Here is a 57,671-nt window from a genome sequence, read left to right as displayed (position 1 = left end):
TTGAACCATGGATCTTTGTAGTCATGTTGACTGCACTTATGACAATCATCAATCTGAGTGGCATCAATGTCGTTGCTAATATCAATAGCATCGTTGTGATTGTCCAGATTGTTGTTATGGTAATACTTGTTGGGTTAATGATCCGTGGTGTTTATAATGGAGAAGGTGCAGGAACGTTACTGAGTATCCAGCCATTTACATCAGAAGAAGCCCAATTAATTCCGATGATTACTGGCGCGACAATACTTTGCTTTTCATTTCTTGGGTTTGATGGCATTAGTTCTTTGTCGGAAGAAACACCAAATGCAGGTAAGGTTGTTCCTAAAGCGATTTTCCTGACTGCGTTAATTGGTGGTATGATCTTCATTGCAGTATCTTATTTCTTACAGCTCTATTTCCCGGATATTTCTCGGTTTAAAAATCCAGATGCTTCTCAGCCAGAAATTATACTTTATGTTGCTGGTGCGTTATTCCAATATGTGATTCTCATATTCTCCAGTGTCACGGTAATGGCTTCTGGTATGGCTGCACATGCGGGTGTATCTCGTTTGCTCTATGTCATGGGACGTGACGGCGTACTGCCTGAAAAAATATTTGCGTATATTCACCCTAAATGGCGTACTCCAGCCATTAACGTGATATTGGTTGGTATTATCGCATTATCAGCATGTTGGTTGGAGCTGGTGACTGCGACGGCATTAATCAATTTTGGGGCGTTAGTTGCCTTTACGTTCGTTAATTTATCGGTGATTTCTCAATTCTATATTCGTGAACGTCGTAATAATACCTTGAAAGACACCTTGAACTTCTTGATCTTGCCACTTCTTGGTGCTGCAACTGTGGGTGTTTTATGGATGAATTTAGAATCAAATTCGATGGAGTTAGGCTTGATATGGGGAGGCATTGGTCTCATTTACATGTTTTTCCTGACTCGTAGCTTCCGTCAACCGATGCCGCAGTTTACTGAATCATAATCAGAAAGTACCCCAATCTTCTGTTATTGTTAAAAAAAACAGCACTTTCGGGTGCTGTTTTTTATTTGAAATGGCAAAAAAGGGCATAAATCATACAAAATTTATCAAAAAGCATCATATAATAAGATGATTTGCCATGCCTGATTTCATTAAAAGCCTGTTTGTCTGGCCCGAGTAAGGTAAGAGAACGATATGAATGATGCTAGAAATCCCCAAAATCAACGATTAATCGCCACTCTCACGAATATTGTTGGATCTTCTCATATTCTCACTGAACCTCGAAAAACGGAACGTTATCGCAAAGGTTTTCGTTCTGGACAAGGGGATGCTCTTGCAGTGGTATTTCCGGGCTCATTATTAGCACAATGGAAAGTATTTAAAGCCTGTGTTGAAGCTGACAAAATTATTTTGATGCAGGCAGCTAATACTGGATTAACGGAAGGATCAACACCGAGTGGTAATGATTATGACCGCGATATTGTCATTATTAGTACCTTACGCATGGATAAAATTCAGGTCCTTCAATCAACGAACCAAGTTATTGCGTTCCCTGGTAGTACGTTGTGGCATTTAGAAAAAGTATTAAAACCATTGGGACGTGAACCACACTCAGTTATCGGTTCGTCCTGTATTGGTGCATCCGTTATTGGGGGGATTTGTAATAACTCAGGGGGTTCTTTGGTTCAGCGTGGGCCAGCTTATACTGAAATGGCTCTATATGGCCGCGTTAATGAGAAGGGTGAAGCTGAACTGATTAACCATTTGGGAGTATCGTTGGGTGATCAACCTGAAGATATCTTGACTTGTCTGGAAGAGCAACGTTATCGAACCGAAGATATTCAGCATAGTGACAGAGTTGCTTCTGATCATGAATATTCACAGCGTGTACGGGATGTTGAGGCAGACACGCCATCACGGTTTAATGCTGATGAACGCAGGCTGTTTGAAGCCTCTGGCTGTGCGGGTAAATTGGTTGTTTTTGCTGTTCGACTTGATACTTTTCCGGCAGAGCCATCGTCACAGGTTTTTTATATCGGCACGAATCAACCCGAAGTACTGACAGAATTGCGGCGTCATATTCTATCGAATTTTCAGCATTTGCCAGTCGCTGGGGAGTATATGCATCGGGATATATTTGATATCGCAGAAATATATGGAAAAGACACCTTTGTTATGATTGATAAACTAGGCACAGATAAAATGCCAATGTTTTTTGATTTGAAAGGACGAATGGACACTATTTTAGGTAAGGTGCCATTTTTACCAGCACATTTAACAGATCGTGTCATGCAGGGATTGAGTCGTTTATTACCTTCCCATTTACCCACTCGCCTGAAAGAATACCGAAATCGTTTTGAACATCACTTAATGCTGAAAATGTCAGGTGAAGGTATAAAAGAGGCGAGTGAGTGGCTGGAAAATTACTTCAAGCAGGCTGATGGGGAGTATTTTGCTTGTACTCCAGAAGAAGGGGCGAAGGCATTCTTACATCGTTTTGCAGCTGCAGGAGCCGCTATTCGTTACCAGGCTGTTCACAGCGATGAAGTGGAAGATATTTTGGCATTGGATATTGCCTTGCGGCGTAGTGATCGTGAATGGCTTGAAACTTTGCCGGCCGAAATCAATAAAGCATTAGTCCATCGGCTATATTACGGGCACTTTATGTGCCATGTATTCCACCAGGACTATATTGTTAAAAAGGGGGAAGATATCCATGCATTGAAAACAAAAATGCTGGAAATTTTGCATCAGCGCGGCGCTGAATACCCTGCCGAACATAACGTTGGTCACTTGTATAAAGCTAAACCACAGCTTAAGCATTTCTATCAAGCGATTGATCCAACTAATACCTTAAATCCTGGAATTGGGAAAACCTCAAAGCTGAAAAATTGGGGCGGAGAGTGTGGTTGTCAAATTGCCGGGCATTCACATGATTAGTTTACTTTGATGACGGAATAGAAATAGAAAAAGACAAAACCTTGGTGTTTGTCTTTTTCTTTATTTATTGGGTAGCTGTATAAAATCTTTACCCGGCTATTTGGATTGCATAATCAACCAATGCTTTTAACTGGCGACACTTTTCTTCATCAGATTGATATTCAATAAAAAGTTCTTCAATAGCTGCAAGATATTGGCTGATGTTTTCCTGTGTTAATGTATCCTGCCGATGACGTAACCAACGTTGTTGCTCGTCATAATCCAATGTCGCTGGATAGTTTCTCGCACGATAGCGAAATAACAGTGGCTTAATGCGTGCATCCTGGAATGTTAAATCCAAGGCTGGCAAATTCTGGGAAGACGTTTCTCGGATAATTTCCATTGCAGTTTTATCGGCATCGCTGAAAAAGCCGCTATAGAGCTTAGTATCGACATTATCAGATTCTGGGAACGCTTCTGGATGGGAGAACAGTTCAACAACTTTCTCCCTGATTTGCGGATTATTGCGCAAGATAGCCAGATTTTGCTCACATCGGTTGCGATCTAATCCTACTCGCTCTGCATCTTTTGGTCGCAAGGTATTTTCTGGCGCAATGATTGGACATTTATTAATGTGTACGAGTTTAATGGGGACTGGACTTTGATCTGGCTGTAATTCATCCCGTCGGGTATACAAGCGCTCGCGTAATTCATTTACGCTGAGTTCTAACAGTGGAGTGATATCGCCAGCCAAATCGCACATGATAACCGCATTACGGTTACTCGGATGCCACGCCAAAGGGGCAACAAGACTAATATTGCTGCGCAGAACCCCAAACATGCCAGATACATGAACCAGGGGTTTCATTTGTGGGATATCAATTTGATTGCTGATTTTCTGTTTATTTCTTAACTGGAAAAAGTAATCAAACAATTTGGGTTGAGCTTTTTTCACCAGTTTTGCCATTGCGATAGTGGCATAAACATCGGACATGGCATCATGGGCATGAGTATGCTCAACACCATTGGCTTTTGTCAGATGTTCTAGTTTGAAGCTAGGTAATCCATCTTCATTGTCCGGCCAGACAATGCCTTCTGGACGCAAGGCATAGCAGGCGCGTAATACGTCGAGTAAATCCCAGCGAGAGTTGCTTTTTTGCCAGCTATAGGCATAAGGATCATAAAAGTTACGATAGAAGATATTACGGCTGACTTCGTCATCAAAACGAATGTTGTTATACCCAAGAATACATGTATTGGGTTTGCTGAATGCTTCGTGGATTTGTCGGGCGAATTCGGCCTCATTAACGCCTTTTTTCAATGCCAACTGGGGAGTAATGCCTGTGATCATGACAGCTTCAGGATCGGGAAGATAATCATCAGCGGGAGCACAATACACTACCAAAGGTTCTTCAATAATATTGAAATCACTGTCAGTGCGAACTCCTGCAAATTGTGCTGGGCGATCTAAGGCCGGATGTTTACCAAAAGTTTCATAATCATGAAAGTAGAAACTTTGGTTTTCTTTATTGGTATTCAAGGTTGTGTATTCTCCACTATCGCCAATTTAATTACTACTAATCAATGAATTATTATTTCCATTGGTATCACATTTATCTAACTCTTCGCTAGGCTGCACACCAAAAACGCTCATTCTCGATGACGTTAAATTACATGTTATACATGGTAAACCATAATAAGATTTGAGCGAAACAGTTCGTATGGCTATCCAAACTCAAACTTACCGTGGCAGTGACGGTTATTGTTCACCAGATAGATGGGAAAAGAAATTTGATTAAGAAATGTATCTGAAAGGTAGTTTGTATCAATAAATTGTTGAAACTGACTTGTCTATGCGCCACTTGAAATTGTATTGTGTAGTTAGCATAAGAAATTATCGGTCTGATTAAAAAGGTGTAAAAAATGGACAACACAAATAAGCCAACATTCCAAAATGTACTGGAGTTTGTGCGTATATTTCGTCGCAAAAACAAATTACAGCGCGAAATTGTAGACAATGAGAAAAAGATCCGAGATAACCAAAAACGTGTACTTCTGCTTGATAACCTGAGTGACTACATAAAACCAGGAATGTCGATTGAAGATATTCAAGGAATTATTGCTCATATGCGCAGTGATTATGAAGAGCGTGTTGATGAATATATCATCAAAAATGCCGAGCTATCTAAAGAACGCCGTGAGTTATCCAAAAAACTTAAGGCAATGGATGGTGGAGTTAAGTAAGTTTTAGTTGTTTGAAAAGGTATTAACCACGCCTAATGGCGTGGTTGTTTTTTAGTTTGAGTTCCAATGAGGTTTGAGTTCAGGATCAATTAAAGCATAAATTTGATAGTAAGTTTGTTCATCTTCGGCCATTTGTGCCAATTGTTTTGCTACATCTTCTCGGCTAACCATACCATGAACTTCCTCTTGATAACGTTTGCAATGTCCAGTGCCAGGTTGATCGGTAAGACCACCAGGACGAATGATTGTAAAATCCAGTGTGCTGGTTTGCAGGTAACTTTCAGCCAGTGACTTGTATCTGACAGATTGCCCAAATAATGATTTAGCCCGTGCTGATAATGTTTTCCAACTTTCACCACATCCAATGGATGTTACTAATAACATACGAGAAATTTGAGCTTGTTCCAGTGCATCTATTATTGCCATATTCCCATGATGATCAGCATCGCCTCCTCCAATAGTTGAGAAAACAACAGGATTTTTTCCTGCCTGTGCAATCGCTTTTCCTATGCTTTCTCTGTCACAAGCGTCGCCGTGTATTACGTTAACTCCTGCTGCACTGAGTTCCGCAGCTTGTTGTGTATTACGAATTAGGGCTGTGACAGGGCGGTTTTGTTTTAGGGCAATAGTGACCAAATGGTGTCCAACACCTTTTCCAGCACCAAAAATTAGCCAAGGTTTCATAGACGGGAAGTTCTCCATAAAATTAACTATCTTAAATGGTAATTCGTTTTTGTTGTGTTTTTGTTATGAATAAGGTAAAAAAATGGCTCCCAGTTCAGGGGAGCCATTTAATTCAAATCACAGTATCCAATTATTCAAATGGCTGTGGTTTAGACATAGCAGAAGTTGCAATACTTGTTGCAGAATGTCCGCCTGCACCACCTTTGCCTTTGAATGGGTAATCAGGGCGTTGCCATTCAGTGATAATCACTGGCTTGGTCATCATATCTGGTGCTGGTGCCTTCGTCATTGGGGAATAAGCATGATGATTTTTTTCCACGATAATCGAAGACTCAACAATTTTTTTCTCTTCCGTTTTAACATCCTCTGCCTTAGAACATGTTTCCGTTGCGACAGATGGCTGTTCTTCATGATGTTCCTGTTCAACAATCGATGTCATAACGATGGGAGCCACTGTGTGACGCATTTTTTCAGAATCTAGTGATACTAGAATGTGTGACTCTTCATTTCTTGAAATTTCTGACCAATGTTTTTCATCATGATTGATGATGACTTCCACGCTAGCTGGTTTCGAAACCTTAGAGCTTTCTAATTCCGGCTCTACTGGTGTCACGATGGAAATGCTATCAACAACAGGTTTTTCATTGTCATAATGAGTAATGCTGTCTTGTGGCTCAGCTACTTTCAGTTCTGCTATTTCAACGTGAGGTACTGCTGTAGTTGGCACTGATTCTGTGATTGATGGCATCAGAATAACTTTTTCCTGTTGTGCAGGTATTGTTTTTTCTTCAACCGTTTCGCTAATTGCATTAACAGAAGCCGTGATTTCAGGTTCATTAATGGTCACAGGAGTAACAGGATAACGAACCCACACTTTGCCTGATGCCAGTTCTGGCGATACGACAGCCATGTTCAATGGTACTGGCGATTGAGTCAGATTGCGTTCATCACGGTAGCGACGACGACGCTGACCGCTGACACGCAAGTGGCGTGGGGAACGGCGGGAACGACGCGGCATTATGTTGTCTTGCTGCTCATTGCTTTGTGAAATAATAGGTTGTGAAACTGCGGCTTGTGATACAGAGTCTTGTGAATCTGCATTTTGTGGTATTTCAGGTTGGTTAGCTGCTGCTTCAACATAAGTATCAATAACGGCTGATACAGACGCTTTTGTCTCTTTATGAACGTTTTCTGATACAGGCTCAGGCATCACAGCGGGTAAGGCCATAATGTTAGTTTCTTGTCTCAGTTCGTCAGTGATACGTACCTTTTGCTCAAGCTGGCGGCGTTGACGGCGAGGCATGACTGGCTGACGTTCTTCAATTTCTTCTTCGACAATGTCAGGTTGATTGATTGTCTGCTGAGCCTTAGCTTCCAGTTGCTGCTGCCGCTTTTCTTCTTGACGACGACGTTGACGTTCAGCACGTTGTTCACGGCGTTGTTGTTGCTGTGCTTCACGAGCTTCGTTATCCAGAGCAGTGCTATCCTGAACATTATTTTTTTGTTGGATATTACGGCCCTTACGTTGTTCATCACGTTCACGGTTATTGCGTGTTTCACTTTCGCGACGCTGATTCTGACGGCGTGGGTTACGACGTTCTGATGAGCGACGATTATCATTGCCAGACGATTTTTTGCCCCTTTCTTGGGGTTGCTTTTCTTCTTCACCACTGAACATCTTTTTCAGGGCACTCAAGAATCGGCTGAGCAAACCTGGTTTTTCTGTCGGTTTCTGGTTATTGGTGACGACTTTTTTCTCTTTTGTTTTTACTTTTGTTGCTGCCGGAGCTGCTGCTTCTGCTGGCAGATCAAAAGTTGAAATGGCAGGTTGCTCTGGACGTTTACGTTCATGCTGAGCATCGTCCAGAGTATTGGTCATTTCTGCTTCATGCAGTTGTGGAAGCAGATAGCTCAAAGCTGAAATTTCTTCGCCTTTACGTACACGTAAGACTGAGAAATGTGGAGTTTGCATTTGATCATTCGGAACAATGACAACTCCAACATCACCTTGACGATGTTCAATAGCGCTGACAGCCTGACGTTTTTCATTCAGTAAGTAGGAAGCGATCTGTACAGGAACAATTGCATGAACCTGATGTGTGTTTTCTTTCAGCGCTTCTTCTTCGATTAAACGCAGAATTGACAGGGACAGTGATTCGTTATCACGAATAGTTCCGGTGCCGCTACAACGCGGGCAGACATGGTGGCTGGATTCACCCAGAGATGGGCTTAAACGTTGGCGCGACATCTCAAGTAAGCCAAAGCGGGAAATTCGGCCGATTTGAATGCGGGCACGATCTTGTCGCACAGCATCACGCAGCCGGTTTTCAACTTCGCGTTGATGACGCACTGGAGTCATATCAATGAAATCGATAACAATAAGACCACCGAGGTCACGCAGACGCAACTGGCGTGCAATTTCATCAGCAGCTTCCAAGTTGGTATTAAATGCCGTTTCTTCAATATCACCACCACGAGTTGAACGGGATGAGTTGATATCGATAGCCGTTAAAGCTTCAGTAGTATCAATGACCACAGAACCACCAGAAGGTAACCGAACTTCACGCTGGAAGGCCGATTCGATTTGCGATTCTATTTGATAATGGCTGAACAGAGGAACTTCACCACTGTACAGTTTGATTTTACTGGCAAAATCCGGGCGTCCTAAGGCAGTAATGTGTTGGCGTGCCAAATCAAGGACTTTAGGGTTGTCGATCAAGATTTCCCCAATGTCTGGGCGCAGATAGTCACGGAATGCGCGCACGATAACATTGCTTTCCTGGTGGATCAGGAAGGGAGCGGAATGGCTGTCTGCGGCTTTTTTGATTGCTTCCCAATGTCTTAGACGGAAGTTCAAGTCGCCCTGCAAAGCTTCAGCAGATTTGCCTACACCTGCGGTACGAACAATAAGCCCCATGCCTTCTGGAACTTCCAGAGAAGAAAGCGCTTCTTTTAATTCGATGCGATCATCACCCTCAATGCGGCGAGAAATTCCGCCAGCCCTTGGGTTATTTGGCATCAGGACTAAATAGCTGCCAGCCAAACTAATAAAGGTTGTTAAAGCGGCCCCTTTGTTGCCTCGTTCTTCTTTATCAACCTGGACGATGACTTCTTGGCCTTCTTTAAGAATATCCTTAATATTAGGTCGACCATGAGAGTGATAATTACTTGGGAAATATTCGCGAGCAATTTCTTTTATGGGTAGGAAACCATGACGTTCCGCTCCGTAATCAACGAAAGCAGCTTCCAGGCTAGGTTCAATTCGAGTAATTTTACCTTTATATATATTTGCCTTTTTCTGCTCGTGTCCAGGGCTTTCAATATCCAAATCATAAAGACGTTGCCCATCAACAAGGGCAACACGCAACTCTTCCTGCTGGGTTGCGTTGATTAACATTCTTTTCATTCTAACTTACTCATTATTTTTTACATGAATATAGAGCTGCGAGTAAAAAAGAGGCGAGCTACTAGTTACCGATGGCCTCGTGTCTTTTACAAAACCGCCAGCCTCACGGCTATCGTTTGTATAGAGGCGCCTATTTGTCGGCGAGTCTGAATTTCATTTGAACACAGTACTCTTTATTGGGGCACTGTAATAAATAGGTACAGATTTTGCCCAATCCAGTAAGCTGCCACCCGCAGCCCATAAATTATTTGATCGAACATTACGTCTTATGCCATTGCTGCGTTTTTGCTCGATCAAACAGATAACAAACAATTTCAATCTTGCCATTCATAGTTTAGTAAACCGTGGCCAGAAAGCATTATTCCATTGCTATTGGGGTGATAGCAAGGTGACTTTATCGCTTTACAGGTTTTTTATTAGGAAATAGTGATAAGTTGTTAATATTTAGTCTTTATCCTAAGTCACCTGAAACAATGAAGTAGGAAAAATGGCTGTTATTTAGACATAGTTAAAAATGAGTGGCGCTCTGTTGGTTGGATTATTAGAATCTCGTCCATGAAAACAGATAATCAAATTGTACAGTTTGTCACGATTGATGACGAATATGCCGGTCAGCGAATTGATAACTTTTTGCTGGCCCGTTTAAAAGGCGTACCTAAGAGCCTGATTTATCGGGTCTTGCGTAAAGGTGAAGTTCGGGTCAACAAAGGAAGAATCAAGCCTGAATATAAATTGACAGCAGGTGATGTCATCAGGATCCCGCCGATTAGAGTCGCAGAAAAACAAGAAACACCTATCTCTGTCAAGCTGGATAAGGTTGCTGCTCTGGCGGAATGTATCTTGTATGAAGATGACCATATTTTAGTCATAAACAAACCATCAGGAACTGCCGTACATGGGGGCAGTGGCCTGAGTTTTGGCGTGATAGAAGGGTTACGAGCTTTGCGTCCTGAAGCACGCTTTCTTGAACTGGTGCATCGGCTTGACCGCGATACATCGGGTATTTTGTTGATTGCGAAAAAACGTTCTGCATTGCGGGCATTGCATGAACAATTACGCTTGAAACAGATGCAGAAAGATTATTTGGCGCTAGTGCGTGGGCAATGGCAATCCCATTGTAAAGTAGTAGAAGCACCTTTGTTGAAAAACATCCTGCAAAGTGGGGAAAGGGTGGTTAAAGTCGGTAAAGAAGGCAAACCATCTGAAACACGTTTTAAAGTTGAAGAACGATATGCGTTTGCGACATTAATGCGAGCAAGCCCAGTAACAGGGCGAACTCACCAGATCCGCGTTCACACTTTACATGCCGGCCATCCTATTGCGTTTGATGATCGCTATGGTGACAGAACATTTGATGCCCAGCTTGCAGAAACAGGACTTAACCGATTGTTCTTACATGCCAGCTCATTAAAGTTTACCCATCCATCCACGGGGGAAACGCTGCGTTTCGAAGCCCCAATGGATGATAGTTTGCGGAAATGTTTAAGAATATTGCGGCATAATAATCATTGATAGCATACCGTCAGTGGGTTTATCCCCTGACGGATCAGCATTTCTGTCAACGTTATTAATGGTAAGCCGATAAGTGTGTTTGGATCTTTGCCGTCAAGTTTTTCGAATAATGTAATTCCTAAGCCTTCGCTTTTAAAACTACCAGCGCAATTGAAGGGTTTTTCTTTGTTTAGATAATAAATAATTTCTGTTTCTGTCAGATCTCTGAAATAGACCTGGAATAACTCACGACGAGTATCAACCACTTCTGTTTTGCTATTGAATAAGGTAATACCAGTATAAAAAGTGATACATTTTCCACTGGCTTTTTTCAATTGTAAGAAAGCATTCTCAAAATTATGTGGTTTGCCGGTAATTTTGTCATCCAAAACACAAACTTGATCTGACGCTATAATTAGGTGGCTAGAATACTCCCGCTGTAATGCGCGAGCTTTTGCATGTGACAGCCGCGTTACCAATTGTTTTGGGCTTTCGTTTTCCAGCGGGCTTTCATCAATATTGGGAGAAGCACAGGTAAAAGGCAATCCCAGCTTTTCTAGCAATAGGCGGCGATATTCGGAAGTTGACGATAAAACAATCGGAAGCATCTTTTTTTCCATAAAATACGTAGAGAAATATTTGTAGGCATTTTAAACTATACGCCGCTGAATAAGCGAATATTTGACGGAAAGGCGCAGATGTGTGGCCTTTTTCTTTGACTATGTCCCATTACAAAGATAATATGCGCGCCTTATGCAAAAGGTAAAATTACCCCTGACCATCGATGCACTTCGAACAGCCCAGAAAAGATTGGATTACCATGGTAGTTATTCTGCTGGGCAAGTTTCTCGTCTTGCAGAAACTGTGGTCAGTGTGGATAGTGATGTAGATAGCTCATTATCATTTGAAATTGATAATCAGCGTCTGGCAGTCGTAAAAGGGCATTCCGAAGTGGATGTTACGCTTACCTGTCAGCGTTGTGGCAGTAATTTCAGTCATCATGTTCACACAACGTATTGTTTTAGCCCGGTCGTCAATGATGAACAGGCTGAGGCATTACCGGAAGAGTATGAGCCAATAAACGTTAACGAATTTGGCGAAATAGATTTGCTGGCAATGATTGAAGATGAAATAATTCTATCTTTGCCGGTGATTCCGGTACATGATTCTGAACACTGTGAAGTGTCCGACGCGGACATGGTGTTTGGTATACTGCCCCCTGAAGCAGAAAAACCAAACCCGTTTGCCGTATTAGCCAGTTTAAAGAAAAGTACTTAAGGAGTAAGGTCAATGGCCGTACAACAGAATAAACCAACTCGTTCTAAGCGTGGTATGCGTCGTTCTCATGACGCACTGTCTGCAACACTTGTCTCTGTAGACAAAACTTCTGGTGAAACTCACCTGCGTCATCACGTGACAGCTGATGGCTACTACCGTGGCCGCAAGGTAATCAACAAGTAATTTCAGCTAATCATTAGCAAGTTGATATCTTGGCTAATCTAACCTTAGTGTTAGATGCTATGGGTGGGGACTTTGGTCCTCGCGTTACGGTGCCTGCTGCATTGCAGGCACTCGCATCTAATCCACAACTGAAGCTATTGTTGGTCGGCAATCCCGAAACCATCTTTCCTTTGCTTGCAAATCAAAATGCTGAGCTGCTTAGTCGTTTGCAAATTGTTCCTGCGGAACATGTCGTTTCCAACGATGCAAGGCCGTCTCAGGCTATCCGTTCCAGTCACGGTACTTCAATGCGTATCGCATTAGACTTAGTTAAGTCGGGCGAAGCACAGGCTTGTGTCAGTGCGGGAAATACAGGTGCTTTGATGGGATTGGCTAAATTGATGCTGAAATCCATTGAAGGTATTGAACGGCCTGCATTGATGACAGTGATACCTAATCTAAAACAGCAGAAGACAGTTGTATTAGATTTAGGCGCTAATATTAATTGTAATAGTAGCATGTTAGTTCAGTTTGCGATTATGGGTGCCGTAATGGCAGAGTATGTTGCTGGTGTGGATAATCCGCGTGTTGCGTTACTCAATATCGGGGAAGAGGAATCCAAAGGGCTGGATAATATCCGCGAAGCCGCTATAACCTTGCGTAATATCCCAACGATTAATTACATCGGGTATGTGGAAGGAAATGAGTTACTGACGGGAAAAACGGATGTGCTCGTATGTGACGGCTTCGCAGGTAATGTTACGCTGAAGACGATGGAAGGTGCGATCAGAGTGATTTTATCTCTGGTAAAGTCACCGGATGGTCAGCAGAACAAATCATCTTGGTTGATGAAACTATTCAAGATGAAGATAGTTAGAAAATGGTTACTAAGGCAGATAACTAAACGTTTTGGCCATCTAAATCCTGACCAGTATAATGGAGCAACGTTATTAGGATTGCGTGGCATCGTCATAAAAAGTCACGGTGCTGCCAATGAATATGCTTTTAAAGCTGCTATTGAGCAAGCTATTCAAGCTATAGAAAAGCAGGTTCCAGACAGAATTGCTGCCCGGCTGGATGCAGTATTACCCAAGAGTGAATAAACATAAAATGTATACAAAGATCTTAGGTACGGGCAGTTATTTGCCTGCGCAGGTGCGTACTAACGCAGATTTAGAAAAAATGGTAGATACGTCTGACGAGTGGATTGTCACTCGGACGGGCATTCGTGAACGCCGTATTGCGGCTGAAGATGAAAATGTTGCAATTTTGGGTTTCAAGGCTGCTGAAAAAGCCATTGAAATGGCGGGCATCGATAAAACACAAATTGATTTAATCGTTGTTGCCACAACAAGCTCAACTCATGCTTTTCCAAGTGCAGCTTGTCAAATTCAGCAATTGTTGGGTATTCAAGGCATTGCGGCTTTTGACGTTGCGGCGGCATGTGCCGGTTTTACTTACGCATTGAGCGTTGTCGATAAATTTATTAAAACGGGTGCGGCTAAACATGCACTGGTGATCGGTTCTGACATTATTTCAAGAGTTTTAGATCCTAAAGATCGCAGCACAGTTATTCTTTTCGGCGATGCAGCAGGAGCGATGGTAGTCGGGGCTTCAGAGGAACCTGGCATCTTATCCACTCATCTTCATGCCGATGGTCGTTATGGTGAATTGCTATCATTGCCTCATCAAAGCCGAGTGAAGTGCGATACACCAGAATACGTGACGATGGCTGGCAATGAAGTCTTTAAAGTTGCCGTTCGTGAATTAGCGAATATTGTTGATGAAACATTAGAAGCCAACAACGTGCCTCACTCTGAGCTTGATTGGCTAGTACCTCATCAGGCGAATTTGCGTATCATTGCGGCAACTGCCAAGAAATTAGATATGGCAATGGATAAGGTGGTTGTGACTTTGGATCGTCATGGCAACACCTCGGCAGCATCTATTCCGACAGCATTCGATGAAGCGGTACGTGATGGAAGAATCCAACGCGGTCAACTTATTTTACTTGAAGCATTTGGCGGTGGCTTTACCTGGGGCTCAGCGCTGGTACGTTTTTAATTTAACAGGAAAATAAACATGTCTGATTTTGCAATGGTGTTTCCCGGTCAAGGTTCTCAATCTCTGGGTATGTTGGCAGATTTAGCCGCAGAATTTCCACTGGTTGAACAAACGTTCGCAGAGGCTTCTGCGGTTTTGGGATATGATTTATGGGCATTAGTTCAGCAAGGGCCTGTGGAAGAACTGAACAAAACTTGGAAAACTCAACCTGCATTGTTGGCCGCTTCAGTGGCGATTTGGCGTGTATGGCAGGAGAAAGGCGGTAAGGTGCCTTCCATAATGGCAGGTCATAGCCTTGGCGAATATTCTGCGCTGGTTTGTGCTGGGGTGATTGATTTCCAGCAAGCCATTAAACTTGTTGAATTGCGTGGGAAGTTGATGCAGGAAGCTGTACCGGAAGGGCAGGGAGCAATGTATGCCATTATCGGTTTAGATAATGAATCCATTGCAAAGGCATGTGAAGAGTCAGCACAAGGTCAGATTGTTTCGCCGGTTAATTTTAATTCACCTGGGCAGGTGGTTATCGCAGGTGAAAAAGAGGCTGTAGAGCGTGCGGGAGCGGCATGTAAGACCGCAGGTGCAAAACGGGCATTGCCATTATCCGTTAGTGTGCCTTCGCATTGTGCACTGATGAAATCTGCTGCTGAGCAACTGGCGGCTGCATTGCAAGATGTTGAGTTTAACCAGCCACAATTCCCTGTCGTGAATAACGTCAATGTAAAAGTAGAAAAATCTGCTGACGCTATTCGGGACGCTTTGGTGCGTCAGTTGTATAATCCAGTGCGTTGGACAGAATCAGTTGAATATATTGCAGAGCTTGGGATTGAACAATTGTTGGAAATCGGACCAGGTAAAGTACTCACTGGGTTAACGAAACGTATTGTTGATACTTTAAGTGCTGTAGCAGTAAATGATGTATCATCACTCACAGTTGCTCTGAACAAATAACTGGGGAAAACATGAGCTTTGATGGAAAAATTGCACTGGTCACTGGCGCGAGCCGTGGCATAGGGCGCGCGATTGCAGAATTATTGGTTGAACGTGGTGCACGTGTTGTTGGCACCGCAACCAGTGAGAAGGGAGCTGAAGCAATCAGCGCCTTCCTTGGTGATAAAGGCAAAGGTTTTGTACTAAATGTCACAGATTCAGAATCCATTGAAAATGCACTATCGAATATTCGGGCTGAATTTGGTGAAATAGACATTTTAGTTAATAATGCGGGCATCACTCGTGATAGCTTGTTGATGCGCATGAAAGATGATGAGTGGCAAGATATTATTGACACTAATCTTTCTTCGATTTTTCGTCTGTCAAAAGCAGTAATGCGCTCTATGATGAAAAAACGTTATGGACGTATTATTTCCATTGGCTCTGTTGTTGGAACAATGGGAAATGCAGGACAGGCGAATTACGCGGCAGCGAAAGCAGGAGTTATTGGTTTCAGTAAATCATTGGCTCGTGAAGTCGCTTCCCGTGGCATCACTGTTAACGTTGTTGCACCTGGTTTTATCGAAACTGATATGACCAGAGCGTTGACAGACGAACAACGAGCAGGCATTGCTGCTGGAATACCTGCTAATCGTCTTGGTGATGCAAAGGAAATTGCCAGTGCTGTAGCGTTTCTTGCTTCTGACGAGGCCGCTTACATCACGGGTGAAACATTGCATGTCAATGGTGGCATGTACATGATCTAAAAATGAGCGAACCCACTGTTTTTGATGTATTTTTTATACAAAAAAAGCTGATTGTGGTTCGACCAGCCGGGATTTGGTTGCATCTTTTCCTGTATTTTATAAACTACGAAAACCATCGCAAAAGCGAGTTTTGATAGGAAATTTAATAGTATGAGCACTATCGACGAACGCGTTAAGAAAATCATCGTTGAACAACTGGGTGTTAAAGAGGAAGAAGTTGTGAACACAGCTTCATTTGTTGATGACTTGGGCGCTGATTCTCTTGACACAGTTGAACTGGTAATGGCTCTGGAAGAAGAGTTCGATATCGAGATCCCAGACGAAGAAGCTGAAAAAATCACTACAGTTCAAGCTGCTATTGACTACGTTGAAAACGCAGGTAAATAAGCACACATACCTAGGCGGTCGTTCGACCGCCTATGTTTTTCGTCCCAAATATTTTCCCTCCCTGGAGGATAACCGTGTCTAAGCGTCGAGTAGTCGTGACCGGACTAGGCATGTTATCTCCTGTCGGCAATACAGTAGAGTCTTCTTGGAACGCTGTTTGTGCCGGACAGAGTGGTATCGGCCTTATCGAACATTTTGATACCTCTAACCATGCAACGAAGTTTGCAGGTTTAGTGAAGAATTTTAATCATGAAGATTTCAATATTTCGCGCAAAGAAGCACGGAAGATGGATCTCTTTATTCAGTATGGTATTGCTGCGGGCAAACAAGCTATTGAAGATGCAGGAATCGAAGTAACAGAAGCCAATGCTAGCCGCTTTGGTGCTGCTATTGGTTCTGGTATTGGTGGGTTGGGCCTGATCGAAGAAAATCACAGTACACTGTTATCGGCAGGGCCTCGTAAGGTCAGCCCATTCTTTGTACCATCGACCATCATCAATATGGTGGCGGGCCATTTGAGCATCCAGTATGGTCTTCGTGGTCCGAGCATCTCCATTGCAACAGCCTGTACTTCTGGCGTACATAATATCGGTCATGCAGCTCGCATTATTGCCTATAATGATGCTGACATTATTCTGGCAGGTGGTGCAGAAAAAGCGAGTACTGAGTTTGGGGTTGCTGGGTTCGGTGCTGCACGCGCATTATCAACCCGTAATGATGATCCTCAAGGTGCGAGCCGTCCCTGGGATAAAGATCGTGATGGTTTTGTTCTGGGCGATGGTGCAGGTATTGTCGTGCTTGAAGAGTATGAGCATGCGAAAAAACGCGGCGCGAAAATCTATGCTGAAGTTGTTGGCTTTGGCATGAGCAGTGATGCTTACCACATGACATCACCTCCTGAAGATGGTGCAGGTGCTGCTTTAGCGATGCAAAATGCCCTGAAAGATGCGGGGATTTCACCAGAGCAAGTGGGTTACATCAATGCTCATGGTACTTCAACGACAGTTGGTGATATTGCTGAAGCACGTGCAGTGGAGGTTGTTTTTGGTGAAGGCACTAAAGTATTGGTGAGTTCAACCAAATCGATGACAGGCCATTTGTTGGGTGCAGCAGGTGCGATTGAATCTATTTTCACTATTCTTTCTCTGCGTGATCAAATTATTCCTCCAACCATTAACCTGGTGAATCAGGATGAGAATTGTCGTCTGGATTTAGTTCCAGGTAAAGCGCGCAACGTTGAAGGAATGGAATACGCATTGTGTAATTCTTTTGGTTTTGGTGGCACTAATGGGTCATTGATTTTCCGCAAGATCTAAAATTACTTTGTGTTTATAAAAAGCCCCAACATGTGTTGGGGCTTTTTTATCAAAAATAAGAAGTTAACATGACGTATTGGATTAATGGTAATCAGTGCGATCATATACCTGTTAATGATCGTGCGGTGCAGTTTGGTGACGGCTGTTTTACCACAATAAGGGTTGAGCAAGGGATACCGGCTTTGCTACCTTTGCATATAAAACGGTTGCAGAAAGGTGTTGAAAAACTCTTTATGCCAGCACTGGGTTGGTTCCAACTTGAGAACCATATTAAACAGGTAGTGAAAGGGTGCGAATCCGGTGTTTTGAAAGTCATTCTGTCCAGAGGTACGGGAGGCCGTGGCTATAGTTTTGCTGACACGATTACGCCTACCCAGATCTTGTCTTTGAGTTCATATCCTGAACGATATGTGACTCAACGTCAAAAAGGTGTGTCATTAACTCTTAGCCCCATTCCAATGGGAATTAATCCCTATCTGGCTGGTATTAAGCACTTAAATCGTTTGGAGCAGGTTTTGATCAAACGGTTCATTGAACAATCCGGAGCCGATGAAGCCCTGGTACTTGATAGTGATGGCTTATTAGTTGAATGCGGCACTGCCAATATCTTCTGGCGAAAAGGAAAAAATGTTTATACGCCTGACCTCAGTCAGTGTGGGGTGGAAGGGGTTATGCGACAAAAGATCATCGAATTATTGGCGAAAAGTGATTATAACTTATCATGTGTTATACGCTATCCTGAAGCTTTGGCTTATGCAGACGAAGTGATTATCTGTAATTCCTTAATGCCAGTATTTCCAGTAAGTCAAATTCAAGCGCATAAAAATCAGCCTGCGTGGAAATATCAATCAAGAGAGTTGCATGAATATTTATTACCTGAATGTTTAAAACCTTAGCGAGTCAGTATTCAGAAGCACAAATAAAAGTGATTACCGGATGAAACTAAAAAAGCGCATTTTCATTCTGCCCGGCTTGATTATTGCGATCGCTGTGATCGTATTTTTTTCTTTTATGAAGAAAATAGAGCACTTTGCTGATCAAAATATTAATCTTAGCCAGGAGCTTATATTTACTGTGCCGGCGGGAACTGGACGCACTGGACTGCAAGCCTTACTGACCCAGTATAAATTGATTGAAGATAGTCAATTATTGCCATGGCTATTACGCTTTAAACCAGAGCTGGCAAAGTTTAAGGCTGGAACTTACCGTTTGCAAAAAGGTATGTCTTTGAAGTCTGTCCTGCAACTGTTTGCCAGTGGCAAAGAAACTCAGTTTGCCATTCGTTTTGTTGAAGGTAGTCGCTTTTCTGATTGGGCAAAAATATTGCAGAATGCGCCATACTTAAAACATGAAATAGAAAATAAGACACCGAAAGATCTGCTTGATGCTTTAGGCATGAAAGAGGGCGAGTCACTGGAAGGTTGGTTTTATCCCGATACCTATTTGTATACAGCAGGCACGAGTGACGTGGAGTTGCTTAAACGAGCCCATAACAAAATGAAAACAGTCGTCGGGCAGGAATGGGAAAGCAGGGAAAAAAATCTGCCATATGACAGTGCCTATGAAATGTTGATCATGGCCTCTATTATTGAAAAAGAGACGGCAATTGAATCTGAACGAACCAAAGTTGCCTCTGTATTCGTGAATCGTCTACGGTTAAAGATGAAACTGCAAACTGATCCAACAGTGATTTATGGATTGGGAGATAAATATACGGGTACGATTTTCCGCAGCAATCTCAACACATTTACACCATACAATACGTATATGATTGATGGGGTGCCACCAACCCCTATCGCCATGCCAGGTCTGGCTTCAATTAAGGCCGCAGCACATCCTGTTGTGACAGAATATTTATATTTTGTGGCGAATGGCGATGGGGGGCACACATTCACCACCAATCTGGTAGCACATAATAAGGCAGTAAGTCTTTATCGCCAAAGGTTAAAGCAGGATAAATGAGTAGCAAATTTATTGTAATTGAAGGGCTTGAGGGTGCTGGAAAAACAACGGCAATCCAAACAGTGGTTGAAACCTTGAAGCAGCAAGGTCTTTCTGATTTGGTTTTAACCCGTGAACCTGGCGGGACACCGTTAGCAGAAAAATTACGTGGGCTGATTAAACAAGGGGTTGAAGGAGAATCACTGACAGATAAAGCAGAACTATTAATGTTATATGCTGCCAGAGTTCAATTGGTGGAAAATATTATCAAGCCAGCTTTGGCAAAGGGAACGTGGGTCATTGGTGATCGTCATGATCTCTCTTCCCAGGCTTATCAGGGGGGAGGCCGAGGTATCGATCAGCATTTGATGGCGTCACTACGCAATGCAGCATTGGGCGATTTCTCTCCAGATTTAACCCTTTATCTTGATGTACCACCAGAAGTGGGCTTACAACGTGCTCTTGAGCGCGGTGAATTGGATCGGATTGAAAAGGAATCCTTAGACTTTTTCCACCGCACCCGTACAAAATATCTCGAACTTATGGCGAAAGATGACAGTATCAAAAAGATTGATGCAACCCAACCACTGGAAAAAGTGCAGGGTGATATTCGCCATACCTTACTTGCTTGGTTAAAGAACATTGACTAAAAGCACAGAAAATTCAGACAAGAACTGGTATCCGTGGCTCAATCATGCATACCGTCAGTTAGTTGAACTCCATCAACAGGGGCGTGGGCATCATGCTATTTTGCTTCATGCTCATGCAGGAATGGGAGCTGATGCATTATTGTATGGTTTGAGTCGCTGGTTAATGTGTCAGAATAAACAGGGCATTAAAAGCTGTGGCAAATGCCACGGCTGTCATTTGATGTTGGCGGAAACGCATTCTGACTGGCATGTCCTTGCACCTGAGAAGGGAAAAAATGTCATTGGGGTCGATGCAATACGTCAGCTCAGCGAGAAACTCTATGAATATTCTCAGCAAGGGGGAGCCAAAATTGTCTGGATCACATCCGCAGAATCCCTGACTGATGCTGCTTCTAACGCCTTATTGAAAACGTTGGAAGAACCGCCGCAAAACACCTACTTTTTGTTGCAATGTCAAAACATTATAAATTTGCTGGCAACACTACGCAGCCGCTGTTTTTACTATTTTATTCCAGTCCCTGAAACCTCGACGGGGCTTTATTGGCTACAAAAACAGCTTCCAGCGATATCCTCTTTGGATGCACAAACAGCATTGAAACTTTCTCAGGGAGCACCATTGGCCGCGGAGCAACTACTCCAAACTGAAAAATGGCAGCAGAGGAATTCACTTTGCCAGGCGATTGAACAGGCATTGCATAAATGTGATACCCTGACACTTTTACCATTACTGAATCGTGATGATGTGCAGCAATCTTTGCATTGGTTGATCAGCTTATTATCCGATGCAGTAAAATGGCGGCAGCAGGCGCAGAATTACTGTATTAACCAGGATCAGCAGGTTCTGATTCATTATCTTGCTTCTAGCCAAAGTGTGGAAACATTATTAAATACAGTTGATGATTGGGTGCATTGTCGTCATCAATTATTATCTGTGGTGGGAGTCAATCGGGAATTGTTGCTAACGGAACAATTACTCAATTGGGAAAGGCAATTTTGTCCTGCACAGTAACTTAGTTAGATACGAGTATATTATGTTTTTAGTTGATTCGCATTGTCATCTCGATTGCCTTGATTATGAAACGCTGCACCAAAGTGTAGATGATGTTGTGGTGAAGGCCGCACAGCGGGATGTGAAATATATGCTGGCAGTGGCAACAACGTTGCCTGGTTTCCGGCAAATGAAGGAATTGATTGGTAAGCGGGAAAACATAGCGTATTCCTGTGGCATCCACCCATTGAATTTGGATGAAGGTTACGATTTCGAAGAACTTGCCCGACTGGCTGCGGATGAAGAAGTTGTCGCAATGGGGGAAACTGGCCTGGACTATTATTATCAGCAAGAAAATGCTGAACTCCAGAGAACTTCATTTCGTGAACATATTCGCATTGGCCGTGAATTAAATAAGCCAGTGATTGTGCATACCCGTGACGCAAGAGACGATACATTGATGGTTTTGCGGGAAGAAAACGTACAAGATTGTGGTGGCGTGTTGCACTGTTTCACAGAAGATAAAGAAACGGCAAGGGCTCTGCTGGATTTGGGTTTTTATATCTCTTTTTCTGGTATTGTCACCTTCCGTAATGCCGAGCAGATCCGTGAAGCGGCAAGATATGTGCCACTAGATCGTATTCTGGTAGAAACCGATTCACCTTATCTGGCACCGGTTCCCCATCGAGGTAAACAGAATCAGCCAGCTTATGTACGTGATGTGGCTGAGTATATGGCAGTATTGAAAGGTGTCAGTATTGAAGAATTGGCTGCGATGACGACAAGAAATTTTTGTGAACTGTTTCACATCAATATTAAAGAAAACTAAGTTAGTCATGTCATACGGTGCTTTTAGGTCTCACAACAAACAGGAGAAGTAAAATGGCAGAAGAAACTATTTTTAGTAAAATCATCCGTCGAGAAATTCCTTCTGATATTATTTATCAGGATGATTTGGTCACTGCATTCCGCGACATTTCCCCTCTGGCACCAACCCACATTTTGATCATACCTAATGTATTGATCCCAACCGTTAATGATGTTACCGCTGATCATGAACTTGCTTTGGGACGTCTGTTTACTGTAGCAGCAAAAATAGCAAAAGAGGAAGGCATTGCAGAAGATGGCTATCGCCTGATCATGAACTGTAATCGCCATTCGGGACAGGAAGTTTTTCATATCCACATGCACTTAGTGGGTGGGCGTCCATTGGGACCGCTATTAGCAAAATAATAACCTAATTTATGTATATCGGTACAAAGTAGTGATGTAACTGGAGTAGATTAATGAAAAGAATTCTCTTTGTTATGTTATCGGCAATGTTGCTGGCAAGCTGTGTTGCTCCAGAAACACAGCAGCCTGCTCCTGTTACACCGGTGGAGCCAGAGAAAAAACCGGAACCGTCGGTAGGACCATCAGAAAAAGTTCCTCAGCCACCTAAAATTCAATCTATTAATTGGGACAGCATTGTTCAGCCGTTAGTTGATCAGATGATTCATGCTAATGGTGTGGAAGCGGGAAAATTACTGCTTATTGATTCTATCAAGAATAACACTAATGGCTCATTGCGAACCCTAAAAGCCACAGATGTGATCACGAATGTAATCAGCAATAAACAGGTTTTTCAGGTTGTACCGAAATCTCAAATCCATTTAGCCAGACAAGCGCTGGGGTTATCATCGGAAGATAGCCTAGGGTTGCGCAGTAAGTCCATTGGATTGGCACGTTATTTACATGCCGATTATGTTCTCTATTCTGTTGTCTCCAATAACCATGGTCAGCGTGAGTTGGAGATGCAGTTAATGCTGGTTAAAACTGGCGAAATACTGTGGTCAAGTCGTGGTGACGTTAACTAACGGCAACGCTTTGCTCAGGGTATTGTGTCAGTTATGGCCTTATATTCCCGCAGACTCTTGGGAAATTAGGCCATTAACGGGCTTGACACAGGGAAGTTACTATATTGCTAATACAACTACAAATGAAGTGCGTCAGATGGTTGGACGAGCACAAACATCGCAGAGTGAAATACTCGGCGTGGATCGTCAAAGAGAAAATCAGATCTTGCGGCGGTTATCTTCCACCGGCATTGCGCCTAAAGTAGTGGCTATGCACGGAACCTGGCTGTTGCTTGAGTGGCTCACTGGAACAAAAGTAAAACCTGACATATTGGGTCAGCCTGCTTTACTGCAACCATTGGCCCAAACACTTGCTATTCTTCATAGCCATTCTCCATTGGGTTATTTCCTTCAATTAAAAAAACAAATTGCATTCCAGTGGCAGCAGATTGACAGAAGACGCTTATCTCCTCGTTGGTTACGTCTGCACAAATTTTTTATGACAACCAGAGTACCCACCGCACTAAAGATAGCTCCGGCTCATATGGATGTGCACCCTGATAATCTATTACTGACTGAAAAAGGGTTAAAATTGATTGATTGGGAGTATGCTGCGGATGTCGATATCGGCTTTTCACTGGCCGTACTATTCAAGGGAAATCAATGGGATGAGGTGCAGCAAAAAACTTTTTTGAATTATTATTGTACCCAGGCATCAGGATATTCAGATATCCACTTATTGCAGCAACAAATCAAGCGATGGGAGCCGTGGGTCAGTTATATGATGTTAATGTGGTATGAAGTGCGCTGGCAGCAGACAAGAGAACAACAATTTTTATCGCTGGCACATCCCTTACGCCAGGCTTTTAACCTGTCGTAATGAATCTAATAACCAATATAAAGAGAAGTGAGGAAGGCTATGGGGCCAGTAATGTTAGATGTTGTTGGCTATGAACTGGATAACGAAGAGCGCGAAATCCTACAGCATCCATTAGTGGGTGGCTTAATTTTGTTTACCCGAAATTTCCACGATACAGAACAATTACGTGAATTGGTTCGCCAAATTCGCGCAACTTCCCGCCACCGTTTGGTGATTGCTGTTGATCAGGAAGGCGGGCGTGTTCAGCGTTTTCATGAAGGGTTTACGCGTTTACCTGCGGCACAATCTTTTGCTTGTGTACATGACATATTGGTGGGGGCACATCTGGCAAAAGAGTCTGGTTGGTTAATGGCGTCAGAAATGATTGCAATGGATATCGATATCAGCTTTGCTCCCGTATTGGACTTAGGGCATAAGTGTATAGCCATTGGTGAACGTTCATTCCACGAAGAGCTTGAACCTGCGATGGCAATGGCGGAAAAATTTATCCAAGGAATGCATTCTGCGGGAATGAAATCGACGGGGAAACATTTTCCGGGACATGGCGCCGTGACAGCAGATTCCCACAAAGAAACGCCAAGGGACAACCGTCCCATGGATGCTATTAGTTGCCATGATATGGTGATTTTCCGCGATTTTATCCAGCGTAATCTGCTGGATGCCATTATGCCAGCTCACGTTATTTATCCTCAGATAGATCACCGTCCTGCAAGTGGCTCACCCTATTGGTTGAAATCCATACTTCGTGAGCAATTAGGATTTGAAGGCGTTATTTTTTCCGATGATTTGTCGATGGAAGGTGCCGCAGTGATGGGCAGTTATGCTGAACGGGCTAAAGCATCATTAGATGCTGGTTGTGACATGATTTTAGTATGCAACAATCGAGAAGGAGCGGTCAGTGTGCTGGATAACCTGCCGATAATTGAATCACCTAAAGTTAAACAGTTATACCATCAAGGCAAACAATTTAGTTTGGAAGAATTACAGCAATCTGAACGTTGGCAAAAGGCTAATCAGGCGTTACAGGGGTTGTGTGAACAATTTTTGTGATTGATGTCTAATTAATCAAAAGAATTTAGTTGTGACTATTTTTGGTATGACCAACTGACCTGCCATGATATTCTGGAGATATTTGCAATATGAAATTTGTTTAGCTTGAAGTTATTTAAGGACGTTATTTAAGGTTTTTAACTCAAAGAAACGATTTAGCGCCTTACATAACATTATGTTGTATTTTCAGTGGGGTATTCATGACAACGCCAAAGACAAGAATTGTCATCATTGGTGGGGGCGCTGGTGGTTTAGAGCTAGCAACGCGTTTGGGACACAAATTAGGGCGTAAGAAAAAAGCCGAAATTACTTTGGTGGATCGCAATAATAGCCATTTATGGAAACCACTATTGCATGAAGTTGCAACGGGATCTCTTGATGATGGCGTTGATGCATTGAGTTATTTGGCTCATGCAAGCAACCATTATTTCAATTTCCAGCTAGGTACACTCACGAATATCAATCGTGAAGGGAAGAAAATTACTCTGGCTGGGATCAGTAATGAAGATGGCGATTTGTTGATACCAGAGCGTGAACTGGCTTACGACATTCTTGTCATGGCATTGGGCAGCCAATCTAACGATTTTGGTACGGTTGGTGTGAAGGAAAATTGTATTTTCCTTGATAACCCGCAACAGGCACATCGTTTCCACAATGAAATGTTAAACCTGTTCCTGAAATATTCTGCAAATCACCGTGCAGAAGAAAAAGTGAATATCGCGATTGTTGGTGGTGGTGCGACGGGCGTAGAGCTTTCCGCGGAGCTCTATAATGCGGTTAAGCAACTCAACAGTTATGGCTTTGAAAGCCTGAATTCAGATGCCCTTAACGTGACTTTGGTTGAGGCAGGGGAGCGTATCCTGCCTGCATTGCCGACACGCATTTCCAGTGCAGCCCATCAAGAGTTGACTAAGCTGGGTGTTAAAGTATTAACCAAGACAATGGTGACCAGTGCTGATGAGCATGGGTTGAATACCAAAGAGGGTGAGCAGATCAAAGCTTCCTTAATGGTTTGGGCTGCAGGAATTAAAGCACCTGACTTTATGAAAGATATCGGTGGATTGGAAACCAACCGTATCAACCAATTGGTTGTAAAACCAACTTTGCAAACCACACGGGATGATCATATTTTTGCCATTGGCGATTGCGCATCATGCCCGAAAAAAGAGGGGGGTTTTGTTCCTCCTCGTGCCCAGTCCGCTCACCAGATGGCAAGCCGTTGTTATGACAATATCTTGGCACTGTTGAATGAAAAACCATTGAAAGAGTATGTTTACAAAGATCATGGTTCATTGGTTTCATTATCCAAGTTCAGTACTGTTGGTAGTCTGATGGGGAACTTGATGCGTGGTTCAATGATGGTTGAAGGCCGTATTGCTCGTATGGTTTATATCTCTTTGTATCGTATGCATCAGGTAGCTCTGCATGGATATATTAAAACGGGTTTGATGATGCTGGTTGGAGGAATTAACCGCGTTATTCGTCCACGCCTGAAGTTGCATTAATTAGCCCCAAAATGGCTCATCTTGAAGTATTTCATTGAGGTGAGTCATTTACCTACTCATTATATTTATTATTATACATATCATAATTATTCTTCTCTAATGTTAACCTGGTTATTTACTATAATGAATAAAACTGTATTTGAATCAAATTTGGGTCTCATTTTAATTAATTCATTATTGTTATATGTGATGATTTTTTAAAAGAATGATCCATAATTATATTGATATGTTATACAAGATACATTTAATTGACTTAGTTATGTATATCTACCTAATAGATTATCAAATAATTTATCAGCAGATTTAATTAATCGTTATAATAAAGCCTGTTTTAGTTAGGTTACCTTGGTATCATAATTTTGCTACAGCCTGTAGGATCAGGACATTAGGAGGTATATCTTTTATTTTTTGTATTGTATGTACTTTTTATATGGCAACTTTTATTGTGACAATTTTTTATGTATTAACTCTTAATGAAATAGGTATAGAAGCTGTTTTTTTCGTAAAGTCAATACTGAAACTATTCACAATAATAAATGACCACACGGATAAGTGCCTAATGATTTTACTGATTTAATGGAATAGGATTTTTCTCAATAATTAACTTAGCGCACTTTTAGCTTATTTAAAATAGTTGTGAAATATTCTCTTAATCAAATTGTGTGGAAAACTATTAATATATCAAGGTGCTATGTGGTTAAGCTAACGATAAGACAGTATGTAATGAGTTCTATAATGACTATTATCGCTATTGCCATCATTGGCATAGCTGCAACGTTCTATTTTGAATCTCCACGCCCCAGCGTTGCACATGTATTATCTTCGAAACCTATCAGATCAACGGTTGTTTTTCGTCAATCCTATTGCCATATTGCAGTATTTCCCATTCCTGCTACCGTAAGAGACATTACGCATAATCATTTGATTAAATATGAAAATCGTATTTTAACCCTTCTTAACCACTTGAAAGTTAATAGAAAATACCCTGCTTTAATCCACTCAGCGTTAAAAAACTGTATAGAATTTCATTTTAAGAAACCACGTGTTGTTGCCTATGACGTAAATTATGTTATTGGTGAGCAACCAGGAAAAGTTAGGATAGAGTACAAGCCTAATGACACTATCCCTTTAAATGAGAAAGGACAATTGATCCTGCAACCGTATTCACAACAATGAGTTTCTCTGACTTTTTAGCAGAAAGCAAAAGGTAAAAAGGATTGCACTTTTTCGCGTTTAGTTCGCATTAAGTTGTAATTTGGCGAACTAGGCAAAATAGTGCAATCGTGACATTACTTTTGTATCGCTCAAGTGGCTTGATTAGGCCTCACTTTTGTGTAGATCAAAATTTTCTAATAATTGCTGGATAAACGATAAACGAGTAGCCCGCTCGGTTAACTCAGTAATAAATTTCAATTTATAGGATCCATCCAATCGGTAAATATTGGGCTGCGTTTGTAACAAACTAATTAGATAATTCGGATCGACTTTATTATTACTACCAAATTCAATAAAACCACCTTTTTCATGTGCTTCAATGCGTTTGATACCGAGTTGTTGGGCGATCAGGCGAATAGAAGCAGATTGCAGTAGTTGGCGTCCTGAATCGGGTAGAATACCAAATCGGTCAATAAGTTCGACTTTCAGTTCATCCAGTTCGAGATTATTTTGCGTACTGGCAATGCGCTTATAGAAAGATAAGCGTATGTTGACATCTGGAATATAGTCATCAGGTAAAAGCACAGGCATACGCAATTCTATCTCAGTCTGGTTATTGGTGAGATCTTCAAGTGAAGGCTCCCGCCCATTTTTAAGGGCATCAACGGCACTTTCCAATAATTCCATATAGAGAGTAAAGCCGATGCTGGTCATCTGCCCACTTTGGTCTTCACCTAACAATTCGCCCGCCCCCCTAATTTCTAAATCGTGGGTAGCCAATGCAAAACCAGCGCCCAGATCTTCGAGAGATGCAATAGCCTCCAGCCGTTTTTGCGCATCGCTGGTCATGGCTTTTGGATGTGGTATCAGTAAATAAGCATAGGCCTGATGATGGGAGCGTCCGACACGTCCACGTAATTGGTGTAATTGGGCTAGGCCAAAATGATCGGCACGTTCGATGATAATGGTATTAGCACTGGGAATATCGATACCCGTTTCGACAATAGTGGTACATACCAGAACATTAAAACGTTGATGATGGAAATCCGTCATAACGCGTTCCAGATCACGCTCACGCATTTGCCCATGTCCCACAACAATTCTGGCTTCGGGAACCAACTCTTCCAGTCGGGCTTTTGCCTTTTCGATATTTTCAACATCGTTATATAGATAGTAAACCTGCCCGCCGCGCAAAATTTCACGCAGGATAGATTCACGTATCACCAGGCTATCATATTCACGTACAAAAGTTTTTACTGCCAGACGGCGGGCAGGGGGAGTGGCGATAATGGAAAGATCGCGTATGCCACTCATTGCCATATTGAGTGTACGAGGGATCGGGGTTGCAGTGAGTGTCAGGATATCAACATCTGCCCGAATAGCTTTGATGCGCTCTTTATGGCGAACCCCGAAGCGATGTTCCTCATCAACGATCAACAGACCGAGATCTTTCCAGTGCAGATCACTTTGCAGGAGTTTATGAGTACCAATAATGATATCCACTTTGCCTTCTGCTGCCATATCAATGACCTGTTGTTGTTCTTTTGCACTACGAAAGCGTGACATTACTTCAATGTGCACAGGCCAATTGGCAAAGCGATCGCGGAAATTATCATAATGCTGCTGTGCTAATAAGGTGGTTGGTACAAGAACTGCGACTTGCTTATTGTTGATGACGGACAGGAACGCGGCACGCATTGCGACTTCTGTTTTCCCAAACCCGACATCGCCACATACCAGCCTATCCATAGCAATAGGTTTGCACATATCATCAAGTACTGCATTGATGGCTTGTTCTTGATCAGGCGTTGTATCAAATGGAAAACTTTGGCAGAACAATTGGTACTGTTCGCGATCGTTCTTGAAAGCAAAACCCGGTTTAACGGCCCGTTGTGCGTAAACATCCAGGAGTTCGGCTGCAACATCACGCACCTTTTCAGCCGCTTTCTGGCGTGCTTTGTTCCATGCCTCCCCTCCCAATTTATGCAAGGGAGCACTCTCCTCAGCACCACCCGCATAGCGGCTGATGAGATGAAGAGAAGAAACAGGCACGTATAATTTGTCTTCTCCGGCATAAGTCAGGATAAGGTACTCTGCTTTAATGCCACCTGCTTCTAACGTTATTAGCCCCTGATAGCGGCCAACGCCATGTTCAAGGTGCACAACCGGTTGTCCATGTCGTAATTCAGCGAGATTACGAATCAATGTATCGGTATTAATCGTGCGCCGGTTATCTTGACGACGACGGCTGACACGTTCGCCAAGCATGTCACTTTCACAAATCAGGGCGAGATTGTTATCTTCATCAACAAAACCGTGTTCTGCGGCGCCAACCATCAAATAATGGCCGGGATTATTGGCATCAGTGAGTTGGTTTATTTTTTTCGGTTTGACTTTGATTCGGGACAACAATTCTTTTATGGATTCCCGACGCCCTTCACTTTCCACTGAAAACACGATCTTGCCGCTGAATTGTTCCATAAAACGGCGTAATTTATCCAATGGCTCTTTTTGCTGTGCAGCAACCGATAAATCAGGCAGAGGATGATAGGCTAAGTCGGTATTCCTTGCTTTTTGAGGAAGGGATTCATTATCAACTTCAATTCGAGGCCAATTTTTCAATTCCGCGAATAGCTTATTGACAGGCAACCAGAGCTGTTCGGGAGCGAGTAACGGGCGCATGGGATCAACTTTGCGGCTTTCAAAACGCTGTTTCGCATCTTGCCAGAAACGCTCCGCAGCACTGACCAAATTCTGGGTAATCAGCAGGGTATTTTCGGGCAGATATTCAAAGATGGTGGGTAAGGGATGTTCAAAGAACAACGGCTGCCAATATTCAATGCCAGCAGGTAACATTTTTTTACTGACTTGCTGATAAATATGTTCAGCATCACGACGGACTTCAAACTGTTCGCGCCATTGGCTGCGAAACAGCTCAATCGCATCTTGGTCGGTTGGGAATTCATGGGCTGGCAATAAATTGATTTTTTCTACTTCGGCCAATGTGCGTTGGCTATCCACATCAAAAGTGCGTAGGCTGTCTATTTCATCATCAAAAAAATCAATGCGATAAGGATATTCGCTGCCCATAGGGAATAGATCAAACAAGGCTCCGCGTGTCGCAAATTCGCCATGTTCAAGTACCTGTTCAACACTGCGATAACCCGCTTGTTCCAGCTCTGCCCGCAGTTTATCACGTGCAAGACGTTGCCCTTTGTGCATGACCAATGCATGTCCTTTGAGATAATCGTGCGGGCAGACACGTTGCATCAAAGTGTTGACGGGAAGGATTAATGCACCTTTCGTCATAAATGGTAAGTGATAAAGCGTGGAGAGGCGGTTGGAGATAATTTCCTGGTGAGGAGAAAAACTATCGTAAGGCAAAGTTTCCCAATCTGACATGGTATTTATTGGTGCGTCGGTGAACTGTTGAATTTCATCACGCAATCGTAGGGCATTTTGCATATCTTTGGTCACCAGCAGTATTGGCCCTGGGTGACGTTCAATGATTTCGGCACATTCAACGGCGCAGGCTGCACCCGTCAAATGGCCTAAGTAGCGGGTATCGCCGCGGCTTTCAGGAAGTTGATAACGATATTTTGCTGACATAAGCGTTTGACGTGTTCTCTAAGATTCAGTCCATTCCCAACACATTTTTGCCCCAGTAGCCTTACAATAAATACGCTGGTAGGTTGAGAGAAAGTAAAAAAAACCACAGAACCGGGATACGGGTGGTTCCATAAAGTATTGCTACCCTTTATTATCCCCGAACACTTTGCTTTGGCAACAGGGGCGTAACAGATTTCATGTTTCAATCTGTCTCATTATTTATAGGATTGCGCTATATGCGCGGGCGGGCGGTCGATAAATTTGGCCGTTTTGTTTCATGGTTGTCAGCGATTGGCATTACGCTAGGTGTGGCGGCCTTGATTACGGTATTGTCAGTCATGAACGGTTTTGAGCGCTCATTAGAAAGTAGCATCCTGGGCTTTATGCCGCAGGCTATCATTACATCGGAAAAAGGCGCTATCAATCCGGTTGAACATCCGAGTAGTCAGCTTGTGGGATTAAAGGGGATTAATCGCATGACTTCTATCGTACAAGGGGATGTGGTGCTACAGAGTCTCCACAATGTGGGGGTTGGTGTCATGTTAGGCATTAACCAGGGCGAATATGCGCCATTGGCAGAACACCTTGTTAATGTTAATCGAAGCCAACTACAACCCGGAGGTTATTTTGTCATTCTGGGCGAAAAATTGGCGGCTAAATTAGGAGTAAAACGGGGTGATCAAATCCGTATTATCGTGCCGAGTGCCAGCCAGTTAACACCAATGGGCAGAATTCCCAGCCAGCGTTTATTCACTGTAGCGGGTGTATTTTTCGCCAACAGTGAAGCCGATAGTACGGAAATGTTAGTTAATCAACAGGATGCGGCCAGATTGCTGCGCTATCCCGTTGGTAATATTACCGGCTGGCGCTTGTTTCTGAATGAGCCATTATCAGTAGATGAGTTGAGCCAGCAAACTCTGCCAAAAGGGTTGATATGGAAAGATTGGCGCGAACGCAAAGGGGAATTCTTTCAGGCGGTTCGCATGGAGAAAAACATGATGGGGTTATTGCTGAGCCTGATCATTGCCGTTGCTGCTTTTAACATTATTACTTCTCTCTCTTTATTGGTGATGGAAAAACAGGGTGAAATCGCTATCTTGCAGACGCAAGGACTGACCCGTCGTCAGGTGATGGCCATTTTTATGATCCAGGGAGCGGGAGCCGGCATTATTGGTGCTGTACTGGGAACAGGGTTGGGAATATTGCTTTCCAGTCAGTTAAATAATTTCATGCCAATTATCGGTTTGCTGGCTGAGGGTATTCAGTTACCTGTTGCGATTGACACTACGCAAGTGATGATGATTGCCATCTGTGCCATGTTGATCTCCTTAATCTCGACGCTGTACCCTTCCTGGCGCGCGGCTGCCACCCAACCTGCTGAGGCTTTACGTTATGAGTAAACACCCTTTATTACTGTGTCATCAACTGTGCAAAAAATATCAGGAAGGAAAAATTTCTACAGAAGTATTAAAGAATGTCACTTTTTCCATGCAACAGGGCGAAATAATGGCCATTGTCGGGAGTTCTGGCTCTGGTAAAAGTACGCTTTTGCACTTACTTGGTGGTTTGGATTCACCGACATCTGGTGAAGTTCTGTTCAAAGGGCAATCACTCAACCAAATGTCTTCATCGGTACGGGCAGAATTACGTAACAGAGAAATTGGTTTTATTTATCAGTTTCACCATTTATTGCCTGATTTTACTGCATTGGAAAATGTTGCAATGCCACTCCTGATTGGTGGCCAGAAACACCGTGCTCAACCAAAAGCGTTGGATATGCTGGCGGCGGTTGGGTTGGAAAATCGGGCGTATCATCGGCCATCTGAACTGTCAGGGGGAGAACGCCAACGTGTCGCAATTGCCCGCGCACTGGTAAATGAACCGTCATTGGTATTGGCAGATGAGCCAACGGGTAACCTTGATCAACGAAATGCAGACAGTGTATTTCAGCTTTTGCAAGAATTGAACCAACAGCAAGGCACTGCGTTTCTCGTTGTCACCCATGATCTGAAGTTGGCTAAGCAACTGGCACGTCAGGTAGAAATGCGTGATGGGTATTTGCAGGATGAATTAACCCTGGCGGCGGGGGAGATGTAATGGTAAATCTGCCTCTTGCATTATTTATCGCCTTACGATTTAGTCGTGGCCGACGTCGTTCAGGAATGGTTTCCTTGATCTCTGTCATTTCGACGCTGGGTATCATGCTGGGTGTAGCGGTACTGATTATTGGCCTGAGTGCCATGAATGGTTTTGAACGAGAACTGAAAAACCGGATACTTTCCGTTGTGCCACATGGACAAATTTATGCTGTGGAGCAGCCTTTCCAAGATTGGGAAACAGCCCTTAAGCGGGTAAGACAGACGTCAGGTATTGCCGGAGCCTCTCCCTATATTGAGTTTACTGGCCTGATGGAACGCGGTGAAAAACTTCATGCTATACAGGTAAGTGGCGTCGATCTGGATACCGAGATGGATGTGAGTACCTTACCTCAGTTTGTGCGTCATGGGGCCTGGAAAACGTTCAGGGCGGGAAAGAATCAGGTGATTTTAGGGCAGGGGGTGGCTAATTCACTGCGCGTGAAACAAGGTGATTGGGTGACGGTCATGATACCCAATAATGATGCAAGCCTGAAACTTTTGCAGCCTAAACGCATCCGTTTACACGTTGCGGGTATTTTCCAGTTGAGTGGCATGTTGGATCACAGTTTGGCCCTTGTTCCTTTGCCTGATGCCCAGAACTATCTGGATTACGGTAATTCAATTACAGGTATTGCCATTACAGCAGATGATGTTTTTGCCGCAGAGCAGCGTGTGTGGGATGCAGGTAACGCGACAGGAAAATATGTGTATATCAGCACATGGATAAAAGATTACGGTTATATGTACAACGATATCCAGATGGTACGTAGCATTATGTATTTGGCTATGGTGCTGGTTATTGGTGTTGCTTGCTTTAATATTATTTCAACATTGATTATGGCCGTGAAGGATAAAAGCAGTGACGTCGCTATCTTGCGTACTTTGGGGGCCAAGGATAGTCATATCAGGGCAATTTTTTTATGGTATGGGTTACTGACAGGCATGATAGGCAGCATAATTGGTGCCGTTGTCGGGATTTTCACATCATTAAATTTGACGGCTATCATTAAAGGGTTAGAAAAGCTGCTTGGACACCAACTCCTTTCAGGAGATATCTATTTTATCGATTTTCTGCCGTCAGAATTGCATCTTATGGATGTGCTCTATGTTCTGTTAACGGCATTAGTATTAAGCTTGTTGGCGAGTTGGTATCCTGCTCGTCGGGCCAGTAAACTTGATCCAGCGCGAATTTTGAGTGGACAATAGTATATCGGAGTATCAACGCGTATCTAAGCACGCTATCGTATATTGTTGAATCGGTAAAATGGATCGGCTGAAAGAACATACTAAAAACACATTAAGGAAATAATCTATGCGGGTTCTTCATCGGCACAGTAAATTTTACCGAATTAGGCGATTACAGCGACAGCGATTACATAGACAAAACTTTTACAGGGATATCCGATTGGCAAATAAAATAAAAAAACCTTATGTGGTGGTACTGACGGGAGCAGGAATTTCTGCTGAGTCAGGTATTCAAACATTTCGCTCTTCCGATGGCCTGTGGGAAGAACATCGTGTCGAAGATGTTGCGACTCCGGAAGGTTTTCAGCGTGATCCTGAGCTGGTTCAGGCATTTTATAATGCACGTCGAAAGCAGTTACAGCAACCGGATATCCAGCCTAATGTTGCACATTATGCCCTGGCGGAACTCGAACATGAGCTTGGTGACCATTTTTTATTGGTGACACAGAATATTGATGATCTGCATGAACGTGCGGGAAGTCATCGAGTTCTGCATATGCACGGTGAATTACTGAAAGTTCGGTGTAGTCAATCTGGACAATTAGTTGAATGGACGACTGATCTCACTATGGAAGATCGTTGCCATTGTTGCCAGTTCCCGTCCTCATTGCGCCCTCATGTGGTGTGGTTTGGGGAAATGCCATTGGGGATGGAACAGATTTATTCTGCTTTAGCTGATGCCGATATCTTTATTGCTATCGGAACATCGGGCCATGTTTACCCGGCTGCGGGTTTTGTACATGAGGCTAAATTGTCTGGAGCACATACTGTTGAGTTGAATCTTGAACCTAGCCAGGTCGAAAATTTGTTTGATGAAAAACATTATGGTCATGCCAGTAAAATAGTTACGCAATATGTTCAATCCTTAATTCAGCAGGTGAAGGCGGAGAAAAGCTGACTTGACGCAATGCCTAAGCTATCCATCTTTTTATAATAAATTCACATGAACCAGGGAGAAGAAGATGGATAGATTATTAGAGCGTTTTTTTAAATATATTGCATTTAATACTCAATCAAAACCATCCGCTAAAACCATTCCCAGTAGTAACGGTCAATTGGATCTTGCCAAGGTATTATACAACGAACTGATCCAGCTTGGTTTTGCCGATGTCACTCTCAATGAACGGGGATGTGTTATGGCAACATTGCCAGCAAATGTTGCAACACCAGTTCCAGTCATTGGTTTTATTGCCCACCTCGATACCTCACCGGATTTTTCCGGTAAGCATGTTAATCCCCAGATTGTGGAAAACTATCGTGGGGGTGATATTGCGTTAGGGATGGGAGATGAAGTGTTGTCGCCAGTCATGTTCCCTGTATTACATAGCTTGTTGGGAAAAACATTAATTACGACCGATGGAAAAACACTGTTGGGTGCTGATGATAAAGCTGGGATCGCTGAAATTATTACCGCAATGGTACGCTTGAGACAGAGAAATATTCCACATGGTGATATTCGGATTGCATTCACGCCAGATGAAGAAATTAGCAAGGGAGCGCACTATTTTGATATAGAAGCTTTCGGCGCAGAATGGGCCTATACCGTTGATGGAGGTGGCATGGGGGAATTGGAATTTGAAAATTTCAATGCTGCATCCGTGATCATCAAGATTGTGGGTAATATGGCTCATCCGGGCAGTGCCAAAGGAGTCATGGTTAACGCATTGACATTAGCTATGCGCATTCACCATGCCTTGCCTGTTGAAGAGACACCTGAACAGACGGAAGGCTATGAAGGTTTTTACCATTTGGATAACATGAAAGGTACTGTTGAGCGTGCCGAGATGCACTACATTATCCGGGATTTTGACAGGGCTAATTTTGAAAAGCGCAAAAAAAAACTCATTGCCATTGCGGAAAATGTCGGAGAAGGATTGCATCCAGACTGCTACATTGAGCTGGCGATTGATGATGATTATTACAACATGCATAGCGAAATACTTAAATATCCCCATGTTATTGCTATTGCTAAACAAGCAATACTGGATTGTCATATTGAGCCGATAATCCAGCCGATCCGTGGTGGGACTGACGGCGCAGAGTTATCTTATCGTGGCCTCCCTTGTCCAAACATTTTCACAGGTGGATATAATTATCATAGCAAGCACGAATTTATTTCACTGGAAGGCATGGAACAAGCAGTTAATGTGATTATGCGGATTGCTGAATTGACGGTAAGTCACGGAAGTCATGTACTGCCTGAATAACACACTGTCATTAAGAAAAAACAAGGGGCAATCCATCTTGCCCCGTGGTCTGGATTAATCATTAAAATACCAATAACCGCTATTGACTAAGGCCGTAAGCAGGCTGATAAATCGGACATCATCGATAGCATCGCCCAGAAGTTCAGCATTAACTTTGTCATATTGGCAAAGGGCATCAGTGGCATGAATATGAGGGGTATCCATCAATTCCCCATTGACAAAACATTGCTCGTCAACCCGCAGGACGCGCAGGCCACTCAATCGATTTAATTCTTCACCTTGTTTCAATAAATCATAAATCTCATCGCTCTCATAAGGAGGTTCAGGCGGTGCCAGATCTAATTCGTGGCGCGATTGAGAGATAAATTCACCAAACCAATGTTGGAAAGTTTCTGGTTGTTCCAACAATTCACGCATCATTGAGCGCAGTGTGTCCAACTCGTTTGTCTGGATTTGGGCTGGGTTATCACGGAATGTCAGTCCAGGATCACTGTAGCGATGGTTTCCCAGCTCGTTTGCCAGAATATAATCAGCAAATCCACTAAATAATTCACGGGCATTGGGGGCTCGGAATCCTACAGAATAGTTCAGTGAATCCTCAATAGCATAGCCTTCGTGTGGGAAACCCGGTGGAATATAGAGTATATCGCCCGGTAACATCTCTTCATCAATAATTGCCTCAAAAGGCTCAACCTGCAATAAATCAGGGTGAGGGCAATGTTGTTTCATGGAAATTTTTTCACCTACCCGCCAGCGTCTGCGCCCTTTTCCTTGAATGATAAAAACATCATATTGGTCAAGGTGTGGGCCGACACCGCCGCCGGGTACGGAGAACGAGATCATCAAATCATCCATGCGCCAGTCAGACAGTACACGGAATGGCTTCATAAGCGCAGAAGAGGGGATATGCCAATGGTCAACGGCTTGTACAAGCAAAGACCAGTTTTTTTCGCCTAAATGGTCGTAGGTTTCAAATGGTCCGTGGGAAACTTCCCAGCGCCCATTTTTCTGACTGACCAAACGGCTATCGATTTCATTTTCCATCGCCAGTCCCGCCAGCTCATCGGGGGAAAGGGGATCAATAAACTGATGGAAACCCTGTTTAATCAGCAATGGTCGTTTTTGCCAATGGTTTTGCAAAAACGCTTGCCAGTCCAGATTTAGCTGATAATCCATGGTGACATCCTGAAGTGAGAAGTGAATTTCGCGCTATTATAACGAATAGTCAATGACGATATCAGATTTGGTTGAAATATTTTAAGATTGTGCTAACGATCGCCTGATCGTTATTGTGTGGTGGCCGCATTATGCTGGGCGCGAAATATCACGCTCATCCTGGCGCCGCCAAGTGGACTATCATCAATGCTAATATCACCTGCATATTGTTCGACAATTTCAGACGCTATCGATAAGCCAAGGCCCTGGCCTGATCGTAATGTGTCAGCTCGTAATCCCCGCTGAAAAATCATTTCTCGCTCATCAGGGAGAACACCTAATCCATCATCATCGACAATAATGGTGACTGAATTTTCTCCCATTGTGGCGGTGATTTTCACCAATTTCAGGCAATATTTACAAGCATTATCCAGAATGTTTCCCATCACTTCCAGAAAGTCATTTTTTTCCCCTAGCCATGTTACTTCAGGAGAGATATCTAGCATAATTTTGATGCCCTTATGTTGATATACCTTGGTTAGGGCACTGATTAGTCCATCCAGCAAGATTGGGACAGAAGAAATCTGTCTCAGAAGTAAGCTGTGGTCGCTGCGCATATTGGCTCTGTGTAGATAATAGCCGATTTGTTGGGATATCCGGTCAATTTGTTCAAGCATAATGGGTTCAGCTTGTTCAATGGTCAGCTTTTGAGGGAGACGCAGAGAGCGCAGGGTTGATTGCAATACCGCTAGAGGTGTTTTCAGGCTATGCGTCAAATCCGAGAGTGTCGTGTGATATTTTGCGTAACGTTTACGTTCATTGGATAGCAAGTTGTTTAAATTTCTGACCAGCCCTTTTAATTCCGTGGGAGGATTCTCATCCAGTTCTTTCCTTTCCCCATTTTCTAATGAACTGATCTGGGTAATTAAGGATTTTATTGGTCTAAGGCTCCAGTCAGCGGCAAGCCAGATTAATGGAATGATAAGAAGTAAGTTAGCAATTAGCACATATCCAAACCATTCCCATACTTTTGCTGATTCCTGTACATCTTGTGGGATGGTATCAATGATAACAATGGTTATGGCAGGCAGTTTGTTAGTGGCAGGATAAATATTTACAGCAACTGAGTAGGTTAATAACACGTCCTTACCATTTTCTGCCTTTTTTGCATTATCTTGATTTGGTGTTGTTGGATTATAGAAAAAATCCCCTTTTTCTTTAAAATACGCTTCTAGTGTATATAAGCCATCTTTTTTCAGCCAATCAGGATCAATCATTTTTTCCAATTCAGACACATTATTCTGACGCCAAAGAATATTCCCGTCATTATCATAGATCAGTGCTAATGAGCGGTAATTCATGGAAAAATCTTTGGGAACAAGGATTTCTAGCTTGTTATTTTGCCATCTGGCTAATGTGAAAAAGAGATTACTTTGGCTACGGAGTATGGAATAGCTTGTTTTGTCAAAACTGACTAAATATCCAGCGATAGCAACAATGCCATATGATAGTGTCAATGCAAGAATAATAGCAGCCGTAGCCATGAGAAACCGTGTTCTCAAAGAAAAAGGTTTTTCAGAGAACTTAAGCATTATAAGATTTCACATCGAAGCGATACCCTTGACCACGAACAGTGACAATGACCTCTTCCGGCCATTCATTCAATATTTTTTTCCTCAAACGCCCCATTAATACATCAATTGTATGACTCTCGCGTAATTCAGCGTCTGGATACAATTGGCGCATTAGCGTTTCTTTACTAACAACTTTGCCATTATTGCGCATTAAGGTTTCGATAATAATGTATTCAAAGGCGGTCAACTTAATATTGGTTTCATTGATAGAAAATTCCTTTCTTGAGAGATTGATTAAAAATGGTGATATCTCAACTAACTGTGACGCCAAACCACTATTGCGTCTCATTAATGCTTGTATGCGGGCATTAATTTCTTCCAGATGAAAGGGCTTAGTAACATAATCATCAGCGCCCGCGTTTAGCACATTGACTTTTTCTTGCCAGCTTTCACGAGCGGTGAGAACAAGGACAGGTAAATTAATTTGCTCACTGCGCCAGCGCCGTAACATGCTAAGGCCATCTTCTCCCGGTAATCCTAAATCAACGATAGCAATATCAGGGTGACTCTCTTTAAGATAATAATCTGCTTCTTTAGCGTTCTCCGCAGCATCAACTTGATGTCCAATATCCCGTAATTGTACGGTTAAGTGATGGCGAAGTAATGCGTTATCTTCAACGATCAATATCCGCATAATGATTCCTTATGCTAATCAGTAATTAATGTTTATCAAATAAATTTAAAATAGCTAAGTAATCAATTTCGTCAATAAAGATTAAATAAAATTATAGGTATATGATTATGAGTAAACTAAGTATAGTAACTATTTAGCTTTTGTTGGTATATTAATGATTGGTGCATTTAAAAACAAATGGTTAGGTTGAAATAGCAAATAAATTTACAATTTATTTAACTTCTATATAAGTTCATATACTCAATAGTATTCAGGTTGCCACGTGGCGGCAGGGAGTCTGTTAGGATTACGCAGTTGGTGTGAAATTGCAGCACAAAAATCGCGCATGAGCGGGATAGAACCCGCCCATTTATGTGGATAAACACAGGTTATTTTAACTGGTCAGCCAGTGAAGTAGCGTATCCAATGTAATTTGCTGGCGTCATGGATTTGAGGCGCTCTTTTTCCGCTTCAGGAAGCTCAAGGCCATCAATAAACGCTTTCATACCTTCAGCATCAACACGTTTACCACGAGTCAGTTGTTTCAGTTTTTCATACGGCTTTTCAATGCCATAACGGCGCATGACCGTCTGGATAGGCTCTGCCAATACCTCCCAATTGCTATCCAGTTCATTCAGTAAGTGCTGTTCATTGACTTCCAGCTTATTCAACCCCTTCATAGTGGATTGATAAGCAATCAATGCATATCCCAGACCTACGCCCAGATTACGCAATACTGTTGAATCTGTCAGGTCACGCTGCCAGCGAGAAACAGGCAGTTTACTGGCAAGATGTCCTAGGACCGCATTTGCCATGCCCAGGTTTCCTTCTGAGTTTTCGAAATCAATTGGATTGACTTTATGTGGCATAGTAGAAGAACCAATTTCCCCGGCAATGGTTTTTTGCTTGAAATGGTTCAAGGCGATGTAGCCCCAGATATCGCGATCAAAATCGATGAGGATAGTGTTGAAACGCGCCACACAATCAAACAGTTCTGCAATGTAATCATGGGGTTCAATTTGAGTGGTATACGGGTTCCACTGAATCCCCAAAGAGGTCACAAATGACTCACTGAATTGGTGCCAGTCAATTTGTGGATAGGCTGACAAGTGGGCATTGTAGTTACCAACCGCCCCGTTGATTTTGCCCAGAACTTCTACCTGCTCAAGCTGACGGAATTGACGCTTCATACGATAGGCCACGTTAGCAAATTCTTTGCCGACAGTGGAAGGAGTGGCAGGTTGACCGTGGGTGCGCGATAGCAGTGGCAGATCGCGATAATCATGTGCCATGCATGTGATGGTATCGATTATTTGGCGCCATTGAGGCAGCAGAACTTCTTCACGGGCTGTTTTTAGCATCAAGGCATGCGACAGGTTATTAATATCTTCTGATGTGCAGGCAAAATGAATAAATTCTGCAACTTGATGCAGGGCGGGGATATGCGCGACTTTTTCTTTCAGAAAATACTCAACAGCCTTAACGTCGTGATTGGTTGTGCGCTCAATTTCTTTAATACGCAATGCGTCCTGTTCATTGAAATTTGCAATAATTTCATCGAGGTAAGCGTTTGCGTTGGCATCAAAAGCAGGAACTTCTTTGATTTCTGTTGTTGCGGCCAGTTTTTGCAGCCAACGTACTTCGACTTGCACACGGAATTTTAGTAAGCCGAACTCACTAAAAATAGCGCGTAGTGCGCTGACTTTATCGCCGTAACGGCCATCAATTGGAGAAACAGCGGTCAGTGAGGATAATTCCATTGGTAGCAACTCCCGGATTTTATTTAACAATTTATGTTTAACAGCTTAGATTTAACAGTTTTTCGCTAACAGTCTTTATCATCTAACAGTTAGCAAGGATCTCTTTTGCCTGTTGGATCAGGCGCTGACGAGAAAACATGATTTGCAGGCGGCTACCGCCAACTTGTTGCCATAAAACGGCACTGCGGATACCGGCCAGCAACCCAGATCTGACTTTTGCCTGAATCAACGAATTACGTAATACGTCAGGTGAACCCGTCACCTGAATGCGTGGCCCCAGCGGGCTGATAACATCGACATAAATTCCAGCCAGGGCGTTGAGTATTCCCTCTGACATAGGTTCAAAATAAACTTGCTGGCGTTCTAATTGTTCAATGCGATTTGCTAATTGATTGACGGCAGATGGATTTTTATTCAAGCGACGTTCCAGTGCCATCAAACTCAGCATATAGCGGGTAAGATCGGCAGAAACGCCACTATGTGAACCATTGAACATACCCAACATGGCGTCAAGGCCAACACGCAGGTTGCAGGCGTTATTGCCGAAGACATCCAGCGTGGATGTTGGATTCATGTTCAGGACACTGTTGATCATGATTTCAAAAGCATCAGTATCACACTGGCCTTCATGGGCAAGTTTTTGTACCAGACGGCCTGACTGGCAGATACCTGCCAGAGCCAGTGTAATATCGTAATAATTTTTAGCCACAACTACTCCTGTATACGTTGTTCGATCACGCCACCACCGAGACAGATTTCACCTTGATAAAACACGGCTGATTGACCAGGGGTGACAGCGGCAACAGGGCTATCAAAACGAACCTCAATTTTACCTTCGCTCAGAGGGACGACAGTGCAGGGAATATCATGCTGACGATAGCGTGTTTTGACTACACAGCGCATTTCTGCTTGCAGGGGTTGGCGATCAACCCAATGAAGTTGCTGGGCAATCAAACCGACAGACATCAGGCGAGGGTGCTCATGGCCTTGGGCAACAATCAGTATGTTATTCTCGACATCTTTATCAACGACATACCAGGGTTCTTCACTGCCATTTTTCGTTCCCCCAATCCCTAGTCCTTTGCGCTGGCCGAGTGTATGGTACATCAAGCCAGTATGTTGGCCGATGGTCTGTCCATCCACGGTCATAATTGGGCCAGGCTGGGCGGGTAAATAGCGCCCAAGGAAATCACGGAACTTACGCTCACCAATAAAGCAGATGCCCGTCGAATCTTTTTTCTTTGCAGTGACCAGGCCAATTTCTTCGGCAATGCGGCGTACTTCGGGTTTTTCCAATTCCCCTACAGGAAACAGGCTTTTGGCAACTTGCTGGTAGCTTAAGGTATATAAGAAATAGCTTTGATCTTTGTTGTCATCCAGGCCACGGAGCAATTGGCTCATGCCGTTCACATCCCGGCGACGGACATAATGCCCGGTTGCGATATAGTCAGCCCCTAAATCCTCTGCGGCAAACTCTAAAAATGCTTTGAATTTGATTTCTTTATTGCAAAGAATGTCCGGATTTGGGGTTCTGCCTGCTTTATATTCAGCAAGAAAATGTTCGAATACATTATCCCAATACTCGGCTGCAAAATTGATGGTATGCAGCTCTATGCCCAGTTTGTCACAAACGGCTTGGGCATCGGCAAGATCGGTGGCAGCCGAGCAATACTCTTCACTATCGTCTTCTTCCCAGTTTTTCATGAACAGGCCAGCAACCTGGTAGCCCTGCTGTTGCAGAAGGTAGGCGGAAACGGATGAATCAACACCGCCGGACATGCCGACAATGACTTTTTTCTGGCTGTTATCTGACATGGATATATCTCACTGCGGAAAAAAACAAACGCAATACTTTAGCACGTTGGCAACCAAGGTGCACCAAACGTCTTCATTTGACGAAAGGTGAACCATAATAATCCAGTATCGATAGTGGATAAGCTTTGTGCTCCAGGTAGCAAAGAAGACTTTCGGCGACCAGAGGGGAGCGTAACTGTGAACTATTAAGGATTTCTTCTGCACTTAACCAGTGGCAGCAATGGATATCGTTATCTTGTGGATTGGTGTCCATGATTTCTTCCATTTCAACCAAGAATAGAAAACGGATAAATGGGGTTCTGTCCGGTGCAATCCATTGGTGCAATTTCAAAAATGCTTGTGGTTGTGCACGAATTCCGGTTTCTTCCCATAATTCCCGTTCAGCGGCTTCTAGTAATGTTTCATCCGCTTCAAGATGGCCTGCGGGTTGATTCCACAGAGGCTTGCCGTTGATCAACTCTTCAACAACTAAAAACTTATTTTTTGCATGAACAATGCAGGCAACCGTGACGTGTGGACTAAACAAGATTAATTTCTCTCCATTCTCCAGGGGATAGTGAGTCTAATTGTATCGAACCCATACTAAAACGGATTAGGCGCAGTGTAGGATAACCCACATGAGCGGTCATCCTACGTACTTGCCGATTGCGTCCTTCATATAATGTAATTTTAAGCCAACTGACCGGAATGCTTTTTCGTTCCCGGATAGGAGGTGTCCTCTCCCAGAGCCATTCAGGCTCTTCCACTAATTCAGCGCCGGCGGGCAAAGTCGAACCATCTTTCAATAAAACGCCGTTACGAAGTTTATTCAGAGCCGTTTCATCAGGAATGCCCTCGACTTGAACATAATAAACTTTAGCGGTTTTTTTATCGGGTTGAGTCAATTTAGCCTGCAATTTGCCATCATTGGTCAACACCAGCAAACCTTCACTATCACGATCCAGACGACCAGCGGCATAGACATCAGTAAACGGGATAAAATCTTTTAACGTTGTTCTTCCCCCCTCATCGGTAAATTGGGGTAAGACATCATAAGGTTTGTTAAAAATCAACACCCGACGAGGGCCGATTAGTTTTTTTATGGTTCTGTTATTTTTTCTCTGGCTGAATCGGTTAAGTTGGCGTTTTTTAAAAGAGATATTTGTCATGATAAGCCATAGTTAAAAATTAAGGGGCGTATTATACCTTAAATCTGTGACCGTTGGCGTTTGCAGAATATTCAAGTAATATTGACACGTCCCTTACAAAAAATTAACAAGGCATTGCGCTTATTTGAAAGGAGAGGTTAATGGAAAGCAAAGTAGTTGTTCCGGCGGAAGGTAAAAAAATTACTATTGATGCCAAAGGTAAATTAAGTGTTCCGAATAACCCTATTATCCCTTATATCGAAGGGGATGGCATTGGTGTTGATGTTACGCCGGTCATGCTAAAAGTTGTTGATGCTGCGGTTCAGAAAGCGTATAGCGGTGAGCGCAAAATTTCCTGGATGGAAATCTACACAGGTGAGAAATCCACGCATGTTTATGGTAAAGATGTTTGGTTGCCAGATGAAACGTTAGATTTGATCCGTGAATACCGTGTTGCTATCAAAGGCCCTCTGACAACACCAGTAGGTGGTGGTATCCGTTCGCTGAACGTCGCACTGCGTCAGCAATTGGATCTGTATGTCTGCCTGCGTCCGGTACGTTACTATCAAGGCACGCCAAGCCCTGTTAAGCAGCCTGAATTGACCGATATGGTTATTTTCCGCGAAAACGCTGAAGATATTTATGCGGGTATTGAGTGGAAAGCAGGTTCAGCGGAAGCGGACAAAGTGATTAAATTCCTGCAAGATGAAATGGGGGTTAATAAGATCCGTTTCCCTCAACAGTGTGGTATTGGTATAAAACCTTGCTCAGAAGAAGGCACTAAACGTTTAGTACGTGCCGCGATTGAATATGCCATTGATAATGACCGTGAATCAGTCACTCTGGTTCATAAAGGCAATATCATGAAATTCACTGAAGGTGCTTTCAAAGACTGGGGTTATGAACTGGCTCGCACTGAATTCGGCGGAGAATTGTTGGATGGTGGTCCGTGGGTTAAGATCAAGAATCCTAAAAATGGCAAAGATATCATTATCAAGGATGTCATTGCAGATGCTTTCTTGCAACAGATCCTGCTGCGTCCGGCGGAGTATGATGTTATCGCTTGTATGAACCTGAATGGTGATTACATTTCTGATGCCCTGGCTGCACAGGTGGGTGGCATCGGTATTGCTCCAGGCGCAAACATTGGCGACGAATGCGCGTTGTTCGAAGCAACACACGGTACTGCACCTAAATATGCGGGTCAGGATAAAGTCAACCCTGGTTCTGTGATCCTTTCCGCTGAAATGATGTTACGCCACATGGGATGGTTCGAAGCCGCAGACCTCATCGTTAAGGGAATGGAAGGCGCGATTGCCGCGAAGACCGTGACTTACGATTTTGAGCGCCTGATGGAAGATGCTAAGCTGCTGAAATGTAGCGAGTTCGGCGATGCTATCATTTCTCACATGTAACAGTCACTGATTGAAATAGATAACGGGGACTTAATGGTTCCCGTTGTTTTTAGCGATGTAAAAAATCTTCTGTAAAACAGGTTGTGATTTGACCATTATTTCACTGCCAAAACAGCCCAACCTTTACCTCTATCATCATGGTACTTATCCGTCATTGATTGGCTCCTATGCCCTAGTAATGTTTTCGTATCGACTCCTTGTTCTCGATAGGGACGTTCCGATAGTGACCTTTGCTCATGGAAACTAGGTGGTGTTCCTTTATCCCATTTGAGATCTGTCTCATCACGGATTTTTTGAAAACTGGAGGTGATAGCATTAGCGGATAATCAAAATGCCAACAATGCAAATGACAATGCCAATACTCGTTTAGCTAAAGACCAGAACGGCGCAGATATCCCCAACAAACCGGAGTTTGTGAAAAACCTCGGTTATTCAAAATCACCTGAAATGCATGACAAAATCATCGGCACTTTCATTGAACGTGAATATTATGTTTGAGGGCGATCAACGCTTTGAATACATGACCCCTTAGAGTCATGACCGTTTTGTTATCATTAAACAATGAAAGGATAATGCAATGATAGGCTATACTGATTTATAAATCATCTGATCATGGTGTGCTTATGTGGAATAGTCATCCTCAGAGAGGAAATATGCAATTATTAGCGAATTTCCTATCGCCAATAGATGCCTACATCGTTTTGGGCAGGATGTTATCAGAAGATATTTATGCAATAGTGATGGATGAAGGTATTGTATGGAATAACTATATGTATTCCCAGGCATTTGGTGGTGTTAAACTGCTTGTCCACCATGCTGATATAGAGCACGCAAAAGCAATACTTGCTGAAATTGATAATAATAAATTCTTGTTAGATACAGCAGAGTCTAATCAGGACAATAAGAAAAAATCACCTTTTCAATATCGCTTCTCTGTATTAATAAATACTTTTTTAGTACTTTTATTGTTTTTAATATTGGGTATAGCATTACCATTGAAAAACTAAAACTCATTCGTCCTATTTAACCTTATGTTGGAAGATAAATTGCATAAGTATGTAAGGTCATGCCTCCAATAGTTAGATGGTTATGATATACTTCCTCTATTTAATCGATAAGACATGGCTACTGTTGAAATTTGTTGTCATTATTGTCATAAACCAGATGATGTAAAAGGTCATGGTACCGGAAATAGGGGGCAACCTCGGTATCACTGTTATGCCTGCCGCAAGACCTTTTAAATGACGTATACCTATCAAGCCTGTAAACCTGGCATGAAAGAGCAACTTGTCTCGGGAGCCACGTCTTAAATGTGCCATTGCCCATGTCTTGAGGGATCGGAGTTGGGAAACACTCAACAAGCTTCTGGATTTATTAACCCCTTTTAACATCAAGCTTTACTGTGCAGATGGTTACTCCGCCTATGACCTTTTTCCTAAAGAAAAACATTGGATTGGGAAAATATTCACACAGCGAATAGAGCGACACTATAATATAGTACGTCGCTCTACAAGAAGATTTTATTTTGTACTGTTAGATAAAGCATGTTTTGTTTGTACTTTACATGCCTCAACAGATTTATCCAGTGATTCGTCAAAATGACGCGTGCTTAGGAAGGCTTGTTTATTTTTTCTGACTTCTGTGACAGTTTGTTTGATAGATGTAATAAATTCATCCTTGTTGCTATGGATCTCTTTAAGATCAAATCCCTTGCTAGTTAATTCATTGAACGCCTTTTGCGCTATCGTGTCGGGTGAGTCATGGGTTTTAAATGCTTCTACAGAGGCTTTCCCGAACAAGTTACAATAAATTTCTGCAGTTTTATCTGCATTAGCATGTGCGGCATATGAGAAGAATGGGGTAAGGAAAATTGGCAATAATAAAAGATGTTTCATAATTTCCTCTTGAGCGACTATATCACGATAGTGGTGACAACTTTAACAGGAACGACAACATTAACAATAGTACATAATTCAACGCTTGTGCCGAATCTCAGCGGATAGCAATTTTAAGTGAGGAGATGATTATTAAGGTTTCTGCTCTACCCTCTCTGTCAGCATAGTTGTCACCCCCACTAACAACGCTGATAGAGAAAAAAATGACACGTATTTCACCCGAGCGTAAATCTGCCGCGCTGGCTAAATTGTTACCGCCGTACAACATGACTGTCGCCGCCGTTGCACAGATGGAAGGCATATCGGAAGCCACCCTGTATAATTGGCGTAATCAGGCAAAAGCAGAAGGAAAACCCGTGCCCGGCGCAGACAAAACCCCAGAACAATGGCCCGCAGAAGCCCGGCTGGCGGTCATTATTGAAACGGCCACACTCAGTGCCACTGAATTAGCCGAATATTGCCGTAAAAAAGGGCTCTATCCTGAGCAAATTCAGCAGTGGAAACAGGTGTTCTTACAAGTGCCTGCCCGTGACGATAAGGCGGCATTAAAACAGAGCCAGAAAGAAAACAAACAACTGAAACGTGAACTGGCCCGTAAGGAAAAAGCCCTGGCGGGGGCGGCAGCGATACTGGTTTTGCGAAAGACGTTGCAGGCACACTTCGGGACGGACAACGAGGAAGACTGACCGGTGTTGCGTCGTCAGGTGATTAGAGATGCGGTGAGCAAGGCGGCCGAGGCGGGTGCCCGGTTGACGGTCGCGCTTAAAGAGATCCCTTTGAGCCTGCGCACCTGGCGGCGCTGGCAAAAGAACCCGGAAGACCGGCGGCCGTTGGCTGTCCGGCCCAAGTCGGCAAACCGATTAACCCCAGAAGAAGAGCAACAGATATTGGCCGTTTGTCACCAGCCGGAATATGCCAGCTTACCACCGTCCCAAATCGTGCCACGATTAGCCGATAACGGCATCTATCTGGCGAGTGAATCCACTTTTTATCGAGCATTACGACGTCATGGTGAGGTTCACCAGCGTGGGCGGAAGCGCACGGCAGACAAAAGAGGGAAACCGACCACATGGGAAGCGACAGCGCCAAATCAGCTCTGGGCGTGGGATATTACCTGGATCCCGTCAACGGTAAAAGGCCGCTGGTTTTATCTGTATATGATACTCGATATTTTCAGCCGGAAAATTGTCGGTTATGAAGTCCATGAAGCCGAGAGTGGTGAGTTAGCGGCGGAGCTGGTACAGACAGTCTGGCAGGAGAAAGGCTGGCGTGAACCACTGATACTGCATGCTGACAATGGTGCCGCGATGAAATCACAAACCCTACAGGTCAAACTTCAGGAACTGGCTATTACGCCATCACACAGCCGCCCACGGGTCAGCAATGATAATGCCTATGCAGAATCGCTGTTCCGGACGCTGAAATATGTGCCGGCGTGGCCGGAGAGCGGCTTCAATGCTCTGACACAAGCGCGTGTCTGGGGGGATAATTTTACCGACTGGTATAACGAGGAGCACCGTCATAGCGGGATAAATTATGTGACACCGGGTCAACGGCACAGAGGTGAAGACAAAGTAATTTTAAAACAGCGGGATGCCGTTTATCGTCAAGCTAAGCTCACACACCCGGAACGCTGGTCGCGCCGCACAAGAAACTGGCAGTGGGTAGAAGCAGTGACGTTGAATCCCGAGCGAGAAAAACGGTCTGCTTAAATTCATTAATGGGGCCAACTATGTTGACAATTACCGTCTATGCATTTTCCTCTTTTGCATACTGCATGGAGTGACTTAATAGGATCATTGTTTCCGTTTATATAGATACGGGTGAGAAGCTTGACATTTTTCTTGGAAATTTTGAGTGCATCGACTTCAAGATAATTTCCAGAACCCGCTGTAAGTTTGGAAACAATGAGTTCTTTGGCGCCATCACCATCAATATCGGCAAATTTGATCCTCGGAGTGCCATTATCTTCAAATACCGAGCGGTCACGTTCTAGAGTAGGAATAACAATAGCTTTCATTATATTACTTATGCGCATAAGCACCGCTCCGTCGTCTACTGTCTTGTTTTAACAAATGTATGGGGTGATTTATATCGTAGCACGAATTTGGGAAGACCATATTCCTAAAGGAAAGGACAGCTTGATACCTATTTAGTATGAGTATATAGATATTAATGATGATATGGATATTGGGAATATAATGTTAAATTCCAAAAATTAAATATTAGATTATCTTATTGTTTTGTATTTAAGGGAAAATGCGTTCTTTATGATAGAGAGTAAGATAATATTTTGTAACACAGGCTATTTTTGTTGTGATGACTGAATTTTATTCAGATGGAGGTTATGGTGTTATCATTAACGGGAGTGATGGCTCCCGTTTTTTATTAACTTCGACATATATTAGGCTCTATGTGCTATTTTTTTCTATTTTTTCCACAATCTTATTGTATTCTTTCCAAACAACAGATACTGGTGAGCTCAAACAGCAGATAGAGATTGAACCACCTGTTGCAGGATGATATTCATACTTTGATTTTCCTCTGTAAACTCTCTTGGGCAGTATGTTGTCTGCGGGATTCTTTCTTTTTCGCTCTAACATCAATTATAACCTCACTTGCAGATTATCTGATGGCCAGATAGTGGATCATTAATATATTATTAACCTGTTATTGTTGTTTCCTATTGTAAAAATAACAACTGAAAATTTTAATATGCAATGGTGGCTTTTTCCAACTATCACAGTATTAAAATTTAATAATCTCATTTTAAGTGAAATATTACTATATGTTTCCGTAAATATTAGAAATTTCAAGATTAAATTTTGTAATTACCCCAATTTTTTTAATGAATTTGGTTATTACTACATTAGTGATATAGCAGTGCGTGATTATCTAAATTTGTTCTATGTATTTTGTTTGGCATGACATTAATAACCTCTAATTAACATATGTTCTATATGTTGTGGGCATTGGAATAGGTATTAGATTGACGCTGTTTTTAATAGGTTGTATTTTGGTTGCCAACTGGTTTCGTGTTTTAAGTCCAATTGTTAATTTATCTATGCTTCTTACTTATATATGGGAATAAAATTTCTGGGTATTTTTTGTGCTAAAAATGTAATTAAATGGCTTGAAATAAGAAATGAAGCGTTTATGGATAACAAGACAAATGTTCAATAATGCTAAAGTAAATGTAAAAATTTCATTAAAAGTTACCCATTGAAATAAATATTGTGTTACATTCTTTCCGCTTTAATGGCTTGTATCTCTGTGTTTTTCGTATACAGAATTATGTTGCTTGTTAATTATAAAAGGAATTAAGCACAATAAAATTTCGCCGAATACGGCACTATGGTCAGCTAATGTTTGCTAATTAGTAAGGGGAAAATATCTTGACGGATCTGATTAACTTCATTAACAACATTCTTTGGGACTATGTACTGATATACCTTCTCCTTGGGGTTGGTCTTTACTTCACACTGCGTTCTGGTTTTATACAACTTCGCCAATTTGGCCACATGTTTTCAGTTCTGAAAAATAGTAATAAGTCGGATGATTCTGGCATTTCATCTTTTCAGGCCTTGTGTACCAGCCTTGCTGCTCGTGTAGGAACCGGTAACTTAGCAGGAGTTGCCATTGCAATTACTGCCGGTGGACCAGGGGCTGTTTTCTGGATGTGGGTAGTGGCATTTATTGGTATGGCGACTGCCTTTGTGGAAAGCACGCTTGCCCAGTTGTACAAGACGAAAGACGATCAAGGAAATTATCGCGGTGGCCCGGCTTACTACATGGAAAGAGGGTTGAAGAAGCGATGGATGGGAATTCTGTTTTCATTCTTCCTTATTATCGCGTTTGGTCTTGTATTTAATGCTGTTCAGGCAAACTCAATTGCGGAAGCGGCTGCCTTTGCTTTTAATATCAAACCAATTTATGTCGGTATCGTATTAGTCATTATCAGTGGTGTAATTATTTTCGGCGGGCTGCGTTCTATCGCTCGGGTAGCGGAATTTGTTGTACCATTTATGGCGATTACTTATTTTATTCTGGCACTTTGGGTTGTTGGCCACAATATTGAACGTATCCCAGCGGTATTTGCACTGGTTATCAAGAGTGCCTTTGGCATTCAGGAGGCGATAGCGGGAACATTAGGCTACGGCATTTCCCAGGCAATGCTTCAGGGGGTTCAACGCGGATTATTCTCGAATGAAGCGGGGATGGGTTCTGCGCCAAATGCGGCAGCATCAGCTTCTCCATATCCACCACATCCAGCCTCTCAGGGTTATGTGCAGATGTTGGGGGTATTTATGGATACCATCGTTATCTGTAGTGCGACGGCTATGATTATCCTCTCTTCTGGTGTTCTTAACGAAAATGTTACTGCGATCAGTGGGATTGAATTAACTCAGCGAGCATTGTCATCCGCTGTTGGACATTGGGGAACGATGTTCGTTGCGATTGCGATTTTCTTCTTTGCCTTTACGTCGATTATTGCCAATTACGCTTATGCTGAAAGCAACATGATATTCCTGGAACGTAACCACACTGCTGGCTTATTTATTCTGCGGTTGGCTGCGTTGGGTATGGTGATGTTTGGTACATTGGCGGACGTGCCTCTGGTTTGGAATATGGCTAACCTATCAATGGCGTGTATGGCTATTGTTAACTTGATTGCCATACTTATGTTGTCAGGTATCGCGATGAAACTGGCGAAAGATTATAACCAGCAGAGAAAATCAGGCAAATTACCGACATTCAATATTAATAGCTACCCAGAGATCCAACAGCAAGTTGAAAAAGGTATTTGGGATAATGATGCACCACATAATGGCGAGAAAAGTAATTGCTGATACTGAAATGTCTATATAGTCTATCTATAGGATATTAGTAACAAAAGATGGCTCGTATCAAGTAACTTTATTAGCCAGCTATTCGTTCGTTCCGCGAATAGCTGGCTTTTATTTGTTCTTAAAAACATGCGGATAAGTAAAAGAACACCACATCTCTTTTTGTTTGATCTAATATATAATCATCATAATGTTATCTTTTTCTGTAAAATAGCTGACCGATCATGATAAAACGATTAATAATATGCATCTTTATCACGTTGTTGATTGGTTGTTCTTATTCCCCTAAGCGAGAAAGTAGAAATGGTTATATTGTTGACCATTCCTATCCTTATTCGACCAAGCAAGATATTGACTCAATTAGATTTCTTGTCCTTCACTATACTGCGTTAGATGATCAAAGATCTTTACGGGAATTAACGGGGGGCCGCGTTAGTATTCATTACCTTATTCCTTCGCAACCGAGGTATCAGGATAAAGAGCCGATTATTTTCCAATTGGTTTCAGAAAAGGAAAGGGCATGGCATGCGGGAAAGAGTGAGTGGAATGGATACCAAAGTTTGAACCGCTATTCTATTGGTATTGAAATTGTCAATTGCGGATTTAAACAAGAGTTTATTAAAAAAGAATGGTGTTCATATCACCCATTACAAATTGACGCAGTTATCAGATTGGCAAAAGAGATTATGCACAGGCATAAGATCCAGGCTGTGAATGTTGTGGGTCATAGCGATATTGCACCACTGAGAAAAGAAGATCCTGGACCTGTTTTTCCGTGGCGTGAACTTTATGAACAGGGGATTGGTGCTTGGCCCGATCATGCAACAGTGAATAAATATTTGGCGGGTAGGGTAGCGGGTATGCCGGCGTCAGTAATATCAGTTCAGAAAGCACTGGCCCTTTATGGTTATAGTATCCCTCAGACGGGAGTTTTGGATAGCGCCACTTATAAAACTATTCAAGCATTTCAGATGCATTTTCGCCCGTCAGACATTAGCGGCATTCCCGATGCAGAAACGGAAGCGATAGCTCTGGCATTGGTCGAAAAATATCAATAACGATTTATGTTTAACAATATCAAGCTATATAAAAACAGAATGATGCTTTTCGGAAAGAAGAAGTGGATATAAGTAAGTTGAGACATGGCGGCCATGATGAATGGCCGCTAACGATACCAAGTTTTATGATTCGCAGTTGTAAGTTAAATGTAGTGGAAGCTTAACTTCAAGTTCAATATCTGTACTTTGGCGAAAATCATAAGGTGTAATGCCGTACTCTTTACGGAACATATAGGTGAAATGGGATTGGGAGCCAAACCCGAAATCCAGGGCAATATCAAAAATAGGCAAAGAACTATTTTTCAACAGATAAACAGCGCCAGCTAAGCGTCGTTGACGGATGTACTTCCCAAGAGATATGCCGGTAACTTCCTTGAATATTTTCTGCATGTGCCAAAGTGAATAGCCAGAATAAGCAGCAAGCTCTTCAAGATGAATGACACGGCCAAGATGGTTTTCTATCCATTTACTCAGTGCGCATACAAGTGCTAAGTGGTTATCTTGTGCCATTACAATTTTAAATTGGTTGAAGGTTGGGGAAGTATACACAACTTCTTTTCAAGATGACAAAACCCATCATTAATAGGGGGTACAGTGATTAGATAAAAAACTTTAATACACTATTATCAGTCTATCATATGATAACCTCCTATAATATTTTATTATAAAGTTAACTACAATGAAATAATCCTAAGGTGACCTCATTGAATACTAAAAAAATCCTTTTAGCTCTGTGCTTGATATTGATATGTTTGTTTTTGTATTTGTTAGCGTTGGACGTACACTGTGAGCAAGGTAATGATGTGTTCGAATTAGGTGTTTGTTCCATCACCCGATACTTACCTTTTTGACATTCAATCAACCATTATTCTGCCTGCATGTGTGTTAATATGTATTTGCAGTATTCATTCTTTGTAAATGGTGTTTTAATATCCACCTGATACGAAATAACAAACACAATACTGCGTTAAATTAGTAAATAACTCAATCACATATAATATGTTGAAGGAATTATGTTGAGGAAATTTGAACTCGGCAGATTTTGCGCAATTTGAGAAGAGTAGGAGAATTTCTGGCTCTATTCAGGTACAAAGATTCAAAACAACAAATAAAACAACTTTAATGAGACGGATTCTAAGCATCATAAAAAGAGGATTAGATGGCAGAACAACAAGAACAACAATCTACGCTTAAGCGTGGTTTAAAGAACAGGCATATTCAGCTTATTGCTCTCGGCGGTGCAGTAGGAACGGGGTTATTTTTAGGTATTGCCCAAACCATTAAAATGGCAGGGCCTTCAGTGCTTCTTGGGTATGCGCTCGGCGGATTTATCGCATTTTTAATTATGCGCCAACTGGGCGAAATGGTTGTTGAAGAGCCAGTCGCAGGGTCATTTAGCCACTTTGCTTATAAATATTGGGGAAATTTTGCCGGTTTTCTATCAGGCTGGAATTATTGGGCAATGTTTATTTTGGTTGGAATGGCAGAATTAACGGCTGTTGGTATGTATATCCAGTATTGGTGGCCGGAAGTTCCAACATGGGTTTCTGCCGCAATATTCTTTGTACTGATCAATCTCGTCAATCTAATTAATGTTCGGTTATATGGTGAGACCGAATTTTGGTTCTCTATCATTAAAGTCAGTGCTATCGTCGGGATGATTATCTTTGGGAGTTATTTGCTGATTAGCGGTAATGGTGGCCCACAGGCAAGTATCACCAACTTGTGGCAGCAGGGCGGCTTTATGCCAAATGGGTTTTCTGGCTTGATTATGGCGCTGGCTGTGATCATGTTTTCATTTGGTGGCCTGGAAATGGTAGGCATTACCGCAGCAGAAGCAGAAAATCCTGAGAAAAATATTCCAAAAGCCACTAACCAGGTTGTTTATCGCATCTTGCTGTTCTATATCGGTTCATTGGCTATTTTGCTGTCGTTGTATCCGTGGGAGAAGGTGGTAGAAGGCGGTAGCCCATTCGTTTTGATTTTCCATGATCTGGATAACTTCTGGGTAGCGAATGTGCTGAATGTGGTGGTACTAACGGCGGCGTTGTCTGTTTATAACAGTGGTGTGTATTGTAATAGCCGGATGTTGTATGGTTTGGCTAAACAAGGTAATGCGCCTCATGCACTCACAAAAGTTAACAAACGCAATGTACCTGTCTTGTCTATTGGTTTATCAGCGCTGGCAACATCAATTGGTGTATTAATTAACTATGTTATACCCGGTAAGGCATTTGAGTTGCTAATGGCATTAGTGGTAACAACACTGGTCATTAACTGGATTATGATTTGTTGTGCTCATTTGAAATTCCGTTCAGCTAAAGATAAAGAAGGTGTCAAGACGAAATTTCAGGCACTGTGGTATCCATTTGGAAACTATCTGTGTTTAGTATTCCTGGCATTCATTCTCATCATTATTCTAATGATGCCACCAATTCGTATTTCAGTTATCTTGATGCCATTTTGGATTGGTGTCTTATGGATTGGTTATTTGATTGTTCGCTCAAAAAAGGCTAAGAGATAAGCAGATTAGTTGCCAATCCATGCCATGCTTTTTCAGCCGAGTATATTATGCCCGGCTGATTGTTATTGTCAGTGCTAAATAATACATTACCGTTATTTTATGTAACTAAACGCCATTATCTGGTGAATTCCATTTTTAATAAAATATTATTTCTGTATTTTCTCCATAATTCAGAATAAGAGTGTTTATACTCTTTTTTGGGCAATGTAGTTTCATTTTAGACTCTAACAACTCCAGCAAAATGTACTTTATGAGATTAATAAATCGTATGAGAAAGATCATATGGATGAATAGTAAAAAATCATCCTACAAATATTATAATTGAATAATATTTAATAAATGATAAACAAAAAGTAAGTTGGTTACATGTAAAACGACTATATTGTCTGTTCAAAAATAATAAGTGAAATTAGCTATAATTTTTATAGTTATCTAAAATGAATTTTGCATAACGATAACTCTCTGGTCTACACCATAATAGATATGGAAAACAGTATTATGTATTAGTCTTATTAAAGGTATTTATTGGAGTGAACTTTTCTTTTTATGTGAATTCATGAGGTTATGTGACTTAAAAATTATTGAGTAATTTCAAATAAGAATAGAGATTAAGGATTTTAAATATGTGCGTTGGCTCGAGCACCTGAAAAAAATGGCTTGCGATTATATAAAGAGTATGTGATAAAACACATGGGTAAACGAAGTACTGTTCTGTTAATAAATAACAGCAACTAATACTGGTTTGTTTATTTTTATGCCAATAGGCTAATAAAGTGATTCAAAGGAAATTTTTGAAATGGCAAAAATCACTGGTACTGTGAAGTGGTTCAACGAGTCTAAAGGTTTTGGTTTTATTACTCCAACTAATGGTAGCAAAGATGTATTTGTACATTTTTCTGCAATTATGAAAGATGGATTTAAAACATTATCTGAAGGCCAACAAGTTGAGTTTGAAATTCAGGATGGCCCTAAAGGTCCTGCTGCTGCAAATGTCACAACTTTATAGTA

51 protein-coding genes and 4 pseudogenes (1 of these 55 only partly in view) are annotated in these 57,671 nt (G+C 42.4%); 38 read left to right on the top strand and 17 right to left on the bottom strand.

Annotated features, from left to right (window positions below):
* Both Xets_RS18460 and dld read left to right on the top strand, forming a co-directional pair.
* A protein-coding gene (locus Xets_RS18460) for an APC family permease (RefSeq protein WP_099131426.1) crosses the window boundary here: on the top strand, window positions 1–974 show its 3' portion. 412 nt of this gene lie to the left of the window's left edge; only the last 974 of its 1,386 coding nucleotides appear in the window; the start codon falls outside the window, past its left edge; the stop codon is at window positions 972–974.
* 192 nt (window positions 975–1,166) lie between these two features.
* Complete coding sequence (gene dld, locus Xets_RS18455) at window positions 1,167–2,912, top strand: D-lactate dehydrogenase (RefSeq protein ID WP_187652284.1); 1,746 nt, start codon at window positions 1,167–1,169, stop codon at window positions 2,910–2,912.
* 88 nt (window positions 2,913–3,000) lie between these two features.
* Here dld and sbcB read toward each other — a convergent pair whose 3' ends face one another.
* On the bottom strand, window positions 3,001–4,431 hold the full coding sequence (gene sbcB / locus Xets_RS18450; RefSeq protein WP_187652283.1) for an exodeoxyribonuclease I: 1,431 nt from the start codon (window positions 4,429–4,431) through the stop codon (window positions 3,001–3,003).
* A 383-nt stretch (window positions 4,432–4,814) separates the two neighbouring features.
* Here sbcB and tmaR point away from each other — a divergent pair, with 383 nt between their 5' ends.
* The gene (gene tmaR, locus Xets_RS18445; protein ID WP_074018717.1) at window positions 4,815–5,135 is read left to right on the top strand and encodes a PTS system regulator TmaR; all 321 of its coding nucleotides are present in this window, start codon (window positions 4,815–4,817) and stop codon (window positions 5,133–5,135) included.
* Between the two features lie 51 nt (window positions 5,136–5,186).
* Here the strand turns inward: tmaR and Xets_RS18440 are convergent, their stop codons facing one another.
* Both Xets_RS18440 and rne read right to left on the bottom strand, forming a co-directional pair.
* Window positions 5,187–5,819 (bottom strand): NAD(P)-binding oxidoreductase, encoded by a 633-nt coding sequence (locus Xets_RS18440; protein ID WP_099131423.1) that lies wholly within the window; start codon window positions 5,817–5,819, stop codon window positions 5,187–5,189.
* A gap of 130 nt (window positions 5,820–5,949) precedes the next feature.
* The gene (rne, locus tag Xets_RS18435) at window positions 5,950–9,225 is read right to left on the bottom strand and encodes a ribonuclease E (protein WP_187652282.1); all 3,276 of its coding nucleotides are present in this window, start codon (window positions 9,223–9,225) and stop codon (window positions 5,950–5,952) included.
* A 555-nt stretch (window positions 9,226–9,780) separates the two neighbouring features.
* Here rne and rluC point away from each other — a divergent pair.
* Window positions 9,781–10,737 carry a 23S rRNA pseudouridine(955/2504/2580) synthase RluC gene (rluC, locus tag Xets_RS18430; RefSeq protein ID WP_099131421.1) on the top strand — a complete coding sequence of 319 codons (957 nt, stop codon included), beginning with the start codon at window positions 9,781–9,783 and terminating at the stop codon, window positions 10,735–10,737.
* On the opposite strand, the gene Xets_RS18425 is transcribed toward rluC, so the two are convergent.
* The gene (locus Xets_RS18425; RefSeq protein ID WP_099131420.1) at window positions 10,731–11,324 is read right to left on the bottom strand and encodes a nucleoside triphosphate pyrophosphatase; all 594 of its coding nucleotides are present in this window, start codon (window positions 11,322–11,324) and stop codon (window positions 10,731–10,733) included. The two genes, rluC and Xets_RS18425, sit on opposite strands and share 7 nt — an antisense overlap.
* Before the next feature lie 145 nt (window positions 11,325–11,469).
* Between Xets_RS18425 and yceD the strand changes: the two genes are divergently transcribed.
* The 19 genes from yceD (at window position 11,470) to umoD (ending at window position 27,642) form a co-directional block, all read left to right on the top strand.
* Window positions 11,470–11,994, top strand: coding sequence for a 23S rRNA accumulation protein YceD (gene yceD / locus Xets_RS18420; protein ID WP_099131419.1), 525 nt, complete (start codon window positions 11,470–11,472; stop codon window positions 11,992–11,994).
* 12 nt (window positions 11,995–12,006) lie between these two features.
* Entirely contained in the window at window positions 12,007–12,177 is a 171-nt protein-coding gene (gene rpmF, locus Xets_RS18415) for a 50S ribosomal protein L32 (RefSeq protein WP_004240653.1), read from the top strand.
* A gap of 29 nt (window positions 12,178–12,206) precedes the next feature.
* Window positions 12,207–13,259 (top strand): phosphate acyltransferase PlsX, encoded by a 1,053-nt coding sequence (gene plsX, locus Xets_RS18410; protein ID WP_099131418.1) that lies wholly within the window; start codon window positions 12,207–12,209, stop codon window positions 13,257–13,259.
* A gap of 7 nt (window positions 13,260–13,266) precedes the next feature.
* The gene (locus Xets_RS18405) at window positions 13,267–14,220 is read left to right on the top strand and encodes a beta-ketoacyl-ACP synthase III (protein WP_099131417.1); all 954 of its coding nucleotides are present in this window, start codon (window positions 13,267–13,269) and stop codon (window positions 14,218–14,220) included.
* 18 nt (window positions 14,221–14,238) lie between these two features.
* Window positions 14,239–15,168 carry an ACP S-malonyltransferase gene (fabD, locus tag Xets_RS18400; RefSeq protein WP_099131416.1) on the top strand — a complete coding sequence of 310 codons (930 nt, stop codon included), beginning with the start codon at window positions 14,239–14,241 and terminating at the stop codon, window positions 15,166–15,168.
* 11 nt (window positions 15,169–15,179) lie between these two features.
* Window positions 15,180–15,914 carry a 3-oxoacyl-ACP reductase FabG gene (gene fabG, locus Xets_RS18395; RefSeq protein WP_099131415.1) on the top strand — a complete coding sequence of 245 codons (735 nt, stop codon included), beginning with the start codon at window positions 15,180–15,182 and terminating at the stop codon, window positions 15,912–15,914.
* A gap of 150 nt (window positions 15,915–16,064) precedes the next feature.
* Window positions 16,065–16,301: an acyl carrier protein gene (gene acpP / locus Xets_RS18390; RefSeq protein ID WP_012989255.1), complete on the top strand. Its 237-nt coding sequence runs from the start codon at window positions 16,065–16,067 to the stop codon at window positions 16,299–16,301.
* 74 nt (window positions 16,302–16,375) lie between these two features.
* Window positions 16,376–17,617: a beta-ketoacyl-ACP synthase II gene (gene fabF, locus Xets_RS18385; RefSeq protein WP_187652281.1), complete on the top strand. Its 1,242-nt coding sequence runs from the start codon at window positions 16,376–16,378 to the stop codon at window positions 17,615–17,617.
* A gap of 68 nt (window positions 17,618–17,685) precedes the next feature.
* The gene (gene pabC, locus Xets_RS18380) at window positions 17,686–18,513 is read left to right on the top strand and encodes an aminodeoxychorismate lyase (RefSeq protein ID WP_099131413.1); all 828 of its coding nucleotides are present in this window, start codon (window positions 17,686–17,688) and stop codon (window positions 18,511–18,513) included.
* 40 nt (window positions 18,514–18,553) lie between these two features.
* Window positions 18,554–19,579 carry an endolytic transglycosylase MltG gene (mltG, locus tag Xets_RS18375; RefSeq protein ID WP_187652280.1) on the top strand — a complete coding sequence of 342 codons (1,026 nt, stop codon included), beginning with the start codon at window positions 18,554–18,556 and terminating at the stop codon, window positions 19,577–19,579.
* Window positions 19,576–20,208, top strand: a complete 633-nt coding sequence (gene tmk, locus Xets_RS18370) for a dTMP kinase (protein WP_099131411.1) — start codon at window positions 19,576–19,578, stop codon at window positions 20,206–20,208. Before mltG ends, tmk begins: the two co-directional genes overlap by 4 nt.
* Window positions 20,201–21,217, top strand: coding sequence for a DNA polymerase III subunit delta' (gene holB, locus Xets_RS18365; protein ID WP_187652279.1), 1,017 nt, complete (start codon window positions 20,201–20,203; stop codon window positions 21,215–21,217). Before tmk ends, holB begins: the two co-directional genes overlap by 8 nt.
* Window positions 21,218–21,239: 22 nt before the next feature.
* Window positions 21,240–22,025, top strand: a complete 786-nt coding sequence (locus Xets_RS18360; RefSeq protein ID WP_099131409.1) for a metal-dependent hydrolase — start codon at window positions 21,240–21,242, stop codon at window positions 22,023–22,025.
* 53 nt (window positions 22,026–22,078) lie between these two features.
* Complete coding sequence (hinT, locus tag Xets_RS18355; RefSeq protein WP_099131408.1) at window positions 22,079–22,429, top strand: purine nucleoside phosphoramidase; 351 nt, start codon at window positions 22,079–22,081, stop codon at window positions 22,427–22,429.
* Between the two features lie 53 nt (window positions 22,430–22,482).
* Window positions 22,483–23,052, top strand: coding sequence for a penicillin-binding protein activator LpoB (gene lpoB, locus Xets_RS18350; RefSeq protein ID WP_099131407.1), 570 nt, complete (start codon window positions 22,483–22,485; stop codon window positions 23,050–23,052).
* Window positions 23,036–23,911, top strand: a complete 876-nt coding sequence (locus tag Xets_RS18345) for a phosphotransferase (RefSeq protein ID WP_244208740.1) — start codon at window positions 23,036–23,038, stop codon at window positions 23,909–23,911. Before lpoB ends, Xets_RS18345 begins: the two co-directional genes overlap by 17 nt.
* 39 nt (window positions 23,912–23,950) lie before the next feature.
* Window positions 23,951–24,961 carry a beta-N-acetylhexosaminidase gene (nagZ, locus tag Xets_RS18340; RefSeq protein WP_099131405.1) on the top strand — a complete coding sequence of 337 codons (1,011 nt, stop codon included), beginning with the start codon at window positions 23,951–23,953 and terminating at the stop codon, window positions 24,959–24,961.
* A gap of 200 nt (window positions 24,962–25,161) precedes the next feature.
* Window positions 25,162–26,466 (top strand): NAD(P)/FAD-dependent oxidoreductase, encoded by a 1,305-nt coding sequence (locus Xets_RS18335; RefSeq protein ID WP_187652278.1) that lies wholly within the window; start codon window positions 25,162–25,164, stop codon window positions 26,464–26,466.
* A gap of 636 nt (window positions 26,467–27,102) precedes the next feature.
* Complete coding sequence (gene umoD / locus Xets_RS18330) at window positions 27,103–27,642, top strand: UmoD family flagellar biogenesis regulator (RefSeq protein ID WP_338066694.1); 540 nt, start codon at window positions 27,103–27,105, stop codon at window positions 27,640–27,642.
* A 141-nt stretch (window positions 27,643–27,783) separates the two neighbouring features.
* Here the strand turns inward: umoD and mfd are convergent, their stop codons facing one another.
* Window positions 27,784–31,230 (bottom strand): transcription-repair coupling factor, encoded by a 3,447-nt coding sequence (gene mfd / locus Xets_RS18325; RefSeq protein WP_099131402.1) that lies wholly within the window; start codon window positions 31,228–31,230, stop codon window positions 27,784–27,786.
* Window positions 31,231–31,427: 197 nt separating this feature from the next.
* Between mfd and lolC the strand changes: the two genes are divergently transcribed.
* From lolC to pepT, 5 genes are all read left to right on the top strand, one after another.
* Complete coding sequence (gene lolC, locus Xets_RS18320; protein ID WP_187652277.1) at window positions 31,428–32,630, top strand: lipoprotein-releasing ABC transporter permease subunit LolC; 1,203 nt, start codon at window positions 31,428–31,430, stop codon at window positions 32,628–32,630.
* Window positions 32,623–33,327: a lipoprotein-releasing ABC transporter ATP-binding protein LolD gene (gene lolD, locus Xets_RS18315; protein WP_099131400.1), complete on the top strand. Its 705-nt coding sequence runs from the start codon at window positions 32,623–32,625 to the stop codon at window positions 33,325–33,327. Before lolC ends, lolD begins: the two co-directional genes overlap by 8 nt.
* Window positions 33,327–34,574: a lipoprotein-releasing ABC transporter permease subunit LolE gene (gene lolE / locus Xets_RS18310; protein WP_187652276.1), complete on the top strand. Its 1,248-nt coding sequence runs from the start codon at window positions 33,327–33,329 to the stop codon at window positions 34,572–34,574. The genes lolD and lolE overlap by 1 nt, the downstream gene beginning before the upstream one ends.
* Before the next feature lie 106 nt (window positions 34,575–34,680).
* Window positions 34,681–35,511: a Sir2 family NAD+-dependent deacetylase gene (gene cobB, locus Xets_RS18305; protein WP_187652275.1), complete on the top strand. Its 831-nt coding sequence runs from the start codon at window positions 34,681–34,683 to the stop codon at window positions 35,509–35,511.
* Window positions 35,512–35,575: 64 nt separating this feature from the next.
* Window positions 35,576–36,820: a peptidase T gene (gene pepT / locus Xets_RS18300; protein ID WP_099131397.1), complete on the top strand. Its 1,245-nt coding sequence runs from the start codon at window positions 35,576–35,578 to the stop codon at window positions 36,818–36,820.
* A gap of 54 nt (window positions 36,821–36,874) precedes the next feature.
* Here pepT and Xets_RS18295 read toward each other — a convergent pair whose 3' ends face one another.
* From Xets_RS18295 to rluE, 8 genes are all read right to left on the bottom strand, one after another.
* On the bottom strand, window positions 36,875–37,996 hold the full coding sequence (locus tag Xets_RS18295; RefSeq protein WP_099131396.1) for a cupin domain-containing protein: 1,122 nt from the start codon (window positions 37,994–37,996) through the stop codon (window positions 36,875–36,877).
* 110 nt (window positions 37,997–38,106) lie between these two features.
* Window positions 38,107–39,567, bottom strand: coding sequence for a two-component system sensor histidine kinase PhoQ (gene phoQ / locus Xets_RS18290; protein WP_099131395.1), 1,461 nt, complete (start codon window positions 39,565–39,567; stop codon window positions 38,107–38,109).
* Entirely contained in the window at window positions 39,560–40,243 is a 684-nt protein-coding gene (phoP, locus tag Xets_RS18285) for a two-component system response regulator PhoP (RefSeq protein WP_099131394.1), read from the bottom strand. The genes phoQ and phoP overlap by 8 nt, the downstream gene beginning before the upstream one ends.
* Before the next feature lie 368 nt (window positions 40,244–40,611).
* Window positions 40,612–41,982 carry an adenylosuccinate lyase gene (gene purB, locus Xets_RS18280; protein WP_099131393.1) on the bottom strand — a complete coding sequence of 457 codons (1,371 nt, stop codon included), beginning with the start codon at window positions 41,980–41,982 and terminating at the stop codon, window positions 40,612–40,614.
* Between the two features lie 82 nt (window positions 41,983–42,064).
* Complete coding sequence (hflD, locus tag Xets_RS18275; RefSeq protein WP_187652274.1) at window positions 42,065–42,691, bottom strand: high frequency lysogenization protein HflD; 627 nt, start codon at window positions 42,689–42,691, stop codon at window positions 42,065–42,067.
* Between the two features lie 2 nt (window positions 42,692–42,693).
* Window positions 42,694–43,797, bottom strand: a complete 1,104-nt coding sequence (gene mnmA, locus Xets_RS18270; protein ID WP_187652273.1) for a tRNA 2-thiouridine(34) synthase MnmA — start codon at window positions 43,795–43,797, stop codon at window positions 42,694–42,696.
* Window positions 43,798–43,870: 73 nt separating this feature from the next.
* Window positions 43,871–44,323, bottom strand: coding sequence for an NUDIX hydrolase (locus Xets_RS18265; protein ID WP_099131390.1), 453 nt, complete (start codon window positions 44,321–44,323; stop codon window positions 43,871–43,873).
* A complete protein-coding gene (gene rluE / locus Xets_RS18260) occupies window positions 44,316–44,945 on the bottom strand; it encodes a 23S rRNA pseudouridine(2457) synthase RluE (protein ID WP_099131389.1) in 630 nt (209 codons plus the stop codon). Before rluE ends, Xets_RS18265 begins: the two co-directional genes overlap by 8 nt.
* Before the next feature lie 140 nt (window positions 44,946–45,085).
* Here rluE and icd point away from each other — a divergent pair, with 140 nt between their 5' ends.
* Window positions 45,086–46,339, top strand: a complete 1,254-nt coding sequence (gene icd, locus Xets_RS18255; protein WP_099131388.1) for an NADP-dependent isocitrate dehydrogenase — start codon at window positions 45,086–45,088, stop codon at window positions 46,337–46,339.
* A 95-nt stretch (window positions 46,340–46,434) separates the two neighbouring features.
* Here icd and Xets_RS24840 read toward each other — a convergent pair.
* A pseudogene (locus tag Xets_RS24840) lies at window positions 46,435–46,647 on the bottom strand (integrase); the annotation flags it as partial.
* A gap of 109 nt (window positions 46,648–46,756) precedes the next feature.
* Here Xets_RS24840 and Xets_RS28770 point away from each other — a divergent pair.
* From Xets_RS28770 to Xets_RS28765, 3 genes and pseudogenes are all read left to right on the top strand, one after another.
* Window positions 46,757–46,837, top strand: a pseudogene (locus Xets_RS28770) (IS1 family transposase); the annotation flags it as partial.
* Window positions 46,838–46,962: 125 nt separating this feature from the next.
* The gene (locus Xets_RS18245) at window positions 46,963–47,346 is read left to right on the top strand and encodes a hypothetical protein (protein WP_099131387.1); all 384 of its coding nucleotides are present in this window, start codon (window positions 46,963–46,965) and stop codon (window positions 47,344–47,346) included.
* 280 nt (window positions 47,347–47,626) lie between these two features.
* On the top strand, window positions 47,627–47,941 hold the full coding sequence (locus Xets_RS28765) for an IS1 family transposase (protein WP_099131386.1): 315 nt from the start codon (window positions 47,627–47,629) through the stop codon (window positions 47,939–47,941).
* On the opposite strand, the gene Xets_RS18235 is transcribed toward Xets_RS28765, so the two are convergent.
* On the bottom strand, window positions 47,860–48,234 hold the full coding sequence (locus tag Xets_RS18235) for a hypothetical protein (RefSeq protein ID WP_099131385.1): 375 nt from the start codon (window positions 48,232–48,234) through the stop codon (window positions 47,860–47,862). The two genes, Xets_RS28765 and Xets_RS18235, sit on opposite strands and share 82 nt — an antisense overlap.
* A 203-nt stretch (window positions 48,235–48,437) precedes the next feature.
* Here Xets_RS18235 and Xets_RS18230 point away from each other — a divergent pair.
* A pseudogene (locus tag Xets_RS18230) lies at window positions 48,438–49,946 on the top strand (IS3 family transposase).
* 5 nt (window positions 49,947–49,951) lie between these two features.
* Here Xets_RS18230 and Xets_RS18225 read toward each other — a convergent pair.
* Window positions 49,952–50,224, bottom strand: a pseudogene (locus tag Xets_RS18225) (PliI family lysozyme inhibitor of I-type lysozyme); the annotation flags it as partial.
* Window positions 50,225–51,629: 1,405 nt separating this feature from the next.
* Here Xets_RS18225 and Xets_RS18220 point away from each other — a divergent pair.
* Both Xets_RS18220 and Xets_RS18215 read left to right on the top strand, forming a co-directional pair.
* Complete coding sequence (locus Xets_RS18220; RefSeq protein ID WP_099131381.1) at window positions 51,630–53,084, top strand: sodium:alanine symporter family protein; 1,455 nt, start codon at window positions 51,630–51,632, stop codon at window positions 53,082–53,084.
* A 224-nt stretch (window positions 53,085–53,308) separates the two neighbouring features.
* A complete protein-coding gene (locus tag Xets_RS18215; protein WP_187652306.1) occupies window positions 53,309–54,139 on the top strand; it encodes an N-acetylmuramoyl-L-alanine amidase in 831 nt (276 codons plus the stop codon).
* A gap of 123 nt (window positions 54,140–54,262) precedes the next feature.
* Here the strand turns inward: Xets_RS18215 and Xets_RS18210 are convergent, their stop codons facing one another.
* Window positions 54,263–54,649 carry a helix-turn-helix domain-containing protein gene (locus tag Xets_RS18210; protein ID WP_099118784.1) on the bottom strand — a complete coding sequence of 129 codons (387 nt, stop codon included), beginning with the start codon at window positions 54,647–54,649 and terminating at the stop codon, window positions 54,263–54,265.
* A gap of 185 nt (window positions 54,650–54,834) precedes the next feature.
* On the opposite strand from Xets_RS18210, the gene Xets_RS28760 reads away from it, so the two are divergent.
* The 3 genes from Xets_RS28760 (at window position 54,835) to cspC (ending at window position 57,669) form a co-directional block, all read left to right on the top strand.
* Window positions 54,835–54,990, top strand: coding sequence for a PhoP/PhoQ regulator MgrB (locus tag Xets_RS28760; RefSeq protein ID WP_099131379.1), 156 nt, complete (start codon window positions 54,835–54,837; stop codon window positions 54,988–54,990).
* 308 nt (window positions 54,991–55,298) lie between these two features.
* Window positions 55,299–56,663: an amino acid permease gene (locus Xets_RS18200; RefSeq protein WP_099131378.1), complete on the top strand. Its 1,365-nt coding sequence runs from the start codon at window positions 55,299–55,301 to the stop codon at window positions 56,661–56,663.
* A 796-nt stretch (window positions 56,664–57,459) separates the two neighbouring features.
* Entirely contained in the window at window positions 57,460–57,669 is a 210-nt protein-coding gene (gene cspC, locus Xets_RS18195) for a cold shock-like protein CspC (protein WP_099131377.1), read from the top strand.
* Window positions 57,670–57,671 lie beyond the last annotated feature (2 nt).

Source organism: Xenorhabdus sp. TS4, from assembly GCF_014467265.1.
Taxonomy (GTDB): Bacteria; Pseudomonadota; Gammaproteobacteria; order Enterobacterales; family Enterobacteriaceae; genus Xenorhabdus; species Xenorhabdus ehlersii.
This window is presented reverse-complemented; position numbering and strand designations above follow the sequence as displayed.

Coding starts and splice junctions, on each gene's coding strand:
- dld (WP_187652284.1), top strand. CDS start 1,167: ATGAATGATGCTAGAAATCCCCAAAATCAACGATTAATCGCCACTCTC.
- tmaR (WP_074018717.1), top strand. CDS start 4,815: ATGGACAACACAAATAAGCCAACATTCCAAAATGTACTGGAGTTTGTG.
- Xets_RS18440 (WP_099131423.1), bottom strand. CDS start 5,819: ATGAAACCTTGGCTAATTTTTGGTGCTGGAAAAGGTGTTGGACACCAT.
- rne (WP_187652282.1), bottom strand. CDS start 9,225: ATGAAAAGAATGTTAATCAACGCAACCCAGCAGGAAGAGTTGCGTGTT.
- rluC (WP_099131421.1), top strand. CDS start 9,781: ATGAAAACAGATAATCAAATTGTACAGTTTGTCACGATTGATGACGAA.
- Xets_RS18425 (WP_099131420.1), bottom strand. CDS start 11,324: ATGCTTCCGATTGTTTTATCGTCAACTTCCGAATATCGCCGCCTATTG.
- yceD (WP_099131419.1), top strand. CDS start 11,470: ATGCAAAAGGTAAAATTACCCCTGACCATCGATGCACTTCGAACAGCC.
- rpmF (WP_004240653.1), top strand. CDS start 12,007: ATGGCCGTACAACAGAATAAACCAACTCGTTCTAAGCGTGGTATGCGT.
- Xets_RS18405 (WP_099131417.1), top strand. CDS start 13,267: ATGTATACAAAGATCTTAGGTACGGGCAGTTATTTGCCTGCGCAGGTG.
- fabD (WP_099131416.1), top strand. CDS start 14,239: ATGTCTGATTTTGCAATGGTGTTTCCCGGTCAAGGTTCTCAATCTCTG.
- fabG (WP_099131415.1), top strand. CDS start 15,180: ATGAGCTTTGATGGAAAAATTGCACTGGTCACTGGCGCGAGCCGTGGC.
- acpP (WP_012989255.1), top strand. CDS start 16,065: ATGAGCACTATCGACGAACGCGTTAAGAAAATCATCGTTGAACAACTG.
- pabC (WP_099131413.1), top strand. CDS start 17,686: ATGACGTATTGGATTAATGGTAATCAGTGCGATCATATACCTGTTAAT.
- mltG (WP_187652280.1), top strand. CDS start 18,554: ATGAAACTAAAAAAGCGCATTTTCATTCTGCCCGGCTTGATTATTGCG.
- tmk (WP_099131411.1), top strand. CDS start 19,576: ATGAGTAGCAAATTTATTGTAATTGAAGGGCTTGAGGGTGCTGGAAAA.
- Xets_RS18360 (WP_099131409.1), top strand. CDS start 21,240: ATGTTTTTAGTTGATTCGCATTGTCATCTCGATTGCCTTGATTATGAA.
- hinT (WP_099131408.1), top strand. CDS start 22,079: ATGGCAGAAGAAACTATTTTTAGTAAAATCATCCGTCGAGAAATTCCT.
- lpoB (WP_099131407.1), top strand. CDS start 22,483: ATGAAAAGAATTCTCTTTGTTATGTTATCGGCAATGTTGCTGGCAAGC.
- nagZ (WP_099131405.1), top strand. CDS start 23,951: ATGGGGCCAGTAATGTTAGATGTTGTTGGCTATGAACTGGATAACGAA.
- Xets_RS18335 (WP_187652278.1), top strand. CDS start 25,162: ATGACAACGCCAAAGACAAGAATTGTCATCATTGGTGGGGGCGCTGGT.
- mfd (WP_099131402.1), bottom strand. CDS start 31,230: ATGTCAGCAAAATATCGTTATCAACTTCCTGAAAGCCGCGGCGATACC.
- lolC (WP_187652277.1), top strand. CDS start 31,428: ATGTTTCAATCTGTCTCATTATTTATAGGATTGCGCTATATGCGCGGG.
- lolD (WP_099131400.1), top strand. CDS start 32,623: ATGAGTAAACACCCTTTATTACTGTGTCATCAACTGTGCAAAAAATAT.
- lolE (WP_187652276.1), top strand. CDS start 33,327: ATGGTAAATCTGCCTCTTGCATTATTTATCGCCTTACGATTTAGTCGT.
- cobB (WP_187652275.1), top strand. CDS start 34,681: ATGCGGGTTCTTCATCGGCACAGTAAATTTTACCGAATTAGGCGATTA.
- pepT (WP_099131397.1), top strand. CDS start 35,576: ATGGATAGATTATTAGAGCGTTTTTTTAAATATATTGCATTTAATACT.
- Xets_RS18295 (WP_099131396.1), bottom strand. CDS start 37,996: ATGGATTATCAGCTAAATCTGGACTGGCAAGCGTTTTTGCAAAACCAT.
- phoQ (WP_099131395.1), bottom strand. CDS start 39,567: ATGCTTAAGTTCTCTGAAAAACCTTTTTCTTTGAGAACACGGTTTCTC.
- phoP (WP_099131394.1), bottom strand. CDS start 40,243: ATGCGGATATTGATCGTTGAAGATAACGCATTACTTCGCCATCACTTA.
- purB (WP_099131393.1), bottom strand. CDS start 41,982: ATGGAATTATCCTCACTGACCGCTGTTTCTCCAATTGATGGCCGTTAC.
- mnmA (WP_187652273.1), bottom strand. CDS start 43,797: ATGTCAGATAACAGCCAGAAAAAAGTCATTGTCGGCATGTCCGGCGGT.
- rluE (WP_099131389.1), bottom strand. CDS start 44,945: ATGACAAATATCTCTTTTAAAAAACGCCAACTTAACCGATTCAGCCAG.
- icd (WP_099131388.1), top strand. CDS start 45,086: ATGGAAAGCAAAGTAGTTGTTCCGGCGGAAGGTAAAAAAATTACTATT.
- Xets_RS18245 (WP_099131387.1), top strand. CDS start 46,963: ATGTGGAATAGTCATCCTCAGAGAGGAAATATGCAATTATTAGCGAAT.
- Xets_RS18235 (WP_099131385.1), bottom strand. CDS start 48,234: ATGAAACATCTTTTATTATTGCCAATTTTCCTTACCCCATTCTTCTCA.
- Xets_RS18210 (WP_099118784.1), bottom strand. CDS start 54,649: ATGGCACAAGATAACCACTTAGCACTTGTATGCGCACTGAGTAAATGG.
- Xets_RS18200 (WP_099131378.1), top strand. CDS start 55,299: ATGGCAGAACAACAAGAACAACAATCTACGCTTAAGCGTGGTTTAAAG.
- cspC (WP_099131377.1), top strand. CDS start 57,460: ATGGCAAAAATCACTGGTACTGTGAAGTGGTTCAACGAGTCTAAAGGT.